This is a genomic window from Streptomyces sp. NPDC101118, assembly GCF_044759445.1.
Taxonomy (GTDB): domain Bacteria; phylum Actinomycetota; class Actinomycetes; order Streptomycetales; family Streptomycetaceae; genus Streptomyces.
Window position 1 is genome coordinate 109,149 of sequence record NZ_JBIVZG010000003.1, and the last position, 56,737, is coordinate 165,885.

The 56,737-nt window shown below is 72.9% G+C and carries 41 protein-coding genes (1 of these 41 running past the window's edge); 20 read left to right on the top strand and 21 right to left on the bottom strand.

Annotation, left to right across the window (positions count from 1 at the left end; all coding sequences use genetic code 11):
- The 3 genes from efeU to efeO form a co-directional block, all read right to left on the bottom strand.
- Positions 1 to 317, bottom strand: partial view of an iron uptake transporter permease EfeU gene (gene efeU / locus ACIQUQ_RS06525; RefSeq protein ID WP_403972019.1) — the beginning only. It extends 649 nt beyond the left edge of the window; only the first 317 of its 966 coding nucleotides appear in the window; it begins with the start codon at positions 315 to 317; its stop codon lies off the left edge, out of view.
- Positions 318 to 339: 22 nt separating this feature from the next.
- Entirely contained in the window at positions 340 to 1,641 is a 1,302-nt protein-coding gene (efeB, locus tag ACIQUQ_RS06530; protein WP_403972021.1) for an iron uptake transporter deferrochelatase/peroxidase subunit, read from the bottom strand.
- 63 nt (positions 1,642 to 1,704) lie between these two features.
- The gene (gene efeO / locus ACIQUQ_RS06535) at positions 1,705 to 2,847 is read right to left on the bottom strand and encodes an iron uptake system protein EfeO (protein WP_403972023.1); all 1,143 of its coding nucleotides are present in this window, start codon (positions 2,845 to 2,847) and stop codon (positions 1,705 to 1,707) included.
- A gap of 333 nt (positions 2,848 to 3,180) precedes the next feature.
- Between efeO and ACIQUQ_RS06540 the strand changes: the two genes are divergently transcribed.
- Positions 3,181 to 3,840: a PhzF family phenazine biosynthesis protein gene (locus ACIQUQ_RS06540; protein ID WP_403972025.1), complete on the top strand. Its 660-nt coding sequence runs from the start codon at positions 3,181 to 3,183 to the stop codon at positions 3,838 to 3,840.
- 148 nt (positions 3,841 to 3,988) lie between these two features.
- Here ACIQUQ_RS06540 and map read toward each other — a convergent pair whose 3' ends face one another.
- Positions 3,989 to 4,846 (bottom strand): type I methionyl aminopeptidase, encoded by an 858-nt coding sequence (map, locus tag ACIQUQ_RS06545; protein ID WP_403972027.1) that lies wholly within the window; start codon positions 4,844 to 4,846, stop codon positions 3,989 to 3,991.
- Positions 4,847 to 4,904: 58 nt separating this feature from the next.
- Here map and ACIQUQ_RS06550 point away from each other — a divergent pair, with 58 nt between their 5' ends.
- Positions 4,905 to 5,141: a hypothetical protein gene (locus ACIQUQ_RS06550; RefSeq protein WP_403972029.1), complete on the top strand. Its 237-nt coding sequence runs from the start codon at positions 4,905 to 4,907 to the stop codon at positions 5,139 to 5,141.
- A gap of 100 nt (positions 5,142 to 5,241) precedes the next feature.
- Here the strand turns inward: ACIQUQ_RS06550 and ACIQUQ_RS06555 are convergent, their stop codons facing one another.
- A complete protein-coding gene (locus ACIQUQ_RS06555; RefSeq protein WP_403972031.1) occupies positions 5,242 to 5,844 on the bottom strand; it encodes a hypothetical protein in 603 nt (200 codons plus the stop codon).
- A gap of 84 nt (positions 5,845 to 5,928) precedes the next feature.
- On the opposite strand from ACIQUQ_RS06555, the gene npdG reads away from it, so the two are divergent.
- Positions 5,929 to 6,657, top strand: a complete 729-nt coding sequence (gene npdG, locus ACIQUQ_RS06560) for an NADPH-dependent F420 reductase (protein WP_403972033.1) — start codon at positions 5,929 to 5,931, stop codon at positions 6,655 to 6,657.
- A gap of 101 nt (positions 6,658 to 6,758) precedes the next feature.
- Positions 6,759 to 6,932, top strand: coding sequence for a hypothetical protein (locus tag ACIQUQ_RS06565; RefSeq protein WP_403972035.1), 174 nt, complete (start codon positions 6,759 to 6,761; stop codon positions 6,930 to 6,932).
- Positions 6,933 to 6,992: 60 nt separating this feature from the next.
- Here the strand turns inward: ACIQUQ_RS06565 and ACIQUQ_RS06570 are convergent, their stop codons facing one another.
- Positions 6,993 to 7,814, bottom strand: coding sequence for a site-2 protease family protein (locus ACIQUQ_RS06570; protein WP_403972037.1), 822 nt, complete (start codon positions 7,812 to 7,814; stop codon positions 6,993 to 6,995).
- Positions 7,815 to 7,895: 81 nt separating this feature from the next.
- Here ACIQUQ_RS06570 and ACIQUQ_RS06575 point away from each other — a divergent pair, with 81 nt between their 5' ends.
- On the top strand, positions 7,896 to 11,483 hold the full coding sequence (locus ACIQUQ_RS06575; RefSeq protein WP_403972039.1) for an AfsR/SARP family transcriptional regulator: 3,588 nt from the start codon (positions 7,896 to 7,898) through the stop codon (positions 11,481 to 11,483).
- 68 nt (positions 11,484 to 11,551) lie between these two features.
- Here ACIQUQ_RS06575 and ACIQUQ_RS06580 read toward each other — a convergent pair whose 3' ends face one another.
- The 3 genes from ACIQUQ_RS06580 to panB form a co-directional block, all read right to left on the bottom strand.
- On the bottom strand, positions 11,552 to 12,406 hold the full coding sequence (locus tag ACIQUQ_RS06580; RefSeq protein ID WP_403972041.1) for an ABC transporter permease: 855 nt from the start codon (positions 12,404 to 12,406) through the stop codon (positions 11,552 to 11,554).
- Positions 12,403 to 13,446, bottom strand: a complete 1,044-nt coding sequence (locus tag ACIQUQ_RS06585) for an ATP-binding cassette domain-containing protein (RefSeq protein WP_403972872.1) — start codon at positions 13,444 to 13,446, stop codon at positions 12,403 to 12,405. The genes ACIQUQ_RS06580 and ACIQUQ_RS06585 overlap by 4 nt, the downstream gene beginning before the upstream one ends.
- Before the next feature lie 218 nt (positions 13,447 to 13,664).
- Entirely contained in the window at positions 13,665 to 14,516 is an 852-nt protein-coding gene (gene panB / locus ACIQUQ_RS06590) for a 3-methyl-2-oxobutanoate hydroxymethyltransferase (RefSeq protein ID WP_403660171.1), read from the bottom strand.
- 318 nt (positions 14,517 to 14,834) lie between these two features.
- On the opposite strand from panB, the gene ACIQUQ_RS06595 reads away from it, so the two are divergent.
- A complete protein-coding gene (locus ACIQUQ_RS06595; protein ID WP_403972043.1) occupies positions 14,835 to 15,857 on the top strand; it encodes an endonuclease/exonuclease/phosphatase family protein in 1,023 nt (340 codons plus the stop codon).
- 63 nt (positions 15,858 to 15,920) lie between these two features.
- Here the strand turns inward: ACIQUQ_RS06595 and ACIQUQ_RS06600 are convergent, their stop codons facing one another.
- The 3 genes from ACIQUQ_RS06600 to ACIQUQ_RS06610 form a co-directional block, all read right to left on the bottom strand.
- Positions 15,921 to 17,672 (bottom strand): NAD+ synthase, encoded by a 1,752-nt coding sequence (locus ACIQUQ_RS06600; protein ID WP_403972045.1) that lies wholly within the window; start codon positions 17,670 to 17,672, stop codon positions 15,921 to 15,923.
- A gap of 291 nt (positions 17,673 to 17,963) precedes the next feature.
- A complete protein-coding gene (locus ACIQUQ_RS06605; RefSeq protein WP_403972047.1) occupies positions 17,964 to 19,601 on the bottom strand; it encodes a multicopper oxidase family protein in 1,638 nt (545 codons plus the stop codon).
- A 60-nt stretch (positions 19,602 to 19,661) separates the two neighbouring features.
- Complete coding sequence (locus tag ACIQUQ_RS06610; RefSeq protein ID WP_403972049.1) at positions 19,662 to 20,132, bottom strand: hypothetical protein; 471 nt, start codon at positions 20,130 to 20,132, stop codon at positions 19,662 to 19,664.
- A 72-nt stretch (positions 20,133 to 20,204) separates the two neighbouring features.
- Here ACIQUQ_RS06610 and ACIQUQ_RS06615 point away from each other — a divergent pair, with 72 nt between their 5' ends.
- On the top strand, positions 20,205 to 20,891 hold the full coding sequence (locus ACIQUQ_RS06615; RefSeq protein WP_403972051.1) for a DUF998 domain-containing protein: 687 nt from the start codon (positions 20,205 to 20,207) through the stop codon (positions 20,889 to 20,891).
- Between the two features lie 83 nt (positions 20,892 to 20,974).
- A complete protein-coding gene (locus tag ACIQUQ_RS06620) occupies positions 20,975 to 21,943 on the top strand; it encodes an alpha/beta fold hydrolase (RefSeq protein WP_403972874.1) in 969 nt (322 codons plus the stop codon).
- 19 nt (positions 21,944 to 21,962) lie between these two features.
- Here ACIQUQ_RS06620 and ACIQUQ_RS06625 read toward each other — a convergent pair whose 3' ends face one another.
- From ACIQUQ_RS06625 to ACIQUQ_RS06635, 3 genes are read right to left on the bottom strand one after another with little or no spacing between them, the layout of a single operon-like run.
- Positions 21,963 to 22,691 (bottom strand): DUF305 domain-containing protein, encoded by a 729-nt coding sequence (locus ACIQUQ_RS06625; RefSeq protein WP_403972053.1) that lies wholly within the window; start codon positions 22,689 to 22,691, stop codon positions 21,963 to 21,965.
- Positions 22,688 to 23,335, bottom strand: coding sequence for a DUF3105 domain-containing protein (locus tag ACIQUQ_RS06630; RefSeq protein WP_403972055.1), 648 nt, complete (start codon positions 23,333 to 23,335; stop codon positions 22,688 to 22,690). The genes ACIQUQ_RS06625 and ACIQUQ_RS06630 overlap by 4 nt, the downstream gene beginning before the upstream one ends.
- Before the next feature lie 56 nt (positions 23,336 to 23,391).
- Positions 23,392 to 23,772, bottom strand: coding sequence for a hypothetical protein (locus tag ACIQUQ_RS06635; protein ID WP_403972057.1), 381 nt, complete (start codon positions 23,770 to 23,772; stop codon positions 23,392 to 23,394).
- Between the two features lie 162 nt (positions 23,773 to 23,934).
- On the opposite strand from ACIQUQ_RS06635, the gene ACIQUQ_RS06640 reads away from it, so the two are divergent.
- A complete protein-coding gene (locus ACIQUQ_RS06640; protein WP_399939444.1) occupies positions 23,935 to 25,296 on the top strand; it encodes a glutamine synthetase family protein in 1,362 nt (453 codons plus the stop codon).
- Positions 25,297 to 25,505: 209 nt separating this feature from the next.
- On the opposite strand, the gene ACIQUQ_RS06645 is transcribed toward ACIQUQ_RS06640, so the two are convergent.
- Complete coding sequence (locus ACIQUQ_RS06645; RefSeq protein WP_403972059.1) at positions 25,506 to 28,502, bottom strand: bifunctional [glutamine synthetase] adenylyltransferase/[glutamine synthetase]-adenylyl-L-tyrosine phosphorylase; 2,997 nt, start codon at positions 28,500 to 28,502, stop codon at positions 25,506 to 25,508.
- A 261-nt stretch (positions 28,503 to 28,763) separates the two neighbouring features.
- Here ACIQUQ_RS06645 and ACIQUQ_RS06650 point away from each other — a divergent pair, with 261 nt between their 5' ends.
- The 3 genes from ACIQUQ_RS06650 (at position 28,764) to ACIQUQ_RS06660 (ending at position 33,540) form a co-directional block, all read left to right on the top strand.
- Entirely contained in the window at positions 28,764 to 30,806 is a 2,043-nt protein-coding gene (locus ACIQUQ_RS06650) for a PIG-L family deacetylase (protein ID WP_403972061.1), read from the top strand.
- A 194-nt stretch (positions 30,807 to 31,000) separates the two neighbouring features.
- Positions 31,001 to 33,073: a PIG-L family deacetylase gene (locus ACIQUQ_RS06655; RefSeq protein WP_403972063.1), complete on the top strand. Its 2,073-nt coding sequence runs from the start codon at positions 31,001 to 31,003 to the stop codon at positions 33,071 to 33,073.
- Positions 33,074 to 33,174: 101 nt separating this feature from the next.
- Complete coding sequence (locus ACIQUQ_RS06660) at positions 33,175 to 33,540, top strand: YbjQ family protein (RefSeq protein ID WP_403972065.1); 366 nt, start codon at positions 33,175 to 33,177, stop codon at positions 33,538 to 33,540.
- A 70-nt stretch (positions 33,541 to 33,610) separates the two neighbouring features.
- Here ACIQUQ_RS06660 and ACIQUQ_RS06665 read toward each other — a convergent pair whose 3' ends face one another.
- The 3 genes from ACIQUQ_RS06665 to ACIQUQ_RS06675 form a co-directional block, all read right to left on the bottom strand.
- On the bottom strand, positions 33,611 to 34,498 hold the full coding sequence (locus tag ACIQUQ_RS06665; protein WP_403972067.1) for a phosphatase PAP2 family protein: 888 nt from the start codon (positions 34,496 to 34,498) through the stop codon (positions 33,611 to 33,613).
- Positions 34,499 to 34,670: 172 nt separating this feature from the next.
- Positions 34,671 to 35,693, bottom strand: a complete 1,023-nt coding sequence (locus tag ACIQUQ_RS06670) for a LacI family DNA-binding transcriptional regulator (protein ID WP_403972069.1) — start codon at positions 35,691 to 35,693, stop codon at positions 34,671 to 34,673.
- A gap of 25 nt (positions 35,694 to 35,718) precedes the next feature.
- Positions 35,719 to 37,398: an alpha-amylase family glycosyl hydrolase gene (locus ACIQUQ_RS06675; protein ID WP_403972071.1), complete on the bottom strand. Its 1,680-nt coding sequence runs from the start codon at positions 37,396 to 37,398 to the stop codon at positions 35,719 to 35,721.
- 211 nt (positions 37,399 to 37,609) lie between these two features.
- Here ACIQUQ_RS06675 and ACIQUQ_RS06680 point away from each other — a divergent pair, with 211 nt between their 5' ends.
- The 7 genes from ACIQUQ_RS06680 (at position 37,610) to pulA (ending at position 51,223) form a co-directional block, all read left to right on the top strand.
- On the top strand, positions 37,610 to 38,887 hold the full coding sequence (locus ACIQUQ_RS06680) for an extracellular solute-binding protein (RefSeq protein ID WP_403972073.1): 1,278 nt from the start codon (positions 37,610 to 37,612) through the stop codon (positions 38,885 to 38,887).
- 44 nt (positions 38,888 to 38,931) lie between these two features.
- Positions 38,932 to 39,948, top strand: a complete 1,017-nt coding sequence (locus tag ACIQUQ_RS06685) for a carbohydrate ABC transporter permease (protein WP_403972075.1) — start codon at positions 38,932 to 38,934, stop codon at positions 39,946 to 39,948.
- A gap of 2 nt (positions 39,949 to 39,950) precedes the next feature.
- Positions 39,951 to 40,832 (top strand): sugar ABC transporter permease, encoded by an 882-nt coding sequence (locus tag ACIQUQ_RS06690; RefSeq protein ID WP_403972077.1) that lies wholly within the window; start codon positions 39,951 to 39,953, stop codon positions 40,830 to 40,832.
- A gap of 159 nt (positions 40,833 to 40,991) precedes the next feature.
- Positions 40,992 to 42,641 carry a glycoside hydrolase family 13 protein gene (locus ACIQUQ_RS06695; RefSeq protein WP_403972079.1) on the top strand — a complete coding sequence of 550 codons (1,650 nt, stop codon included), beginning with the start codon at positions 40,992 to 40,994 and terminating at the stop codon, positions 42,639 to 42,641.
- A complete protein-coding gene (locus ACIQUQ_RS06700; RefSeq protein ID WP_403972081.1) occupies positions 42,638 to 43,699 on the top strand; it encodes a LacI family DNA-binding transcriptional regulator in 1,062 nt (353 codons plus the stop codon). The genes ACIQUQ_RS06695 and ACIQUQ_RS06700 overlap by 4 nt, the downstream gene beginning before the upstream one ends.
- 270 nt (positions 43,700 to 43,969) lie before the next feature.
- On the top strand, positions 43,970 to 45,679 hold the full coding sequence (locus tag ACIQUQ_RS06705; protein ID WP_403972083.1) for a carbohydrate-binding module family 20 domain-containing protein: 1,710 nt from the start codon (positions 43,970 to 43,972) through the stop codon (positions 45,677 to 45,679).
- A 189-nt stretch (positions 45,680 to 45,868) separates the two neighbouring features.
- Positions 45,869 to 51,223 (top strand): pullulanase-type alpha-1,6-glucosidase, encoded by a 5,355-nt coding sequence (gene pulA / locus ACIQUQ_RS06710; protein WP_403972085.1) that lies wholly within the window; start codon positions 45,869 to 45,871, stop codon positions 51,221 to 51,223.
- Positions 51,224 to 51,318: 95 nt separating this feature from the next.
- Here pulA and ACIQUQ_RS06715 read toward each other — a convergent pair whose 3' ends face one another.
- Both ACIQUQ_RS06715 and ACIQUQ_RS06720 read right to left on the bottom strand, forming a co-directional pair.
- Positions 51,319 to 51,843 (bottom strand): GNAT family N-acetyltransferase, encoded by a 525-nt coding sequence (locus ACIQUQ_RS06715; protein WP_403972087.1) that lies wholly within the window; start codon positions 51,841 to 51,843, stop codon positions 51,319 to 51,321.
- A 7-nt stretch (positions 51,844 to 51,850) separates the two neighbouring features.
- Positions 51,851 to 52,651: a TetR/AcrR family transcriptional regulator gene (locus tag ACIQUQ_RS06720; protein WP_403972089.1), complete on the bottom strand. Its 801-nt coding sequence runs from the start codon at positions 52,649 to 52,651 to the stop codon at positions 51,851 to 51,853.
- A gap of 387 nt (positions 52,652 to 53,038) precedes the next feature.
- Here ACIQUQ_RS06720 and ACIQUQ_RS06725 point away from each other — a divergent pair, with 387 nt between their 5' ends.
- Complete coding sequence (locus ACIQUQ_RS06725) at positions 53,039 to 56,656, top strand: LamG domain-containing protein (RefSeq protein WP_403972091.1); 3,618 nt, start codon at positions 53,039 to 53,041, stop codon at positions 56,654 to 56,656.
- Positions 56,657 to 56,737 lie beyond the last annotated feature (81 nt).

Genomic DNA, 56,737 nt, shown 5'->3' on the forward strand with positions numbered 1-56,737 from the left:
TCGAGCTTGCCGTGCAGTTCGGCCTTCAGGTGCCGCGCGGTGCGCTTCATCCAGAAGACCATCCAGGTGACCAGGCCGACCGCGACGATCGACAGGGTGCCGCCGAGGGCCTCCTGCGCCTCGAAGGTCAGCTCCTGGCTGCCGAACTCCAGGCCCGCGCCGAAGGCGAGGCTGATGGCGCAGGCGATGCCCACTCCGGTCCAGATGGCGGGCAGTTTGCCCTTGTTGCCGGTCTTGACCAGATAGGCGACCAGGATGCAGACGACCAGGCTGGCTTCCAGACCCTCGCGCAGGCCGATCAGGTAGTTGCTGAACACGTCGGTTCCCTCCCCGCGCTCGTCAGGAGAACAGCGCCCGGCCCCACCAGTCGTCCTTGTCGCGGACGCCCGGCGGGACGGCGAAGACGGCCGACCCCACGTGCTGGATGTACTCGTTCAGGACGTCGGCCCGCGCGAGGCTGCGCTGGACCGGGATGAACCCCTTGCGCACGTCCCGCTGGTACGCGAGGAAGAACAGGCCCGCGTCGAGGCGGCCCAGCCCGTCCGTGCCGTCCGTGAAGGAGTAGCCGCGGCGCAGGATGGTCGCGCCGTTGTTGCTGTCGGGGTGCGCGAGGCGGACGTGCGCCTCGGGCTTCATCGCCTTCAGGAACGGCTCGTCGCGCTCCTTGGACTTGCCCACCGGGGCGCCCTCGGCCTTGTCCCGGCCGAAGATGTCCTCCTGCTCCTGGAGCGGCGTACGGTCCCAGATCTCGATGTTCATCCGGATCCGGCGCGCCACCAGGTACGAGCCGCCGGCCAGCCAGGCCGACTCGCCCGGCACGTCCTTCGGGGCGACCCAGACGTGCTTCTCCAGGGCGGCGGTGTCGGTGCCCGATATGTTCCGGGTGCCGTCCTTGAAGCCCATCATGTTGCGCGGGGTCTGCTCCTCGGGCGTGGTCGAGGAGGTCTTGCCGAAGCCGAGCTGCGACCAGCGCACCACGACCTTGCCGAAGCCGATGCGGGCGAACTGGCGGATGGCGTGGACGGCGACCTGCGGGTCGTCGGCGCAGGCCTGGATGCACAGGTCGCCGTTGGAGCGGGCCGGGTCCAGGTTGTCGCCGGGGAACAGCTCCAGGTCGACCAGGGCCTCGGGGCGCTTGCCCTCCAGGCCGAAGCGGCCCTTGGCGAAGAGCGAGGCGCCGAAGCCGATGGTGACCGTGAGGCGGGACGGCTTCAGGCCGAGGGCCTCGCCGGTGTCGTCCGGCGGGGCCTCCGGGAGGCCGCCGACCGCGCCCTCGCCGACCGGGAGGCCGGCGGTCATCCGCTCGGCCGCCCGGGTCCACTCCTTCAGGAGCTGCACCAGCTCGGCGCGGTCCGTCGTCTTCACGTCGAAGGCGGCGAAGTGCAGGCGGTCCTGCACCGCCGAGGCGATGCCCGCCTGGTGGGCGCCGTGGAAGGGCACCGCGGCGCCCGTCAGGGCCGCCGGTACGGCGTCGCCCGAGCCGGCCAGCGCGGCGGCGGTGCCGCCCGCGGCCGCGGCGCCGAGCGCGAGGCCCGCACCGCCCCAGCCCAGGACGGACCGGCGGGACGGGCCGCTGGACTCGGCCGCGGCGGAGGCCTCGGACTCGGACTCGGTGGACACCGTGGTGTTCTCTTCGCTCATCTCAGGCTTTCCGGACATCGGGCTGCACCCCCTGGACGCTGGACGTGAGGACGCGGGCTCGGGTTACTTGACGACCGCGGCGGCGAGCTTGGACAGCGGCTCACCGAGGGCGCTGACGCCGTCGGAGAGCTCCTTGCGCTGGTCCTTGCCGACCGTGTCGTACGAGACGAAGACGTAGCTGTTCTTGTCCGCGCGGTACTTGTCGAGCAGCGTGGTCATCGCGGCGAACTGCTTGTCCAGCTCGGCGGCGAGCGCCGGGTCGTTCTTCGCGGCGGTCGGCTTGAGCAGCTCGTACGACTTCTGGGCACCCTCGACGTTGGCCTTGAAGTCGACCAGGTCGGTGTGGCTGTAGCGCTCCTCCTCGCCCGTGACCTTGCCGGAGGCGACCTCGTCGAGGAGCTCCTTGGCGCCGTTGGCCATCGAGGTGGGGGTGATCTCGGCCTTGCCGACGCGCTTCTGCCAGTCGGTCAGGTCCGCGATCAGGGTGTCGGCCAGCTTCTTCTCGGCGTCGCCGATCTTCTTGTCGGCCCACAGGGCCTTCTCCAGCTTGTGCCAGCCGGTCCACTCCTGGCCGGCCTCCAGGCCGTCCTCGCGGACGTCGACCTTGGGGTCGATGTCGCCGAAGGACTCGGCCACGGGCTCGGTGCGCTCCCAGCCGATGCGCGAGTCGGCGTACGCCTTCTTCGCGGCCTCGATGTCGCCGGCCTTGACGGCGTCGGTGAAGACCTTGACCTTCGGGAGGGTCTCGTCGGCCTGCTGCTGGACCCACTTGCGGTACTCGGCCACGGCCGCGTCCAGCTCGGGGCTGCGCTTGACGGCGGTCGCACCCTTGCCGGTGGCCTTCACGGCCTGGCGGATGCCGTCGCCCTTCATGCCGGGCTTGCAGGCGATGGCGTAGTCGCCGGCCTTGATCTCGGCGGTGATGGTGGCCTTGGTGCCGGGGCCGATGTTCTCGCGCTCGGTGACGATCCGGTCGTCCGGGAAGAGCACGTAGACCTCGGTGACCTTGGAGCCCTTGTTCTCGACCTCCAGGACGACCTTGCCCGCGGGGAACTCCTTCTTGGAGACCTCGCACGCGGTGTCGGTCGCCTTCACGCTGATCGCGCCCTCGCCTTTCGCGTCGGTCTTCTCGGCGCAGCCGGTGACGGCGGTCAGGGCGGCCGCGGCGGCGGCAGCGGTGACGACGGAGAAGCGGACGGGTCGCATACGGGCTCCAGGCGGGGTCAGGGGACCGCCTCGGGGTGAGGCAGGCCGATGAGGCGGACCTAACTTAACCGAGGCTTACCTCACCCATACCCACCCGTCCAGTGATTCGGCTAACACCCGCGGGACCCGGACACGGGGCCGTCACGGCCGCTCCACGGAGACCCCATCGACGGGTAAAGGGAGGGTCAAACGGCCGCCGTTGCGGGGGTTACCGTTCCGTACGCCGGAACGCCCCCGGCCAGATCACGATCCGGCCACCCGTCTTCCTGCCGGAGGCAAAGGTTCCACGGTGGACCCCCTGGTGGCCGGGCGTCCCCGTGCTTGAATGCCCGCGTGAACGATCTCGACGTGCTCAAGGTGTTCTGCGCGGCCGACGGGCGCCACGGCAACGCGCTCGGTGTGGTCCGCGACGGCCGCAGCCATCCCGACGCCGCCTCCCGGCAGGCCCTGGCCGCCGAGCTCGGCTACAGCGAGACCGTGTTCGTGGACGATCCCGAGCGGGGCGTCGTCGACATCTGGACCCCGGGGGTGCGGATGTCCTTCGCCGGTCACCCGCTGGTCGGGCTCGCGTGGCTGCTCGACATCGAACTGCTCAACCCGCCCGCCGGAGAGGTCTGGGCCCGCGACGACGGCGAGTTCACCTGGATCACCGCCCGCCCCGAGTGGGTCGAGGACAAGCGCACGCAGCAGTACGCCTCCGTCGCCGAGGTCGAGGCCCTGCCGAGCCCGCCGCCCGGCGAGGGCTGGCTGTACGCGTGGGCCTGGGAGGACGAGGCGGCCGGCCGGGTACGGGCCCGCGGCTTCCCGCGCCGCCCCGACGGCGTCATCGCGGAGGACGAGGCCACCGGCTCGGCGGCGCTGCTGCTGACCGCCCAGCTCAACCGCGCCCTGAACATCACGCAGGGCGAGGGCTCCCAGATCCTCACCGCCCCCGGCCCGGACGGAACGGTCGAGATCGGCGGCCGGGTCCGGTTCGCCCCGGTGGAGCCGTAGGGCCGCCGGGCCGTCCTCGCAAAAGCGCGGCCCGGCGCGGTTCACGCCGGGAGCGGGAAGCGTTCGCCCAGCTCCCGACGGAGAACGGGCCGGGTGGGGGAGCACAGCCCCCCACCCGGCCCGTTCCCGACCATCTGTCGGCAGAACGCTACGGCAGCGTGAGGATCTCCGCACCGGTTGCGGTGACCACGAGCGTGTGCTCGAACTGCGCGGTCCGCTTGCGGTCCTTCGTGACCACGGTCCAGCCGTCCGCCCACATGTCGTACTCGTGGGTGCCCAGCGTGAGCATCGGCTCGATCGTGAAGGTCATGCCGGGCTGGATCACGGTGGTGGCGTGGGGGCTGTCGTAGTGCGGGATGATCAGACCCGAGTGGAACGACGAGTTGATGCCGTGGCCGGTGAAGTCGCGGACCACTCCGTAGCCGAAGCGCTTGGCGTACGACTCGATGACCCGGCCGATGATGTTGATCTGGCGGCCCGGCTTCACGGCCTTGATGGCACGCTCCAGCGACTCGCGCGTGCGCTCGACCAGCAGTCGGGACTCCTCGTCCACCTCGCCGCACAGGTAGGTGGCGTTGTTGTCGCCGTGCACGCCGCCGATGTACGCCGTGACGTCCAGGTTCACGATGTCGCCGTCCTGGAGGACGGTCGAGTCCGGGATGCCGTGGCAGATGACCTCGTTCACCGAGGTGCACAGCGACTTCGGGAAGCCGCGGTAGCCCAGCGTGGAGGGGTAGGCGCCGTGGTCGCACATGTACTCGTGCGCCACCCTGTCGAGCTCGTCGGTGGTGACCCCGGGCTTGATCAGCTTCGCGGCCTCGCCCATCGCCTGCGCGGCGATGCGGCCGGCGATGCGCATCAGCTCGACCGTTTCGGCGGTCTGCACCTCCGGTCCCTTGTAGGGCTTCGGCGCGGGCTTGCCCACGTACTCGGGGCGCCGGATGTTGCCGGGGACGGAACGGGTGGGAGAGAGCTCCCCTGGGACGAGCAGCGACTGGCCAGACATGCAAGCGAGTGTATCCAGCGGGGATCGGGCAGCATGGCGGCAGAGAGAGGAGCCGCAGATGGCCCTGTTCAAGAAGCGCCAGGTGGGCAAGCCCGGCGAGTGGTACTACTGCCTCGTCCACAAGAAGGTCGAGGAGGGGCCCGAGTGCCCCGCGAAGGACCGTTTCGGCCCGTACACCACCCCCGAGGAGGCGTCCCACGCCATGGAGACCGCGCAGGAGCGCAACCTGGAGTGGCAGACCGACCCGAAGTGGAACGACAGGTCGCGGGAAGAGGAAGAGGGCACCGCGACCTGACCGGGGGGCGGAGGCCCGTCCGGGTCAGCCGGCCCGCGGCACGCCGACTCCGGCACGCCGGCTCCGGTACGCCCGCCCGGGCGGCCGGGGCCGCGGGCCGCTACCAGCGGCTCGGCGGCGGCGCGGTCAGCTGGTCGGCCATGCGCGTGAGCCGGTCCCGGAAGCGCCGCGGCGTGCGCTGCACCGGCAGGCTGTTCTCCCCGGCCGCCGCGCTCACCAGGTGCTGGACGGTGTCCAGGTCGAGCCCGGCCGCCGGCGGCACGGACAGGGCGTCGTGCGCCAGCGCCCCCAACTCCCGGTCCCCGCCGTCCAGGGACAGTACGGTCGCCCCCGCCCGGCGCGCGTCGTGCACCCGCTCCAGCAGCCCCTCGCCCGGCTCCTCCGGTGCCACCACCAGCAGCGTCTCACCGCGCCCGGCCGCCTCCAGCCGGCCCAGGCCCACCGAGAGGTGCGGCGGCTCGCCCGGCTGCACCCGGTGCCGCACCAGCGTCGGCGCCAGTTCGGGCAGCCCCGACCAGGCCGCCTCGTCCACCAGGTGTGCCGCCAGGTGCCAGGGCTCGTACGTCTCCGTCCCCACCAGCAGCAGCCCGCCGCCGGACGGCACGAGCGCGGTGCGCAGGGCCACGGCGAACCGCCGGGCGGCGCCTGGCCACTCGGTCCCGGCGAGGACCTCGCGCAGCAGCGCGACTCGTACGGCATCCATGAACGGGCATCCTGCCGCACCGGACGGCCGGACGGGAGCGGTCGTCGCCTCCTCACCCGTTCGCAGCACCAGTAAGGTCGGCCCATGACTTCCACTGAGAGTGCTCAGGCCGGTGCGGGACAGGCTCCCGCGAAGGCCCCCGCCAAGGACCCCTGGGACCTCCCCGACGTCTCCGGCCTGGTCATCGGCGTCCTCGGCGGCACCGGCGACCAGGGCCGCGGCCTCGCCTACCGGTTCGCCCGGGCCGGCCAGAAGGTGATCATCGGCTCCCGCGCCGCCGAGCGCGCCGAGGCCGCGGCCGCGGAACTCGGCCTCGGCATCGAGGGCGCCGACAACGCCGAGTGCGCCCGCCGCAGCGACGTCGTGATCATCGCCGTGCCGTGGGAGGGCCACGCCAAGACCCTGGAGGCGCTGCGCGAGGACCTCGCGGGCAAGCTCGTGGTCGACTGCGTGAACCCGCTCGGCTTCGACAAGAAGGGCGCGTACGCCCTCAAGCCCGAGGAGGGCAGCGCCGCCGAGCAGGCCGCGGCGCTGCTGCCGGAGTCGCGCGTCACCGCCGCCTTCCACCACCTCTCCGCCGTGCTCCTCCAGGACGAGTCCGTCGAGGAGATCGACACCGACGTGATGGTCCTCGGCGAGTCCCGCGCCGACACCGACCTCGTCCAGGCCCTGGCCGCCCGCATCCCCGGCATGCGCGGCGTCTTCTCCGGCCGGCTGCGCAACGCCCACCAGGTCGAGGCGCTGGTCGCCAACCTGATCTCGGTGAACCGCCGCTACAAGGCCCACGCCGGGCTGCGCGTCACGGACGTCTGAGCCGGCCCCGGTCCGTGGCTTCTTTACGGGACCACTGCGGGGCATGGGGGACACTGGTCGGGCACGACCCGACCCGGACCGCCCGCTAGGAGCCACACCCCATGCCCCGCCTCGCCCTGTTCGCCCTCGTCGTCTGCGTCCTGGCCACCGCCGCTGCCGTGGTCGCCTTCGTCAACGGCGACTACCTCGGGATCATCTGGGTGCTGCTCGCGGGCGTCTCCTCCAACATCGCCTGGTTCCACCTCCGCAAGGCGAAGGCCGCCAAGCAGCCGTAGGGCGCGTCGGCCGGGCCCGGCGCCGCGGCCCGGGCAGGGCCGGACCGCGTACGGCGGGGGTCAGGGACCCAGGCGTACGGCGCCCGGCTCGCACAGCGGGTTGGTGTCCTGCCAGAAGCGGTAGAGGTCCTGGCCGCAGGCCGTCTCGAAGCCCGACACGCCCAGCCCCCGCAGCACCGCGTCGATCGCGTCGAAGAACAGCGCGTTCACCTCCGGCACGAACAGCAGCACGAACACCGCCAGCAGCCCGAAGGGCGCGAACGGCTCGACCTGCCGGCGGACCTTGTACGACAGCCAGGGCTCCACCACCCCGTACCCGTCCAGCCCCGGCACCGGCAGCGCGTTCAGGATCGCGGCGGTCACCTGGAGCAGCGCCAGGAAGCCCAGCGCGTACCGGAAGCCGTAGGGCACCCCGTCCAGCGCGTTCAGCCAGAACGGCGCCGTGCACACCACCGCGAACAGCGCGTTCGTCAGCGGCCCCGCCGCCGAGATCAGGCTGTGCTTCCAGCGGCCCCGGATCCGGCCCCGCTCGATGAAGACCGCGCCGCCGGGCAGGCCGATGCCGCCCATGATCACGAACACCACCGGCAGCACGATGCTGAGCAGCGCGTGCGTGTACTTCAGCGGATTCAGCGTCAGATAGCCCTTGGCGCCCACGGAGATGTCGCCGCCGTGCAGGGCGGTGCGCGCGTGCGCGTACTCGTGCAGGCAGAGCGAGACCACCCAGGCCGAGGTGACGAAGAGGAAGACGGCGAAGCCGGTGCTCGCCGCGAACTCCGTCCACACCGCCCACCCGGTGACCGCCATGACGGCAACGATCCCGAGGAAGACGGGGCTCACCCGTCGGTCGCTCCGGTTGCTGCGGCGGATCGGCGTGGCCATGCGGCTCCTCGTTCGGCGGGACGGGCGGGTCCGACCGTACCGGGTTCCCGCGCCGGCCGGGACGGCAGGGAGAATGGGCGGGTGCGCTACGGGATTCTCGGCACCACACAGGTGGTCAAAGACGACGGAACGGCCGTCGCGGTCGGCGGCGCGCGGTTGCGGGCGCTGCTCACGGCGCTGGCACTGCGACCCGGGCGCACCGTCGCCGCGGGCACGCTGGTGGCCGAGGTGTGGGACGGCGACCCGCCGGCCGACGCCCTCGGCGCCCTCCAGGCCCTCGTCGGCAGGCTGCGGCGGACGCTCGGGCACGCGGCCGTCGGCTCGGCGGCCGGCGGCTACCGCCTCGACGCCGCCCGCGAGGACGTCGACCTCTACCGCTTCGAGCAGTTGGTGACCGGGGCCGGCACCGCCGCCGGCCCCGCCGAGGCCGCCGCCCTCTACGACCGGGCGCTCGCCCTGTGGCGGGGACCTGCGCTGGCCGACCTGCCGGACCGCTCCGCCGAGGCCGCCCGCTGGGAGGCCGTACGGCTCGACGCGCGCCGGGGCGCCTTCGAGGCGGCCCTCGCCCTCGGCCAGGCCGAGCGGTCGCTGCCGGACCTCACCGCCCTCTGTGCCGACCACCCGCTGGACGAGCCGCTCCAGGCCCTGCGCATCCGGGCCCTGCGCGACGCGGGCCGCCCCGCCGAGGCACTGGCCGCCTACGAGTCCGTACGCGAGGACCTCTCCGACCGCCTCGGCACCGACCCGGGCCCGGGTCTGCGCGCGCTCCACGCCGAACTCCTGAATCCCGGCCTGGGGGAGGCCCCCGCGGGGGGCGGCCGGACCGCCGGGGCGCTTCCGGCGGGACCGTACGGCCGCCCCGCCCCGGCGGGGCAGGGCGCGCCGTCGCCCTGGTCCCGCGGCGACGCCGGGCAGCCGGGCGGCGCGTCCGGGCAGCGCGCGCCGGGCTCTTCCGGCCCGGGCGGCCCGTACGCCCGGAACCCCGCGGACGGCACCCCGCGCCCCGAAGGCCCGCCCGGGGACCGGCGCATCCAGGTGCCGGGGAACCTGCGGGCCCGGCTCACCACCTTCGTCGGGCGCGACGAGGACATCCGGTTCATCGGCGAGGACCTGACGAGGGCCCGGCTGGTGACGCTGCTCGGCCCCGGCGGCGCCGGCAAGACCAGGCTCTCCCAGGAGGCGGCCGAGACCGCCGGCATCGGCGACCGCTGGCCCGACGGCGTCTGGCTGGCCGAACTCGCCCCCGTCGACGACCCCGAGGACGTGCCCGAGGCCGTGCTCTCCGCCCTCGGCGCCCGGGAGACCAAGCTGCGCGGCGCCGCCGCCGAGGAACTGCGCGCCATGACCGACCGGCTGGGCGACGACCCCCTCGCCCGGCTCGTCGAGCACTGCGGCCGCCGCCGGCTGCTGCTGCTCCTCGACAACTGCGAGCACGTGGTCGACGCCGCCGCGCGCCTCGCGGAACACCTGCTGGCCCACTGCCCCGGCGTACAGGTCCTCGCCACCAGCCGGGAGCCCCTCGGCGTGCCCGGCGAGACCCTGCGCCCCGTCGAACCGCTGCCGGACCCCATGGCCCTGCTGCTGCTCGCCGACCGCGGCGCCGCGGCCCGCCCCGGGTTCACCCCGGACGAGGACCCCGAGGCCGCCGCGGAGATCTGCCGCCGGCTCGACGGCCTGCCGCTCGCCATCGAGCTGGCCGCCGCCCGGCTGCGCCTGCTGACCCCCCGCCAGATCGCCGACCGGCTCGACGACCGCTTCCGCCTGCTCACCAGCGGCGCCCGCACCGTGCTGCCGCGCCAGCAGACCCTGCGGGCCGTGGTCGACTGGTCCTGGGACCTGCTCGACGCCCCCGAACGCGCCGTCCTGCGCCGCCTGTCCGTCTTCGCCGGCGGCTGCGACCTGGCCGCGGCGGAGGCGGTCTGCGCCGACGCCGGGGCCGACGCCCCGGCCGGCTCCCCTGGCGGATCCGCTTCCCCGGGCGGGGCCGGCTCCGCGGCCGGCACCGGCGGTCCGGGCGTGCCCGGCGGCCTGGACCCCCTCGACGTGCCCGACCTCGTCGGCTCCCTCGTCGACAAGTCCCTGGTCGTCGCCGCCGGCACCGGCACCGGCGAGATGCGCTACCGCCTCCTGGAGACCGTCGCCGAGTACGCCGCCGAACGCCTCGCCGAGGCCGACGGCGACCGCGCCGCCACCGAACGCCGCCACCTCGTCCACTACCGCGAACTCGCCCGCGCCGCCGACGTCCGGCTCCGCGGCCCCGGCCAGCGCGCCGCCCTGGCGCTGCTCTCCGCCGAGTACGAGAACCTCCGCACCGCCCTGCGCCGCGCCGTCGCCGGCCGGGACGAGCACGAGTGCCTCAGCCTGCTGCACTCCCTCGCCTGGTACTGGCAGATGCGGGACCTGCGGGCCGAGACCCGGCACTGGACCGAGGCCACGATCGCCCTGGGCCCCGAGGCGTTCGGCACCCCCGTCGTCCCCGCGCAGCCCGTCCACCAGCGGGTCGTCGAGGTGGCGCCGCCGTTCACCGGCGAGCTGCTGGCCGAGGCGCGCCGCGGGGTGCGGCTGATGCAGCTGGCCTCCCGCGACCAGAACTACGAGTCCTGGCACGCGCCCGCCGCCCGGGCGCTGGTCGAGGCCGTGGTCGCCACCTACCGGCCCGGACTGCCGCAGACCTGCTGGACCCCCGGCTCCCTGTGGGTGTACGCGGTGATGCTCGCCGGGGACCCCGAGCGGCTGCGCGGCGTGATCGACGAGACGGTGGACACCTGCCGCCGGCACGGCTACCGCTGGGAGCTGGCCAACATCCTCCAGCTGCGGGCCAACATCCGCGCGAACCGGGCCGACTGGGCCGGGGAGGCCTCGGTCGACGCCGAGGAGAGCCTGCGGATCTACACCGAACTGGGCGACGGCTGGGGTGCCGCCGAGGCGCTGTCCGCCCGCGGCGAGGCACACGAGCGGCGCGGCGCGTTCACCGAGGCCGCCCGGGACTTCCGGGCCGCCGTGGAGCACGCGCACCGGCTCGGCGCCGAGGCCCAGGTGGCGCTGCTGAGGGTCCGGCTGGCCGGGGTGCTGGCCGAGGAGCCGGACGGCCCGGACGCCCCGGAGGCCGAGAAGATCCTCACCGAGATCGCGGGCCGGGGGCAGTGCACCGGCAACGAGGCGATCCCCGCCGCCCGGATCTTCCTGGCCATGCTCCTGGGGCGCACCGGCCGGCACGCCGAAGCCCGGGCGCAGCTGGTGCAGTTGCGCGAGGAGTTCGCGTACGGCGCCTACGCGGTCTTCGACGGGATCGTGCTCGGCGTACTGGCCTGGCTCGACAACGTCGAGGGCGAGTACGACGCCGCACTGGCCCGGATCCGGGATTCCCTGGAGAAGGCCGCGGACCCCCTGACGCGGATGGTGGCCCCGCAGATGGCCGCCGTGTACCTGATGACGGCCGCGGGGGCGCTGGCCGGCAAGGGCGGCGAGGCGAACGCCCACCGGGCCGCCCGGCTGCTGGGCGCCTACCAGGGGCTGCTGCCGCCCGGGCACTTCGCGCCCCTGATGGAGCGGGAGGGCAGGGACTGGGCGGCCGCCGAGGCGCGGGCCGCGCTCGGCGACGCCGCGTACGAGGCGGCGTACGCCGAAGGCGGCGGCCTCACCCTGGAGGAGGCCGCCGCCCTCGTCTGATCCGGCCTTCGGGACGCGATCCGGATGCCGGACCAGGTCCTTCCCCCGGGACCGGGTGCCGGTCCGGATCAGGTCTTCTTGCGGAACTTCGCGACCGCCAGCGGCGCCGTGACCGCGGTGATCACCACGGCCCAGCCCAGCGTCATCCACACCGAGTGGGCGACCGGGCCGCCGTTGATGAGGTTGCGGGCCGCGTCGGCCAGGTTGGACAGCGGGTTGTAGTCGGTGAAGGACTGCAGCCAGCCGGGCATCGAGGACGGCGGGCTGAAGATCGAGCTGCCGAACTGGAGCGGCATCAGGACGAGCATCGCGACCCCCTGGACGGCCTGCGCCGTCTTCATGGTCAGACCGAGCAGGATGAAGATCCACATCAGCGAGGCGCCGAAGACCATCGACAGGCCGACGGCGGCGAACAGGTCGAGCACCGAGGTCTTGATGTCCAGGCCCAGCAGGAAGCCCATGCCGAGCAGGATCGCGGTGGCCACCAGCATCCGGCCGATCTCGACCACGATCTTGGCGATGAGGACCGAGGAGCGGGCGATCGGCATGGACCGGAACCGGTCCATCACGCCCTTCTGGAAGTCCTCGTTGACGCCGGTGCCGACGGCCATGGCGATGTTGAGGCCCATCATCGCCATCATGCCGGGGACCAGGTAGTTGACGTAGGCGTCCTGGTTGCCCTTGCCCGCGATCGCGCCGCCGAAGACGTACACGAACAGCAGGATGAAGACGATCGGCATGAGGACGACCTCGAAGATCGACTCCGGGTTCGCCTTGATCTGGAGGGCGTTGCGGCGCGCCAGGGCGCCGATGTGCCGCAGGTTCCCGCGCAGCCCGATCCGGCTGTCGGCGGCCGTGGACGCGGCGGGGGAGGGAGTGCCGGGGACCGCGTCGCGGGCCGGGGCGGTAGTCGTCGTGCTCATGCCGCGACCTCCTCGGTCGTGCCGGTGGGGACGGAGTCCGTGGAGTCGTCCGCGGACAGGGGCTTGTGGCCGGTGATGGAGAGGAACACCTCGTCCAGGCTGGGCAGGTACGTGCCCAGGTCGGCGATCCCGTAGCCGCGGGCCGCCAGCAGCCCGACCACGGCGGTCAGCTGCTCGTCGCTCAGGATCGGGACCAGCAGCACGCCCTCGTCCGGCACCGCCTGCGAGCCCGCGATCCCGTCGAGGCCCGCCTCGGCCAGCGACCGGGCCATGCCGGGCAGGTCCGCCGGGTCCGCCGGGCGGATCCGCAGGGTGCGGCCGCCGACGCGGGCCTTCAGCTCGTCGACCTTGCCGTTGGCGATGACCTTGCCGCGGTCGATGACCGTCAGCTCGCTCGCCAGCTGCTCGGCCTCCTCCATGTACTGGGTGGTGAGCAGGACGGTCGCGCCCTCGGCCACCAGCCGCTGCACCTCGTCCCACACCTCGTTGCGGGTGCGCGGGTCCAGGCCGGTGGTGGGCTCGTCCAGGTAGATCACGGCCGGGTTCCCGATGAGGGAGGCGGCGAGGTCCAGCCGGCGGCGCATGCCGCCGGAGTACATGCCGGCGACCTTCTTGGCCGCGTCGGTCAGCGAGAACCGCTCCAGCATCTCGTCCGCCCGGCGGCGGGCGTCCTTGCGGGACAGGTCGAGCAGGCGCCCGATCATGTAGAGGTTCTCCCAGCCGGACAGCCTCTCGTCGACCGAGGCGTACTGGCCGGTCAGGCCGATGGTGCGGCGGAGCTGGCGGGGCTGGCGGACCACGTCGAAGCCGGCCACGGTGGCCGTGCCGGCGTCCGGGACGATCAGGGTGGACAGGCAGCGCACCAGGGTGGTCTTGCCGGCGCCGTTGGGGCCGAGCACGCCGAGGACGGTGCCCTCGCGCACGTCCAGGTCGACTCCGTCGAGCGCCTTCGTCTCGCCGTAGTGCTTGACCAGCCCCCGCACCTCGACGGCGTTGGGGCCGCTTCCGGGGTTCTTGTCGATTCGCGTCATGCCGACCATGGGACCAGTCGCCACCGACAACGCACCGACAGGGCGCCGACAGGGGGCCGACAGGGGGCGGGACCCTCGGCCGGGCCGGGGCGGAAGCCGACGTTCCGCCGACGGCCGGCCGGTGGTTCCGCCGAGGTCCGGGCCCGTGCCCGGGCACGCGGAAGCCCGCCGGCACGGGGTGTCCGTGCCGGCGGGCTTCCGGTCGCTCGGCCGCGCGGCCCGGCGGCTCAGTGGAAGGAGTGCTCCTCCTGCGGGAACGTGCCGCCCACCACGTCCTCGGCGAACGCCCTGGCCGCGTCCCCCATGGTCTGCCGCAGGTTCGCGTACTGCTTGACGAACTTCGGCATCTTCCCGCCGGTCAGGCCCATCATGTCGGTCCACACCAGCACCTGCGCGTCACAGTCGGAGCCCGCGCCGATGCCGACGGTCGGAATGTGCAGCGAGCGCGTCACCTCGGCGGCCAGCTCGGCCGGAACCAGCTCCAGGACCACCGCGAAGGCGCCGGCGTCCTGCGCGGCCTTGGCGTCGCGCAGCAGCTGGTGCGCGGCCTCGTCCGTACGGCCCTGCACGCGGTACCCCATGGCGTTCACGGACTGCGGGGTCAGGCCCAGGTGGGACATGACCGGGATGCCGGACTGCACGATCAGCTCGGTCTGGCGCAGCGAGCGCTCGCCGCCCTCCAGCTTCACCGCGTGCACGCCGGCCTCCTTCACGAGGCGGGTGGCGCTGCGCAGGGCCTGGACCGCACCTTCCTGGTACGAGCCGAAGGGCAGGTCGCCGACGATCAGGGCGCGCCTGGTGCCGCGCACGACGGCCGCGGAGAGCAGCGTCATCTCGTCCATGGTGACCGGCACGGTCGTGTCGTAACCGAGGTGACAGTTGCCCATGGAGTCACCCACGAGCATCACGGGGATCCCGGCCTCGTCGAACACCGAGGCGGTCATCGCGTCGTAGGCCGTGAGCATGGGCCACTTCTCGCCCCGCTCCTTGGCGGCGGTCAGATCACGGACGGTGATGCGGCGGTTGCCCTTGCCTCCGTACAGGGAGGTCTCACGGGCAGGCGAAACGGCGTGCGTCATCGCAACGGCTCCTTGTGTCATCTCGTGGCGCCCTCACGGCGTCCCCGGACTCACCCCCCATGGTGGCATCACGCCGGGCCGGACCGGAAGTGGAGCGCACGCTGCCCGGCTGTCTGCCTGATCACGTTTGACGCGGCCCACCCGGACGGGTGACCGGACACCGCGAATGTGAGCGTTTCGCTACAAGTGCAACGCTCGTCCCTTCGATCGTCGTCCTCGTGCCCGTACGGCCGTCCCAGGACGGCACGGAAGCAGCCGATCATCGCCTAGGGTCAAGGGGCGGGGACGGTGCGCGAGCAAGGCAGTGAGGGCAGTGGCATGGCACAGGCGTACATGGCGGAGACGGGGAACGGCGGCGCGGAGGACGAGCGCACCGGGTCCCGGTTCCGGCGCCGCTGGGCCGGACTGCGCAGGGACCCCGGGATCTGGCGGCGCGGCATCGTCACCGCGGCCTGCGCCGTCCTGCTGTCCCTGGTGATGATCTTCCATGCGGAGCTCCCGAACAGCGTCGGCAACACCGGCAGCCTCATCGAGACCTTCCTGCCCTGGCTCGGCCTGTTCGTGCCGGTGCTGCTGGTCGTCGCCGTGTGGCGGGTGTCGGCGACCGCGCTGATCGCCATAGCGCTGACGGCCGCGGTCTGGGTCAACCTCTTCGGCGGACTGATCACCGACAAGTCCGGCGCCGGCGGCAACCTGACGGTCGCCACCCACAACGTCGACGCCGACAACCCCGACCAGCACGGCACCGCCGCCGAGATCGCCGCCTCCGGGGCCGACATCCTGGCCCTCACCGAGCTCAAGGCGAGCGCCGTGCCCGTCTACTCGCGAGAGCTGGCGAAGACGTACAAGTACCACGCGGTCGAGGGCACGGTCGGCGTGTGGAGCAAGTACCCGCTCGGCAACACGGCGCCGGTGGACATAAAGATGGGCTGGACGCGGGCCATGCGCACCACCGTGGAGACCTCCCACGGCCCGGTCGGCGTGTACGTCGCCCACCTGCCGTCCGTACGCGTCAAGCTGCGGGCCGGCTTCACCGCCAACCAGCGCGACAACAGCGCCGACGCCCTGGGCCACGCCCTGGCCGCGGAGCCCCTGGGCAAGGTGGTCCTGCTCGGCGACCTCAACGGCACCATGAACGACCGGGCGCTGTCCCCGATCACCTCCCAGATGCGCTCGACCCAGGGCGCGGCGGGCGACGGCTTCGGCTTCAGCTGGCCGGCGGACTTCCCGATGGCGCGCATCGACCAGATCATGGTCCGCGGCATCAAGCCGGAAGCCTCCTGGACCCTCCCGGCCACGGGCAGCGACCACCTCCCGGTGGCGGCCCGCCTGACGGTCTAGGACCGGTGACGGTCCGGGCCCGGCCCGGAGGGGATCCATGCCCCCGCCGGGCCGGGCCCGGCGTCAGGCGCGTTCGCGCCAGCCGTTCGTGATCGGCAGGCGGCGGTCCTTGCCGAAGCCCTTCGCGGAGATCTTCGTGCCCGGCGGGTACTGGCGGCGCTTGTACTCCGCCGTGTCCACCATCCGCAGCGTCCGGGCGACCAGCTCCGGGTCGTAGCCGGCGGCCACGATCTGTTCCAGGCCCTGGTCCCGGTCCACGTACAGCGCGAGGACCGCGTCGAGCACCTCGTAGTCCGGCAGCGAGTCCGTGTCGACCTGCCCCGGGCGCAGCTCGGCGCTCGGCGGCTTCGCGATGGAGTTCTCGGGGATGGGCGGCACCTGCCCCCGCTCCTCCGCGGCCCTGTTGCGCCAGCGCGCGAGGCGGAAGACGTCCGACTTGTAGACGTCCTTGATGGGCCCGTACGCGCCGACCGAGTCGCCGTACAGCGTCGAATACCCCACCGCCAGCTCCGACTTGTTGCCCGGCGCGAGGACGAGGTGGCCCTCCTGGTTGGAGACGGCCATCAGCATCGTGCCGCGCAGCCGGGACTGGAGGTTCTCCTCGGCCAGGCCGGTGAGCCCGAGCGACCCCATGTACGCGTCGAACATCGGCTCGATCGGCACGGTGCGGAAGTTGAGGCCGGTCCGGCGCGCCAGGTCCGCCGCGTCGCCCTTGGAGTGGTCCGAGCTGTACTTGGACGGCATGGAGATGCCGTACACGTTCGCCGCGCCCACCGCGTCACAGGCGACGGCGGCGACCAGAGCGGAGTCGATGCCGCCGGACAGGCCGATCAGGACCGAGCGGAAACCGTTCTTCGCGACGTACGCGCGCAGGCCCACGACCAGCGCCGAGTAGACCTCCTCGTCGTCCTCCAGGCGGTCCGCGTAACCGCCCGTCACCTCGGGCGAGTAGACCGGCACCGGCTCCTCGGAGAGGACCACGCGGTCGATCCGCAGGCCGTCGTCCACCGTGCCCTCGACGGGCTCCGCGGCGGCCGCCGGGAGTTCGAGGTCCACCAGGACGCAGCCCTCGGTGAACTGCGGGGCGCGGGCGACGACCTCGCCGTTCCGGTCCACGACGATCGAGTCGCCGTCGAAGACCAGCTCGTCCTGGCCACCGGTCATCGCCAGGTAGGCGAGGGTGCAGCCGGCCTCCTGGGCGCGCTTGCGGACCAGTTCGAGGCGGACGTCGTCCTTGTTGCGCTCGTACGGGGAGGCGTTGACGGAGATCAGCAGCCCCGCCCCGGCGGACCGGGCGGCCGGCACCCGGCCGCCCTCCTGCCAGAGGTCCTCGCAGATCGCGAGCGCCACGTCGACGCCGTGCACCCGCACCACGGGCAGGGTGTCGCCCGGCACGAAGTAGCGGAACTCGTCGAAGACGCCGTAGTTGGGGAGGTGGTGCTTGGCGAAGCGCAGGGCGACCCCGCCGCGGTGGAGCACGGCGGCCGCGTTCTGCGGGGAGCCGGCGGGCTGGCCGTAGCGGGCCACCTGCTCGGAGCGGTCCAGGTAGCCGACCACCACGGGCAGTTCCCCGAAGCCCTCGGCCGCCAGGCGGGCGGCCAGGTCGCGCAGGGCGTCGCGGGAGGCGTCCACGAAGGACTCGCGCAGTGCGAGGTCCTCGACGGGGTAGCCGGTCAGCACCATCTCGGGGAACGCCACCAGGTGGGCGCCCTGCTCGGCGGAGTGCCGGGTCCAGTGCACGACCGCCTCGGCGTTGGCGGCGATGTCGCCGACGTGCGAGTCGATCTGATTCAGAGCGAGGCGAAGTTGAGGCACGCCGCCAGTGTAATCGTCTTTCTGACGCGATGTCCTGGGGTGGGGGTGGCGGAGTCCGCGTCCGGGGCCCGCGGCGAGGCCGTCCCGGGCCCGCGGCGAGGCCGTCCCGGGCCCGGCCGAGGCCGTCCGGGACCTGCGTCGAGGCCGTCCGGGACCTGCGTCGAGGTCGTCCGGGACCTGTGTCGAGGTCGTCCGGGACCCGCGTCGAGGCCCGGCCGGGGGCGATTCCGGGCCCCGGCCTGACCCCGCGGGGTCTCGGCGCGCGATCCCCCGGCCGGGCGTTCCGTCAGGTCAGCGGCGGTAGCCGAGGACCGTCATCATCCCCGCCTCCGCGTGGTAGACGTTGTGGCAGTGGATCATCCACAGGCCGGGGTTGTCCGCGTCGAAGTCCGCGACCAGCGTGCCGTTCGGCAGGATCAGCGCCGTGTCCTTGCGCGCCCCGCCCCGGACGCCGCCGAGCGCGAAGGTGTGCCCGTGCAGGTGCAGCGGGTGCCACATGGACGTGGAGTTGGCGAAGACCATTCGGACGCGTTCGCCGGCCTCGACCGGATGCCGCTGGTCCGGGGTGTACGGCTTGCCGTCGAAGGCCCAGTCGTACTTCGCCATGCCGCCGGTCAGCCGGATCTTGACCGTACGGTCCGGGGCGCGCTCGGGGAGGGCCGCAGAAGGGGCCGCCCGGAGGTCCTTGCCGGCCACGAGGCGCCGGGTGAGCCCGGCCGGGCGGGTGCCCGGGGCCGGGGTGGCGCCGCTGCCGGTGCGCAGGACCGCCAGGGCCGCGCCGCCCTTGCCCTCCGCAACCGCCGTCAGCGGGAACACCCCGTCCCCGGCGGTGACGAGCACGTCGTACCGCTCGCCCATCCCGATGAGCAGGGCGTCCGCCGGGGCGTGGGTGACGGGGAAGCCGTCGGTGTGCGTGACGGTCAGCTCGTGGCCGCCCAGCGCCACCCGGAAGGCGGTGTCGCCGCCCGCGTTGACGATGCGGAGGCGGATGCGGTCGCCGGGGCGGGCGCGGAAGGTCTCCGGGTCCTCCGGGACGCGGCCGTTGACCAGGTAGTGGGGGTACGCGACGTCGCCCGCGTCGCCCATCAGGGCGTCGCTGCGGGCGCCCATGAGGACGCGGGAGGGGCCGGTGGGGGCGGGGGCGGGGGTGGTGTTCGTACCGGCCGGGCCGTGGCCGGCGTGGCCGCCCGTACCCCCTGCGCCGCCCGTCCCGTGGCCCGTCATGCCCTTGGCCAGTTCGGCGAGGACCGCGTCCGGGGTCGAGCCGCCGACCCCGTCCAGCCAGTCGTCGAGCACGACGACCCACTCCTTGTCGTACCGCAGCGGCTCCTTCGGGTCCTCGACGACCAGCGGCGCGTACAGGCCCCGGTCCTGCTGGACGCCGGAGTGCGGGTGGAACCAGTAGGTGCCCGGATGGGCGAGCTTGAAGCGGTACGCGAAGGACTGGCCGGGCTTGACGTCCCGCTGCGTCAGGCCGGGCACGCCGTCCATGTCGTTGCGCAGGGCGAGCCCGTGCCAGTGGAGGGAGGTGGCCTCGGGGAGGTGGTTGGCGAGGGTGAGCGCCAGGGTGTCGCCGGCGGTGGCCCGTACCTCCTGGCCGGGCAGCCGGTCACCGTACGCCCAGGAGGACACGGTGCGGCCGCCGCCGAGGTCGAGGGTGCCGGGGGTGGCCGTGAGCCGCACCTCGCGGACCCGGCCGCTGTCGGTGCGGGCCGCCTCGGCCGCCGCGACCTCGGGGCCGTCCGGGGTGACGTAGCCGGCGGGGGTGGCGCCGGTGCGGGGGGTCGAGCCCGGGAGGGGGTGGCCGCCGTGGCCGTCGTGGCCGCTTCCGCCGGAGCCGCCGGAGCAGGCGGACAGGACGGTGCCGGCGGCGAGGGCCGTGCCGGTGCCGAGCAGGGCGCGTCGGGTGAGGGGAGTGGGCGTGCGCATGGGTGTGCACCTCGTGAAGGGTGGCGGGTGTGGGGTGGACGCGTCTGGTGCCGGTCCGTCCTATACCCGCAGGACCACCGTCCGGGAGGGCGGCGCCCTGCCCGCGCCCCACCGCCGCCGGGTCCGCCCGGGGTGTGGTGCCGGCCGGGCGCGCCGGGCGAGCGGATGCCCGCCGCCCAGCGCCACCAGCACCAGCGCCCCGAGTACGGCGAGACACGCGGCCATCGGGTCGAGCCCGCCCGCGGCCCCACCGGCCCGCGCGGGGCCGGCCTGGGTGTCCGTTGCCCAGCCGGTGTGTGCCGCGGAGGCAGCGTGCCGGTCGTGGGCGGGCCCCGCACCCCCGGCGTCTTCGGTGGAGGTCTGCCCGTACTGCCCGTGCCCCGCGTGCCCCGCGTGCCCCGCGTACTCTGCGCGCCCCGCCGCGGCGGGGGCACCGGCCGGGGCCGGGTGGCCGAGCGTGTGCATGGTGACCAGCCCCAGCAGCAGCCCCGCGAGCAGCAGTGCGCGGGTGAGGGCGAGGCGGGCGGTCATGCGGCGCAGCTTACCCCCGGAGGGTATGTGTGAGGTAAGGGTGCGACGTGGACTCTTAGGATTGCTCCCACTATGTCCACAATCGGTACGCGGCCCGTCGCCGCCCTCCTCGGTCTCGGCGCCGCGGCCTACACCGCCTGGGTCCTCGAAGTCGTCCTCTCCACCGGCCTCGACCCCGTCCAGACCTACGTCAGCGAACTCGCCGCCGAGGACCAGCCCATGGGCGGCCTCTTCCGCGCCACCGACTTCACCGCCGGCCTGCTCGTCCTGGCCGGGGCGCTCCTCGCCCTGCTGCGTACCGTCCGCCACCCGGAGTCCCGCCGCCCCTGGGCCCTGGCCGGCTGGGCCGGCCTCGCCCTGTTCGGCGCCGCCACGGCCGCCGACGCCTGGCTCCCCCTCAGCTGCGCGCCCACCGTCGACCCCGAGTGCGCGGCCCGCGAGACCGCGGGCCTCGTGCCGGCCACCCACCAGGCCCACGCGGTCAGCAGCAGCCTCGCCATGACCGGTGCCCTGGCCGGGATCATCTGCCTGACCGTCGCCGCCCGCCGCTACGGGTGGTGGGCGCTGGTGGCCCGTACCGGCCCCGTCCTCGTCGTGCTCGAACTCCTCGCCACCGGCTGGACCCTGGGGGCCGTCGCCGCCTTCACCGCGGGGCGCGGGACCTGGTCCCTCGGCGCCGGACAGCGGCTCCAGGTGCTGCTCGTGGCCGTCTGGCTCGCCACGCTGGCCTGGGCGGTCGCGAAGGAGCGCCGGACGTGACCGGCGCCGGGGGATACGACTTCGTGGACGGTGCCGGGAGGGACGGCTTCGTGACCGGTGCCGGCAGGGACGGCTTCGTGCGGGTGGACGGCGTGCCCGTGCACGTCCGGGTCGAGGGCTCTGGGCCGGTGGCGGTGCTCAGCGCCGGGCTGGGCCTCGGGTGGTACGACTGGGACCCCGTCGTGCCGTTCCTGGCCCCGCACCGCACGGTGGTCCGCTTCGACCGTCCCGGGCACGGACTGAGCGGCCCGGCGGCGGTGCCGCCCACGGCCGCGGGGGAGGCCCGCCGGATCGCCGTGCTCCTGGATGCCCTGGGCCTTTCCGGGGGCGGCCCGGTCACGGTGGCCGGCCACTCCGCCGCCGGGTTCCACGCCGAGGCCTTCGCCCGGCTGCACCCCGGCCGCACCGCCGCCCTGCTGCTGGTCGACGGCAGCGTGGCCGAGGCGCCCGCCGCACCGATGCCGGCCCTGCGCACCGCCGCCGCCCGGGCGCTGGGCGCCCTCGCCACCGCAGCGGGCCTGCCGGCGGCCCTGGGCCCGGCGGCCCGGCGCGCGATGCTGCGACTGGGCACGGTGGGCCCGTACGACGGGGCGGCGGAACGGGCCGGGGGCGCGGGGGACCCGTACGGAGGCGCCCCGGCCCCGTACGGAGGCGCCCCGGCCCCGTACGACGCAGCTGCCCCGGCCCCCTACGACGACGCCGCCCCCGCCCCCTACCACGGCGCCGCCGACCCCCGACTCGTACGCCGCTGCCACCGCACCGGCCGGGTCTGGCGCGGGATGCTGCTGGAGAACGCGCGGTACCTCGCCATGGCGGCCGAGGTCCTCGCGCTCCGGGCCGACCACCCGCTCCCCGCGGGCCTCCCGGTCACCGTCCTCGCCGGTTACGACGGCTCCGCCCGCGGCCCCGCGCTGCGCTGGCTGGCCGCGCAGGCCGCCCTGGCCGACGCCCTCGGCGCCCGCTTCGAGGTCGCCGAGCCCGCGGGACACCTGGTCATGCGCGACCGCCCGCGCCAGGTGGCGCGGGCGGTCGTGGCGGCCGTTCAGGCCTAGGGCCCGTCTTCCGGGGGACTCAGGAGCGCGGCGCCGCGCCCCGCTCCCGGAGCATGTCCGCCATCAGGGTCAGCTCGGACTGCTGGGCCTCGACCATCCCCTGGGCGAGGTCGCGCTCGACGCCCGGCTCGCAGAGCTCCACGCAGCCCTGGGCCATGGCGACGCCGCCCTTGTGGTGGTCGGTCATGAGCTGCAGGAAGAGGATCTCGGCCTGCTTGCCCTCCGCCTTGCGCAGCTCCTCCAGCTCGGCCGGCGTGGCCATGCCCGGCATCAGCGCGCCCTCCTTGGCGGCGACCCCTCCGTGGCCGGCGTGCCCGCCGGACCCGTGCCCGGCGGACCCGTGCCCGCCGGAGGCCTGCCCGTGCCCGGAGTGACCGCCGTCGCCGGCCTCCGCGTCGCCGTCCCCGGCCATCCAGGCCATCGGCTCGGCGGCCGGGTACACCTTCGGCAGCCCCCACAGGTCGAGCCAGCCGAGCATCATGCCGCGCTGGTTGGCCTGGGTGTTGGCGATGTCGTACGCGAGGCGGCGCACCGCCTCGTCCTGCGTGCGGTCACGGACGATGAAGGACATCTCCACCGCCTGCTGGTGGTGCACCGACATGTCCCGCGCGAACCCCGCGTCGGCCGAGGTGACGGCCGGGACGCGGTCCTCCGCGGACCCGTCGCCGGCGGTCGCGACGGTCGCCGCGCCCGCGAAGAGCAGGGCCCCGACGACCGCCGTCACGGCGGCCCACTGCGCCCGGTTCACTGGGCGGCCATTCCGCCCGTGCACGCGGCACCCGGCTCGGGCGTCTGCGGGCCCTGGACGTACTTGGCGAGGAACTGGTCCACCCGCGCGTCGTCCGCGCCGTCGACCGAGACCTGCTTGCCCCAGGCGCTCAGCATGATCGCGCCCGCCTGGCCGTCGACCGGGCTCATCAGGGTGTACGGGGTCTTCTTGACCTTCTTGGCGAGCTTCTCGACGTCGCCCTTGGCGGCCTTGGTGTTGTACGTGATCCAGACGGCGCCGTGCTCCAGCGAGTGGACGGCGTTCACGTCCGGGATCGCGGTCGTGTAGACGTCGCCGTTGCAGTTCATCCAGACGGGGTTGTGGTCGCCGCCGACCGGGGGCTTCATCGGGTACGACACGGCCTTGGTGACGTGGTTGCGGCCCAGCTTCTTCACGTCCCAGCTCTGCTCGGCCGAGACCGGCTTCTTGACGAGGTCCTCCTTGGCCTGGACCTCGTCCGCCTTCTTGTTGAGGACGTACGCGCCGAAGCCTCCGACGCCGCCGAGGACGAGGACGGAGACGGTGATCGCGATGATCTTGTTGCGGCGGTCGCGGGCCTGCTCGGCGCGCCGCATCTCGGCTATGCGGGCCTGGCGGGAGGGGTTGGAGGTCTTGCTGCCCATGGCTGGTCCTTCTCGTATGTGGGGGTTGGCGGGATGAGCGGGAGAAACGGTCCGCCTCAGGTCCGCAGCACTTGAAGGACGTGGAGGTCGGGGGCGCGCGCCAACAGCTCCGGAGGCAGCCGCCGGCCGGCCGGGAGATCCGGGCCGGGGGGCGGCGGCACCACCGCGGGGAGCGCGGCGGCGGGCGGGGGCGCGGTGAGGACACCCGGGGTCAGGTGCGAGAAGGGCGAGCAGCCCGGCAGGTCGTACGGGCAGACGTACGCGGCCCGGTGCGCCTCGGCGGCGTGGCGCGCGGCGGCGGCGCCGGGGTCCCGTACCGGGCCGGACGACCCCGTGCCCGTACACAGGAAGAGGGCCGCCAGCAGGGTGCCCAGGGCGCACAGCAGCGCGACGTGGCGCCTGGTGCGCCCGTGCCGGATGTGCTGCCCGCCCCCCATGGCCGCAGATGGTAGTGGGCGGGGCGGCACCGCCGTCAGTGCGGGGTGTCACAGGTACCGGGGGGCCCGTAATGTGGCCGAAACCACGGCTCGCGATACTGGGGCGGCCCCCCGACGCCCGGCTGGTGGTGCACAGGCCCTCTGAACTGCGAGGATGAAGGCATGGACAAGCAGCAGGAATTCGTCCTCCGGACGCTCGAGGAGCGCGACATCCGCTTCGTGCGCCTGTGGTTCACCGACGTGCTCGGCTTCCTGAAGTCGGTCGCCGTGGCGCCCGCCGAGCTGGAGCAGGCCTTCGACGAGGGCATCGGCTTCGACGGCTCCGCGATCGAGGGATTCGCCCGTGTCTACGAGTCGGACATGATCGCCAAGCCGGACCCGGGGACCTTCCAGATACTGCCGTGGCGCGCGGAGGCACCGGGCACCGCCCGGATGTTCTGCGACATCCTGATGCCCGACGGGTCCCCGTCCTTCGCGGACCCGCGGTTCGTCCTGAAGCGGATCCTGGCCAAGACCTCCGACCTGGGCTTCACCTTCTACACCCACCCCGAGATCGAGTTCTTCCTGCTGAAGGACAAGCCGCTGGACGGCTCCCGTCCGGTCCCGGCGGACAACTCCGGCTACTTCGACCACACCCCGCAGAACGTGGGCATGGACTTCCGCCGCCAGGCCATCACCATGCTGGAGTCCATGGGCATCTCGGTGGAGTTCAGCCACCACGAGGGCGCCCCGGGCCAGCAGGAGATCGACCTCCGCTACGCCGACGCCCTCTCCACGGCGGACAACATCATGACGTTCCGCCTGGTCATGAAGCAGGTGGCCCTGGAGCAGGGCGTCCAGGCCACCTTCATGCCGAAGCCGTTCTCGGAGTACCCCGGCTCGGGCATGCACACCCACCTCTCCCTCTTCGAGGGCGACCGCAACGCGTTCTACGAGTCCGGCTCCGAGTACCAGCTCTCGAAGGTGGGCCGCTCCTTCATCGCGGGCCTGCTCCGGCACGCGGGCGAGACCTCGGCGGTCACGAACCAGTGGGTCAACTCGTACAAGCGCATCTGGGGCGGCTCCTCGCGCAGCGCCGGCGCGGGCGGCGAGGCCCCCTCGTACATCTGCTGGGGCCACAACAACCGCTCGGCCCTCATCCGCGTCCCGATGTACAAGCCGGGCAAGATGGGCTCCTCCCGCATCGAGGTCCGCTCGATCGACTCGGGCGCCAACCCGTACCTCACGTACGCCGTCCTGCTGGCGGCGGGCCTGAAGGGCATCGAGGAGGGCTACGAACTCCCGGCCGGCGCCGACGACGACGTCTGGGCCCTCTCGGACTCGGAGCGCCGCGCGATGGGCATCGAACCCCTCCCGCAGAACCTGGGCGAGGCCATCGCCCTGATGGAGCGCAGCGAACTGGTCGCCGAAACCCTCGGCGAACACGTCTTCGACTTCTTCCTCCGCAACAAGAAGCAGGAGTGGGAGGAATACCGCTCGGAGGTCACCGCCTTCGAACTCCGCAAGAACCTCCCGGTCCTGTAACCGCAGGTCAGCGGCGGCTCTCGACGCGCACGTCACTCCGGGCCGGTGGTCGTCGACCACCGGCCCGGAGCCGTGTGCAGGCCCCTCGGGCCGTCCGGGTCCCGCCCGGGCGGCGGCGGCTGCGTCCGGTGTACGACGAGCACCTGCACGCCCGCGTACGGGGCGACGCCTGGCCGTCCTGACGGCCCGTCGGAGACGGCCGTCCGGGCTCACGCCCCGTAGAAGAGTTCCTCCACCACCGCGCGGGCGCGGCGGGTCGTGCGGCGGTAGTCGTCCAGCATTTCGCCGGCGCCGCCCTCGCCGTAGCCCAGGTAGCGGCCCACCGCGCCCAGTTCGCGGGCGTCCGAGGGGAAGGTGTCGCCCGCGCGGCCGCGGACCAGCATCACGGCGTTGCGGACGCGGGTGGCCAGGACCCAGGCCTCGTCCAGGATCTGGGCCTCCTCGGTCGGGATGAGGCCCGCGGCGTGGGCGGCGGCCAGGCCCTCGCGGGTGCGGGTGGTGCGCAGGCCGGGCTCCGCCCAGCCGTGCCGCATCTGGAGGAGCTGTACGGTCCACTCGACGTCGCTCAGGCCGCCGCGGCCCAGCTTGGTGTGCAGGGTCGGGTCGGCGCCGCGCGGCAGCCGCTCTGACTCCATGCGGGCCTTCAGGCGGCGGATCTCGCGGACCTCGTCCTCGTGCAGCCCCTCCACCGGGTACCGCAGCGGGTCGATCAGGTCGATGAAGCGCCGGCCCAGGTCCGCGTCGCCGGCCACCGGCTCGGCCCGCAGCAGCGCCTGGCTCTCCCACACCAGCGACCAGCGGCGGTAGTAGGCGGCGTACGAGCCGAGGGTGCGGACCAGCGGGCCGCTGCGGCCCTCCGGGCGCAGGTCCGCGTCGATCAGCAGCGGCGGGTCGGCGGTGGGCAGCTGGAGCAGCCGGCGCATCTCGGCGATGACGGCCTGCGCCGCCTTGGCGGCCTCCTGCTCGTCGACGCCCTCGCGCGGCTCGTGGACGAAGAGCACGTCCGCGTCGGAGCCGTAGCCGAGTTCGTGGCCGCCGAAGCGGCCCATGCCGATGACGGCGAAGCGGGTGGGGAGTTCGTCGCCCCACTGGTCGCGGACGGCGGCGCGCAGGGCGCCGGCCAGGGTGACCGCCGTCAGGTCGGAGACCGCGCTGCCGACCCGGTCGACCAGCGTGCCGTGGTCCTCCTCGACCGGGTTTTCCTCCGTGCCGTACGAGTCGATGATGTCCGCCGCGGCGGTACGGAACAGCTCGCGCCGCCGCACCCCGCGCACCACCGTGATCGCCGTCTCCGCGTCGTCGGCCCGTCCGACCGCCGCCAGCACCTCCTGCTCCAGCGCCTCGCGTTCGCGCGGCCGCAGCCCCTCCTCGTCGCCGAGCAGCGCCACCGCCTCCGGGGCGCGCAGCAGCAGGTCGGGAGCGAGCCGGCCGGCGGAGAGTACGCGGGCCAGGTTCTCGGCGGCGGCGCCCTCGTCCCGCAGCAGCCGCAGGTACCAGGGCGTCTTGCCGAGCGCGTCGGAGACCTTGCGGAAGCCCAGCAGGCCGGCGTCCGGGTCGGCGGAGTCCGCGAACCAGCCCAGCAGCACCGGCAGCAGGGTCCGCTGGATCGCGGCCTTCCGGGTGACGCCCGAAGCGAGCGCCTCCAGATGGCGCAGGGCCGCGGCCGGGTCGGCGTACCCCAGGGCCTCCAGCCGCTGCCCCGCGGCCCGCGGCGACAGCCGGATCTCACCCGGCGCCAGCTGGGCCACGGCGTCGAGCAGCGGCCGGTAGAAGAGCTTCTCGTGCAGCCGCCGCACCACCGAGGCGTGCCTCCGCCAGGCCTTGTTCAGCTCGGCCACCGGCTCGGTGCGCAGCCCCAGCGACCGCCCCAGGCGCCGCAGGTCGTTCTCGTCCTCCGGCACCAGGTGCGTGCGCCGCAGCCGGTACAACTGGATGCGGTGCTCCATGGCGCGCAGGAAGCGGTACGCGTCCCCCAGCTGCGCGGCGTCGGTGCGGCCGACGTACCCGCCGGCGGCCAGCGCGTGCAGGGCGTCGAGGGTGGTGCCGGAGTGCAGGGTGGCGTCGCTGCGCCCGTGCACCAACTGCAGCAGCTGGACGGCGAACTCGACGTCCCGCAGCCCGCCGGGACCGAGCTTCAGCTCCCGGTCCACCTCGGAGGCCGGGATGTTGTCGACCACCCGGCGGCGCATCTTCTGCACGTCGGCGACGAAGTTCTCCCGCTCCGACGCCTGCCACACCAGCGGTGTTATGGCCGAGACGTACTCCTCGCCCAGCTCCTCGTCGCCCGCGACGGCCCGCGCCTTCAGCAGCGCCTGGAACTCCCAGGTCTTGGCCCACCGCTGGTAGTACGCCAGGTGCGAGGAGAGGGTGCGCACCAGCGGTCCGTTGCGCCCCTCGGGCCGCAGGTTCGCGTCCACCGGCCAGATCGTGCCCTCGACGGTGGTCTCGGAGCAGATCCGCATCAGGTGCGAGGCCAGCCGGGTGGCAGCCTGCAGCGCAGCTGCCTCGTCGGTCCCGCTCGCCCCGTTGGCCGCCTCCCCGACGAAGATCACGTCCACGTCGGAGACGTAGTTCAGCTCGTGTCCCCCGCACTTGCCCATCGCGATGACCGCGAGCCGGCACTCCGCCGCGTCCTGCGGCGCCGCCATCGTGGCGATCCGCAGCGCCGCGCGCAGCGTCGCCGTCGCCAGGTCCGCCAGCTCCGCCGCGGTCTGCGCCACGTCCGTCGTGCCGCACACGTCCCGCGCGGCGATGGACAGCAGGCACCGCCGGTACGCGACCCGCAGCGCGACCGGGTCGTGCGCGTCGGCCAGCCCCGCCTCGAACTCCGGCAGCCCCGGGTGCAGATCGGCCGCCTCGTACGTGACCAGGGCCTGCCAGTCCAGCGGGTGACGGGCCAGGTGGTCGGCCAGCGCCTCCGAGGCGCCGAGCACCCCGAGCAGCCGGTCGCGCAGCGGCTTCGCCGTGGTCAGCGTGGACAGCAGGGCGCTCCGGCCCTCCGGATCCTGGGCCTCCGTGAGGCGCACCAGACCGCGTAGGGCAAGATCGGGGTCGGCGACCGCTCCCAGTGCGTCGAGCAGCACCGGATCGGTGCGTACGGGGGCCAGCTCCTGGGTGTCCAACAGACGCTCGGCGGCCGAGGGGTCGGTGAAACCGTGTCGCAGCAGCCGTGTGAACGTACTGCTCCTGCGTCCGGGGACCGTCATCCCGTCGCCTCCGCTTCCCTGCCGTCCGCTCCGGCCTGCCCAGCCGGGTCCGGGTCACGAGCCTAGCCGGACGGGATCGCGGGAGCCCCGACCGACCTCACAACCTGATGAACCCGCGCCGCCCGATGAACCAAATCCCTTCCTTTTCCCTCTGTCTGACTGCTATGAGGTGTCCGCGGTCCGCGGCACCGGCCCCGCACGATCCCGAGGCGTGACCCGATGCCCCCTGCCCGCCGCATCCGTTTCGCTGCCCTTTTCACCGTGGTTGCCGCCAGCGCGTCCGCCGCGGTGGCCGTCGTGTCCGGAGGACGGGTCACGGCCCTGGACACGCCGCAGCCCGCCGCGGCCCCGACCCGTACCGTCGGCGGCTCCGTGCTGCAGATCGTCGCCCACCCCGACGACGACCTCTTCTTCATGAACCCGGACCTGAGCCGCTCGCTCACCTCCGGGCACGCGCTCACCACCGCCTACCTCACCGCCGGCGAGTCCGACGGCGTCAACGCGGCCCGCGGCCCGCACTTCAAGGACCCGCGGCCGGCCGCCGACCGCGGCCGCTACGCCGAGGCCCGGCAGAACGGCATACGCGCCGCCTACGCCCAGATGGCCACCGGCGACCGCACCAGCCCCTGGAAGCGCTCCGCCGTCGAGACGGCCGGCGGCGGCCACGCCGAGATAGACGTCCTCGTGTCCCGGCCCCAGATCAGCCTGGTCTGGCTGCAGCTGGGGGAGGCCCGTACCGTCACCGGTTACCGGCCGGACAGCCTGCGCGGCCTGTGGGAGGGCCGGATACCGCGCCTGGAGGCCCAGCTCGCCTCGGGCAGCCCGGTCACGACCCCCTTCGCGTACACCAAGGACGAGGTCGTCGCCACCATCGCCGGCGTGCTGGAGCGCTTCAGGCCCACGACGATACGGATGCAGGACCCCACCCCCGGGCGGCACCCCCGCAGCGGCAAGTTCACGGACCATCAGGACCACATGTACGGCGCCCGGTTCGCGCAGGCCGCGGCGGCGCGGTACGAGCGCTTCCCGGACCGCCCGCACTACTCGGTGCAGAACTACCTCGGCTACCTCAACAGCGCCCTGCCCCACGCCCTGGACCCGGCCACCGCCAACGCCAAGCTGCGCATCGTCAAGACGTACGCGTGGATGGACAAGGAGGACTACTGCGGGAGCCCGGCCGGCTGCGGCGACCGCAAGGTGGCCGCCCGTCCCACCGGCGCCAACTGGGTGCAGAGCCAGCGCTACACGCGCGGCGAGAGCACGTCCTGGCTGGTCGAGGGCGCGGAGGGCGGACTCTACGCCTTCGCCGTGCTCGACGGCCGGATGGCGGTCTGGCACCGCACCGGCCCCCAGGGCCGCTGGACCGGGCCTGACCTGCTGCCGGGCCCCGGCCTGGACCCGGGCGCGTCGGCCGCACGCATGCCCGACGGCCGCGTCGCGGTCTTCGGCACCCGCACCACCCTCGGGCAGCGGGCCGCCGACTACCGCCGGGACGTGGTGTTCGCCGTACAGGACATCCCCGGGGGCCCCTTCGGCTCCTGGCAGTCCCTGGGCAGCCCGGAGACCGCGGACGCCACCGGCACCTCCGCGATCAGCGGTCCCGCCCCGGTCACCCTCGACGGCAGCGGACGCCTCGCGGTGTACGTACGGGACGCGCGCCGCACGCTGCGGGTGCGCGAGCAGCTCCCCCAGGGCGGCTGGACCCCCTGGCTCCGGCTCGGCGGCACCGACCTGATGGGCGAACCGGTGGTGACGAAGGACGCGTCGGGCCGCCGGTACGTGACGGCCACCACCCCCCGCACGGTGCTCAGCTGGTACCAGCAGTTCCCCGGCGGCCGCCTGACGGGCCCCCACCCCACCGGGCTGCCGCCGACCACCCTCCCGCTCTCGGCCGCCCCCGAGGGCGACGGGATACGGCTGTTCTTCCGCAAGCCCGACTCGGGCGCGGTGCGCACCGTGACCCTGGCGCCCGGGGCGGGCAAGGCGCTCGTCTCCCCGGTCCGCGAGGTCGGGGGCACCGCCGGGTACGGCGCGGTGAGCGCGGCGGGCGGACTGCTGACCGGGCGGGTCGCCGGCGGCACCGTCGGGGTCTCGCCCCTCGCGGGGCCGCCCGCGTGGTCGGAGTCGGAGATGCTGTTCGCCGGATCGCCGGCGAGCGCGGCGGAGAGCACCGGTCCGGCCACCACGGCCGTGCTCGGGCTCGACGCGAAGCTGCACTGGACGACGTACCCGCCGGGGAGCGTCCAGGGGGGCCGGCCCCAGCCGTGGCGCCCGGCGGTGACGGAGCCCCAGGACCGGCCCTAGGCACCGTCCTCAAGCGCCCTGCGGTACCCGGCGGCTGCGACCCCGGCGGCTGTTACGCATCCGCCGGGTACCCGTAACGGACATACCGCGTTAACCATCACATCACCGTGCTTATGATGCTAAAAATTGCCCGGTATGGAAGGTGACGCCCCGTTATGCCCCCGACGCATCGTCGCCGCACCCCACCCCGGACGATGCGCAGGGGCACCCTCGCCCTCCTCGCCGCGCTCTGCGTGGCGGCCGCCGGCACCGTCGCCTACGAGGCCGCCCCCGGCGGCACGGGCACCGGCACCGGCACCGCACGGGCCGGAGACCGCACCGCCGCCGGCACCGACGCCGGCCGCGGCTCCGTACTCCAGGTCGTCGCCCACCCCGACGACGACCTGTACTTCATGAACCCCGACCTCTCGCAGTCCATAGCCGCCGGCCGGCCCCTCACCACCGTCTACCTCACCTCCGGCGAGAGCGACGGAGTCAACGCCGCCGGCGGCCGTGGCGCCCCCCGCCCCACCGCCGACCGCGCCGCGTACGCCGAGGCCCGCCAGAACGGCATCCGCGCCGCCTACGCGCAGATGGCCACCGGCGACCGGACCTCCCGCTGGACCCGGTCGGCCGTCGCCACCGACGGCGGCGGCCACGCGGAACTCGACGTGCTCGACACCGCGCCCTCGGTCCGCCTGGTCTGGCTCCAGATGCGCGAGGCACGCGTGGTCAGCGCCTACCAGCCGCACAGCCTGCACGGCCTCTGGGACGGGCGGGTGCCGCGCCTGGAGTCGCAGCTCACCTCCGGGACCCCGGTCGGGACCCCCTTCTCGTACGACAAGGAGCAGGTCGTCCGGACCCTCACCGGCCTGCTGGAGACCTACCACCCGACCCTGGTCCGCACCCAGGACCCCACCCCCGGCCGGTACCGGGCCACCCGCAAGCCCACCGACCACCAGGACCACATGTACGGGGCGCGGTTCGTGCAGGCCGCCCTCACCCGGTACGCCGCCGAGGACCGGCACCGCCCGCACTTCACCGTCCAGAACTACCTCGGCTACCAGAACAGCGCCTTCGCCACGGCCCTCGACCCCGAGAACGCCCGGCGGAAGCTGGCGGTCCTCGACGCGTACGCCGGGCTCGGCGGCCAGGACTGCGGCAGCCCGGCCGGCTGCGGGGACCTCAAGGTCTCCCGCAACCCCGGCGGCAACCACTGGAGCCAGGACATCCGCTACGCCCGCGGCAACAGCACCTCCTGGCTGGTCCCCGCCCCCGGCGGCCGGCTGTCGGCCTTCTCCGTGCTCGACGGACAACTGGCCGTCTGGGAGCGCCCCGGCCCCACCGCCCCCTGGACCGGCCCCGCCCTGGTCCCCGGCACGGGCATGGACCAGGGCGTCTCCGCGCTCCGGCTGCCCGACGGCCGCACCGCGGTCACCGGCACCCGGACCGAGCTGGGCACGCGCGGCACCGACTACCGGCGCGAGGTCGTCCTGGCCGTCCAGCGGACCCCGGGCGGCGCCTTCGGCCCCTGGCAGTCCCTCGGCACCCCCGAGCGGGACGACGAGGCCTGGCTCTCCGACCTCGGCGCCCCGGCCCTCGCCGCCGACGGCACGGGCCGCCTCGCGGTGTACGTGCGCGACGGCGCCCAGACGCTGCGCGGCCGCACCCAGCGGGCGGACGGCGACTGGGGCCCCTGGGACCGGCTCGGCGGCACCGACCTGCACGGCAACCCGGCCGCGGCCACCGACGCCCAGGGCCGGCGCTACGTGTTCTCCAGCACCGGCAGGTCGGTCCTGGGCTGGGCGCAGCGTTCCGCGGGTGCCCCGCTCGGCCCGGCCACCGCCACCGGCCTGCCCCCGACCACCATCCCGCTCACCGCGGTGCCGGACGGTTCCGGCGTGCGGCTCTGGTTCCGCAAGCCGGGCTCGGGCGACGTCCGCACCGCCCTCGCCGGCCAGCCTCCCGCCGGGCAGGCGCCCGGCCTGCGGGTCTCCCCGTTCACCGAGACCGGGGGACCGGGCGGGTACGGCGGGATCGCGGCCGCGGGACAGCTGTCGGCCGCCCGCTCCGCCGACGGCGGGCTCGCCACCGGCGGCGGCCCCGGACGGGTCTGGGAGCACGCCCGGGTGATGTTCGACGGCGCTCCCGCCGGAGCCCGTACCGACGACGGACGGACCACGCTGGCCGTCGTCGGCGTCGACGGACGCCTGTACTGGAGCGCCACCGACGGCTCGCGGGACGCCGCGCTGTCCCCGTGGGCGCCTGCGGGCACCGCGGCGGACTGATCCCCGGGGGTCCGCGGGGGGCCGGCGAGCGGCCCGCGGGCGAGTCACGAGAACGCCTCACCCGGGATGCGCGGGCCGGGGGCCCGCCCCAGGGTGGGCCCATGGGAATCGACGAATTCGGAGGGGGCCTCGACCCCCGGGCCGGCGTGCTGGTCGTGACGACGAACGACGTCCCGGGGCACCGGGTCCAGCAGGTGATCGGTGAGGTCTTCGGCCTGACCGTGCGGTCGCGGCACCTCGGCAGCCAGATCGGGGCGGGGCTGAAGTCCATGCTCGGCGGCGAGCTGAAGGGCCTGACGAAGACGCTGGTGGAGACCCGCAACCAGGCCATGGAACGGCTGGTGGAACAGGCGCAGGCACGCGGTGCCAACGCCGTCCTGGCCATGCGCTTCGACGTCACCGAAGCCGCCGACGTGGGCACGGAGGTGTGCGCGTACGGCACGGCGGTGGTGCTGGCCCCGGAGTAGCGGGGCGGCCGGCGCACCCCGGAGCGGCGGGACGGGCCGGCGCAGAGTGCCGCTCAGCGACGGGCGCGCCTCAGCGGCGGATACGGTTCAGCAGCGCGTCGCTCAGCGGCGGCGGCGACTGGTCCTCGGGCAGCCGCGGCAGCCGGTGCGCGAGGGAGCCGTACCAGACGTACGACAGGGAGTAGCCGAAGGCGAGGCAGAGCATGCCGCCCACCGCGTCCAGCCAGAAGTGGTTCGCGGTGGCCACGATGACGACCAGCGTGGCCGTCGGGTAGAGCAGGCCCAGGATCTTCGCCCAGGGCGCGGAGGCCAGGGCGAAGATCGTCAGTCCGCACCAGAGCGACCAGCCGATGTGCATCGAGGGCATCGCCGCGTACTGGTTCGACATGTGCTTGAGGTTGCCCGAGGCCATGGAGCCCCAGGTGTGGTGCACCAGCACCGTGTCGATGAAGTTCTCGCCGGTCATCAGCCGAGGCGGCGCGAGCGGGTACAGGTAGTAGCCGACCAGGGCCACACCGGTGGTGGCGAAGAGGACCAGGCGCGTGGGCGCGTACCGGCCCGGGTGCCGGCGGTAGAGCCACACGAGCACGCCGATGGTCACGACGAAGTGGAGCGTGGCGTAGTAGTAGTTCATGCCGACGACCAGCCAGGTCACGGAGTCGACGGCATGGTTCACCGTCTTCTCGACGGCGATGCCCAGGTCGTGCTCCACCCGCCAGATCCAGTCGGCGTTGCGCAGGGCGGCGGCCTTCTGCTCCGGGACGGCGTTCCGGATGAGGGAGTACGTCCAGTAGCTGACCGCGATCAGCAGGATCTCGAACCACAGGCGCGGCCGGCGCGGTGCGCGGAGCCGCTCCCAGAGGGTGCGCGTGGACCCGCCCGGGCGGTCGTCCTCGGTCACGATGGGTGACGCGACATCCGTCCGGGTTTCCAGTGTCTTCACGCTCGCTTCACCCATAGGGAAAGAGTCTGCCAGATCGGTCCTGCCCTCCGATCATCCCTCGGGACGGTCTTCAGTGCATCAGATCAGTCCTACGTATGACCTTCGTACGGCGGACCCCTCCGGGACCCTCCCGAGAGCCGGCCGGGGACCCTCCCCGGACCGTCCGCCGGGACCGTTCCCGGGCCCCTCAGGGCCTGGAGGGACCCGAGGCCGTCGATCCGCGGACCACCAGCTCCGGGAGGAAGACGAACTCGCTGGGCGGGGCGGGGGTGCCGCCGATCTCCTCCAGCAGCGTGCGGACGGCCGCCTGCCCCATGGCCTGCACCGGCTGCCGGATCGTGGTCAGCGGCGGGTCCGTGAACGCTATGAGCGGGGAGTCGTCGAAGCCGACCACCGACACGTCCTGCGGCACGCGCAGCCCCTGCTGCCTCGCCGCCCGGATGGCACCGAGTGCCATCATGTCGCTGGCGCAGACCACGGCCGTGCAGCCCCGCCCGATCAGCGCGGTCGCGGCCGCCTGGCCGCCCTCCAGGCTGTAGAGGGAGTGCTGGATCAGCTCCTCGGTCTCGGCGGGGCTCAGCCCCAGCCGCTCGCGCATCGCCGCGTGGAAGCCCTCGATCTTGCGCAGCACCGGGACGAACCGCTTCGGGCCGACGGCCAGGCCGATCCTGGTGTGGCCGAGCGAGGTGAGGTGCGTGACGGCCAGCTGCATGGCGGCGCGGTCGTCGGGCGACACGAAGGGCGCCTGCACCTTGGCGGAGTAGCCGTTGATGAGGACGTACGGCACGCCCTGGCCGCGGAGTTGGTCGTACCGGGTCATGTCCGCGGTGGTGTCCGCGTGGAGACCGGAGACGAAGATGATGCCGGAGACCCCGCGGTCCACCAGCATCTCGGTGAGCTCGTCCTCCGTGGAGCCGCCCGGGGTCTGGGTGGCGAGGACGGGTGTGTACCCCTGCCTGGTCAGGGCCTGCCCGATGACCTGCGCGAGGGCGGGGAAGATCGGGTTGTCCAGTTCGGGGGTTATCAGTCCGACGAGGCCGGCGCTGCGCTGGCGCAGCCGCACGGGCCGCTCGTAACCGAGCACGTCGAGCGCGGCAAGCACGGACTCACGGGTGCCCGCGGCCACACCGGGCTTGCCGTTGAGCACGCGGCTGACTGTGGCTTCGCTGACCCCCGCCTGGGCTGCGATGTCGGCAAGCCTCGCGGTCATGGGATTGGACTGTACCGGTCGCATGTCAGATTGCCCACCACGTGCAGGAATCAGCGGGAATAAGGACAGTCCTCCCGCCCCCGCCGAGCGGGGAGCTGGAGAGCACCGGCCGTCCGGGGGAGGGAAGTTCGACGGGGGCGCCCCGGGTGTTGAAGGTGCAGACGAAGCCCGGCCGCCCGAAGGCGAGCACCCCTGCCGGGGAGTCCAGCCACCGCATGCCGTTCCCTCCGCCGTTCCCGGCCGGGTCGGGTCCCGCGCCCAGCCCCGGCAGCGCCCGGCGCAGTTCCAGGGCCGCGCGGTACAGCTCCAGTGTGGAGTGCGGGTCGCCGGTCTGCGCCTCCACGGTCAGGCCCGCCCAGTCCGCGGGCTGCGGCAGCCAGCTGCCGCCGGGCCCGAAACCGTACGGCGGTTCCGCGCCCGACCACGGCATCGGCACCCGGCACCCGTCCCGCAGCCCCTCCTGCCCGTCCGCCGAGGCCCCCTGCGCCCCGGTGGCCGGGCCGCCGCGCCGGAAGGCGGGGTCGCGCCGCACCTCGTCCGGCAGGTCGGCGACCTCCGGCAGGCCCAGCTCCTCCCCCTGGTACAGGTACGCCGACCCGGGCAGCGCCAGCATCAGCAGCGCCGCGGCCCGCGCCCGGGCCAGGCTGCCGTACCGCGTGGTGTGCCGCACGACGTCGTGGTTGGACAGCACCCAGGTGGTGGGGGCGCCCACGGAGGCGGTCGCGGCCAGCGACTCGTCGATCACGCGCCGCATCGCCGCCGGGTCCCAGGGGCAGTTCAGGAAGCGGAAGTTGAAGGCCTGGTGGAGCTCGTCGGGCCGGACGTACAGCGCCAGCCGCTCGGAGGTGGGCGCCCAGGCCTCCGCGACGCCGATCCGCTGCCCGGGGGTGCCGCACGGGCGGAGGGCGGGGGAGTAGGAGTCGAGGAGCCGCCGCCAGGAGCGGTGGATCTCGTGCACCCCGTCCTGGTCGAAGAAGGGGAGCACCTGCTCGCCGATCAGCCGGGCCTGGCCGCTGTGCCCGATGTCGGGCAGGCCGGGTGGCTTGACCATGCCGTGGGCGACGTCGACGCGGAACCCGTCGACGCCCAGGTCGAGCCAGAAGCGCAGCACCGAGTCGAACTCCTCGCGGACCTCGGCGTGCTCCCAGTTCAGGTCGGGCTGCTCGGGGGCGAAGAGGTGCAGGTACCACTCCCCGTCGTCGACCCGGGTCCAGGCGGGGCCGCCGAACACGGACTCCCAGTCGTTGGGCGGCAGGTCCCCGCCGGGGCCGCGGCCGGGCCTGAAGTGGTAGCGGACCCGGGCCGAGGGGTCGCCGAGCGCCTCCTGGAACCAGCGGTGCCGGTCGGAGGTGTGGTTCGGCACCACGTCGACGATCACCCGCAGCCCCAGGTCGTGGGCGGCCCGCACCAGGTCGGCGGCGTCCTCCAGGGTGCCGAAGAGCGGGTCGACGGCGCGGTAGTCCGCCACGTCGTAGCCGCCGTCGGCCTGGGGGGAGGCGTAGAAGGGGGTGAGCCAGACCGCGTCGACCCCGAGCCGGGCGAGGTGTGGCAGCCGGGAGCGGATGCCGCGCAGGTCCCCGACGCCGTCGCCGTCGCTGTCGGCGAAGGACCGTACGTATACCTGGTAGATCACCGCGTCGCGCCACCAGCCGGTCGGCTTGCTGGAAGGACTTTCAGTGTGGACGACGGTCAGCTCCTGGGTCATATCGGGGTCAACGCGACGACACCCCCCTGGGTTGCGGGCCCCCGGCGTCGAACAGCCAGCAAGGAGCGGCAACCTTCCGGACACGCGGATGTAACGATCCCCTGAGCTTGCAGAAAATTGCCGCAAGGCCTTTCGGTCGTCTTTCAAGCTTGTTACGTTCCCTTCCACTCGGCACCGCGAGGGAGCGGTCGGGATCACTGAAGGAGTTCATATGCGGCGTGGCATAGCGGCCACCGCGCTGGTCGCGGCCCTGGCGCTCGCGGCGACGGCCTGCGGCGGCGACAAGAACGACGGCGGCGAGGACGGCAAGAAGGCGGGCGGCGAGCTCTCCGGCACCGTCACCTGGTGGGACACCTCCAACGACGCCGAGAAGGCCACCTTCGAGAAGATCGCGAAGGCCTTCACCGCCAAGCACCCCAAGGTCACCGTCAAGTACGTCAACGTCCCGTACGGTGACGCGCAGAACAAGGCCAAGAACGCCTTCAGCAGCGGTGCCGACGCCCCGGACGTGATCCGCGCCGACGTCGGCTGGGTCGCCGACTTCGCCTCCCTCGGCTACCTGGACAAGGTGCCCGCCGAGGCGGCCAAGAAGGTCGACTCCGAGTTCCTGCCGCAGGCCGCCGCCTCCGGCAAGTTCGAGGGCACCACCTACGCGGTCCCGCAGGTCATCGACACCATGGGCCTCTTCTACAACAAGAAGATCCTCAAGGACGCCGGCGTCGAGGCCCCCACCTCCCTCGAGGAGCTGAAGAAGGCCGCCGCCACGATCAAGAGCAAGACCGGCAAGACCGGCCTCTACCTGCGCGGCGACGACTCGTACTGGTTCCTGCCGCTCATCTACGGCGAGGGCGGCGACCTGGTCGACGCCAAGAACAAGACGGTCACCGTCGACTCCCCGGCCGGCGTGAAGGCCTTCAAGGCCGCCCGCGACCTGGTCACCTCCGGCGCCGCGCTCACCAACGCGACCGACGGCTGGAACAACATGCAGACCGCCTTCAAGTCGGGCAAGGTCGCCATGATGATCAACGGTCCGTGGGCCGTCGCCGACGCCTACGCCGGTGACGAGTTCAAGGACAAGGCCAACCTCGGCATCGCCGCGGTCCCGGCCGGCTCCGCCGGTCAGGGCGCCCCGCAGGGCGGCCACGACCTGGCCGTCTACGCGGGCTCGAAGAACCGCGACGCCGCCCACGCCTTCGTCGAGTACATGACCTCGCAGGAGGTCCAGGTGCAGTCGGCCAAGGAGCTCTCCCTGCTGCCCACCCGTACCGCCGCCTACGAGCAGCCGGACGTCAAGGGCAACGAGATGGTCCAGTTCTTCAAGCCCGCCGTCGACAAGGCCGTCGAGCGCGCCTGGATCCCGGAGAACGGCAGCCTGTTCGCCCCGCTCCAGGTGCAGTACACCAAGGCCGTGACCGGTGCGGCGAGCCCGGAGGACGCAGCGAAGGCGGCCGGCGCCGAGTTCCGCAAGATCCTCAAGGGCTGGAAGTAAGAGCCGAGAGCCGAAGACGGTAGAGGAAGGCAGGCCGACGGAGGATGGCTGTGGACACCACCACGAGCCAGTCGGTGGCGAAGGCCGCGGGCGAGGATCTCGCCCGCGGCCGGAGCCGCAGGACTGACCAGCGACCCGGAAAGTTCCGCCGGGCGGTTTCGACGCACTGGTACGCGTGGGCGATGATCGCCCCCGTGGTGATCGTGCTCGGCGTGATCATCGGCTGGCCCCTGGTCCGCGGCATCTACCTGTCGCTGACCGACGCCAACGAGCGCAACGTCGCCCGCACCATCGGCGTGAACGAGATCGAGGCCACGTACGAGTTCGTCGGCCTCGACAACTACACGGCGGTGCTCTCGGACCCGGTCTTCCTCCAGCGCCTGGTGTGGACGGTGGTGTGGACCGTCGCCTGCGTCTCCATCACCTTCACGCTCGGCCTGGTCCTGGCCAACATGCTGAACCGGACCTTCAAGGGCCGCGGCTTCTACCGGATGGCGCTCATCCTGCCGTGGGCCGTGCCCGGCTTCGTCTCCGTCTTCGCCTGGCGGTTCCTCTTCAACCGCGACAACGGCATCCTCAACAAGCTCCTCGAAGGCGGCGGGATCAGCGCGATCCCGTGGCTCGACGACCCCACCTGGGCCAAGGTCTCGGTCATCGCCGTCAACGTCTGGCTCGGCGTCCCCTTCATGATGGTCGCCCTGCTCGGCGGCCTGCAGTCCATATCCGGCGAGCTGTACGAGGCCGCCGAGATGGACGGCGCCGGCCCCTGGCAGCGCTTCCGGCACATCACCCTGCCCGGCCTGCGCTCGGTCAGCATGACGGTGATCCTGCTCTCCACCATCTGGACCTTCAACATGTTCCCGGTGATCTTCCTGCTCACCCGGGGCGGTCCCGGCGACGCGACCGAGATCCTGGTCACCCAGGCTTTCCGCGAGGCGTTCATCGAAAGCCCCCGCGACTTCGCCGGCTCGGCGACCTGGGGCGTGCTGATCCTCGCCCTGCTCATGATCTTCGCGCTGGTCTACCGGCGTTCGCTGCGCAAGCAGGGAGAGGTGTGGTGACCATGGCCACGACGAACCCCACCACCCCCGGCACGGCCGCGGCCAAGCCCGTGCGCAAGCGCGGCGAGCGCAGCCCGCTCGCCTCCTTCGGCCTGCACGCCACCCTGGCGGTCGCCTCGATCGTGGCGGTCTTCCCGGTCCTGTGGGTGCTGCTGACCTCGCTGAAGCCCGCGAAGTACGCGATCACCACGGACTTCCTCAAGGACACCACGCTCGACAACTACCGCTACCTCGTCGAGCAGACCTCCTTCTTCACCTGGTTCGCCAACTCCGCGCTCGTCGCCGGCGTCACCACGGTCCTGGGCGTCATGATCGCGGCCACCACCGGCTACGCGGTCAGCCGCTTCAAGTTCCCCGGCATGCGCCCGCTGATGTGGACCCTGCTCATCACGCAGATGTTCCCCATGGCGATCCTGATCGTGCCGCTCTACAACCTGATGGGGCAGCTCGGGCTGCTCAACCAGCCCGTCGGCCTGATCATCACCTACCTCACCATCGCGGTGCCGTTCTGCGCCTGGATGATGAAGGGCTTCTTCGACACCATCCCGGTGGAGATCGACGAGTCCGGCCGCGTCGACGGACTCAACCCCTTCGGCACCTTCTGGCGGCTGATCCTGCCGCTGGCCAAGCCCGGCCTGGCCGTCACCGCCTTCTACTCCTTCATCACCGCCTGGGGCGAGGTCGCGTACGCCTCCGCCTTCATGGTCGGCGAGGAGAACCTCACCCTCGCGGGCGGCCTGCAGACCTTCGTCACGCAGTACACCGCCAACTGGGGCCCGATGACCGCCGCCTCGGTGCTCATCGCGATCCCGGCCGCGGCGTTCTTCATCTTCGCCCAGCGCCACCTGGTCGCCGGCATGACCGCCGGCGCCACCAAGGGCTGACGCGCGGGGCCTTCCCGGGCCGTACGTACGGAACCTCCGCACAGGGTCCCGTACGTACGGCCCCCACCCCGTACCACCGACCGACGCGCGTACACGACTCAGCGCGGCGCCGACCCCGACCGTCCGGCGCCGTCCCACCCCGAGACCTTCAGGGATGACATGACCCAGCACCTCGCTGCCCCCGCCGCCGCCCCGACCACCGGCACGCACACGGGATGGTGGAGAGACGCGGTGATCTACCAGGTCTACCCGCGCAGCTTCGCCGACAGCAACGGCGACGGCATGGGCGACCTCGAAGGCGTGCGCAGCAGGCTCCCGTACCTCAAGGAGCTCGGGGTCGACGCGGTGTGGCTCAGCCCCTTCTACGCCTCCCCGCAGGCGGACGCGGGCTACGACGTCGCCGACTACCGGGCCATCGACCCCATGTTCGGCACCCTGCACGACGCCGACGCGCTCATCCGCGAGGCCCACGGGCTCGGCCTGCGCATCATCGTGGACCTCGTGCCCAACCACTGCTCCGACCAGCACGACTGGTTCAAGCAGGCGCTGCGCGAGGGCCCCGGCTCCCGGCTGCGCGAGCGCTTCCACTTCCGCGCGGGCAAGGGCGAGACCGGCGAACTGCCGCCCAACGACTGGGAGTCCATCTTCGGCGGCCCCGCCTGGACCCGCGTCGAGGACGGCGAGTGGTACCTGCACCTCTTCGCCCCCGAGCAGCCCGACTTCAACTGGGAGCACCCGGCCGTCCAGGACGAGTTCCGCTCCATCCTGCGCTTCTGGCTCGACCTCGGCGCCGACGGCTTCCGCGTCGACGTCGCCCACGGCCTGGTCAAGGCCCCCGGCCTGCCCGACCTCGGCGCCAGGGACCAGCTGAAGCTGCTCGGCAACGACGTCATGCCGTTCTTCGACCAGGACGGCGTCCACGAGATCTACCGCTCCTGGCGCCGGATCCTCGACGAGTACGAGGGCGACCGCGTCCTGGTCGCCGAGGCCTGGACCCCCACCGTCGAGCGGACGGCCCGTTACGTGCGCCCCGACGAGATGCACCAGGCCTTCAACTTCCAGTACCTGGGCACCCACTGGGACGGCGCCGAGCTGCGCGAGGTCATCGACACCTCGCTCGCCGCGATGCGCCCCGTCGGCGCCCCCACCACCTGGGTGCTCTCCAACCACGACGTCACCCGGCACGCCACCCGGTTCGCCAACCCCGCGGGCCTCGGCACGCAGCTGCGCGAGCAGGGCGACCGCGAGCTGGGCCTGCGGCGCGCCCGCGCCGCGACCATGCTGATGCTCGCGCTGCCCGGCTCGGCGTACGTGTACCAGGGCGAGGAGCTGGGCCTGCCCGACGTCACCGACCTGCCCGACGAGGTGCGCCAGGACCCGTCCTTCTTCCGCGCGGCCGGCCAGGACGGCTTCCGCGACGGCTGCCGGGTGCCGATCCCGTGGTCGGGCACCGAGGCCCCGTACGGCTTCGGCCCCGTCGCCGGCGGCCCCAGCTGGCTGCCGCAGCCCGCGTCCTGGGCCGGCCTGAGCGTCGAGGCGCAGTCCGGCGACCCCGACTCGACCCTGGAGCTGTACCGCTCCGCGCTGCGCCTGCGCCGGGACCACCCCGACCTGGGCGCGGGCGAGGAGGTGGAGTGGCTGGCGGCCCCCGAGGGCGTACTGGCCTTCCGCCGCGGCTCCTTCGTGTGCGCGGCCAACACCACCGGCGAGCCGGTGCCGTTCACCGCGCCCGGCACCCGCCTGCTGGCCAGCGCCCCCGTCGAGGACGGCGTACTGCCGGCCGACGGCACGGTGTGGTGGGCGGTGTGACCGTCCCCGCGCCGCGCGGCGGCGAGCCCGGAGCACCACGGCTGGCGGACATCGCCGCGCAGGCCCAGGTCAGCGAGGCGACCGTCAGCCGGGTGCTGAACGGCAAGCAGGGCGTGGCCGAGTCCACCCGGCACAAGGTGCTGGCCGCGCTCGACGTGCTCGGCTACGAGCGGCCCGTACGGCTGCGGCGCAAGAGCAACGGGCTGGTCGGCCTGCTCATCCCGGAGCTGACCAACCCGATCTTCCCGGCCTTCGCGCAGGTCATCGAGCAGGCGCTGGCCGGGCACGGCTACACCCCGGTGCTGTGCACGCAGACACCGGGCGGTGCCACCGAGGACGAGCTGGTCGAGCAGCTGGAGGAGCGCGGTGTCACCGGCATCGTGTTCCTCTCAGGCCTGCACGCCGACGCCGCCGCGGACCCCGCCCGGTACCTGCGGCTGGCGGCGCGCGGCACGCCGTTCGTGCTGATCAACGGCTACAACGAGAAGATCAGCGCCCCGTTCGTGTCCCCGGACGACCGGGCCGCCGCCACCATGGCGGTCCGCCACCTCGCCGAGCTGGGGCACGAGCGGATCGGCCTGGCGATCGGTCCCACGCGGTACGTGCCCTCGCGCAGGAAGGCGGAGGGCTTCGCGGCCGTGCTGGCCGAGCTGCTGGGGATCGACGACGCCGAGCCGTACATCCAGCGCACGCTGTTCACCGTCGAGGGCGGCCACGCGGCCGGCGGCGCCCTGCTGGACCAGGGGTGCACCGGCATCGTCTGCGGCAGCGACCCCATGGCGCTGGGCGTGATCCGGGCGGTGCGCGAGCGCGGGCTGCGCGTGCCCGAGGACGTGTCCGTGGTCGGCTTCGACGACTCGCCGCTGATCCCGTTCACCGATCCGCCGCTGACCACGGTCCGCCAGCCGGTCCGCGCCATGGCGACGGCTGCGGTGGGGGCGCTGCTGGAGGCCGTCGGGGGGAACCCGGTGGAGCGGACGGAGTTCGTGTTCCAGCCGGAGCTGGTGGTGCGGGGTTCCACCGCGCAGGCGCCCCGGCCCGTCCGTCCGGGCGCGTAGGGCCCCTCAGGGCCCCGTCCGGCCGGGCCGGGACTGGGTTGAACCGTACATCGTTGCAATCTCTTGCGTAAGTTGTTGCGGCCAAAAAACGCCTGTATTTCTGGCGGATGACGAAGGTGTGTCCAAAGGGTTGACGGTGCGGTGGTGGGCCTCGTACGGTCGCGACCGCAAGAAGTTTCAGTCAACTTGCAGAGCAGTTCTCGGCCTTACGGGCATGGCGCGTTGCCGTACGAGGTCACCCGCACCCGCACCCTCTCGCCAGGAGGACCCATGCCCCCACGCACCCGCAGAGCCGTGGGGGTGACCGTCGCCCTCGCGGCGGCCGCCCTCACGGTCCAGGCACCACAGGCCTCGGCGGTGCCGCCCGGCACCAAGGACGTCACGGCCGTGCTCTTCGAGTGGAAGTTCGACTCGGTGGCCAAGGCCTGCACCGACTCGCTCGGCCCCGCCGGATACGGCTTCGTCCAGGTCTCCCCGCCCCAGGAGCACGTCCAAGGCGGCCAGTGGTGGACCTCGTACCAGCCGGTCAGCTACCGGATCGCCGGCCGGCTCGGGGACCGCACCGCCTTCAGGAACATGGTCGACACCTGCCACGCGGCCGGCGTCAAGGTGGTCGCGGACTCCGTGGTCAACCACATGGCCGGCCAGGACGGCTCCGGCGTCGGCACCGGCGGCTCCGCGTACTCGAAGTACGACTACCCGGGCCTCTACTCCGGCGCCGACATGGACGACTGCCGGGCCACCATCTCCAACTACCAGGACAAGGCCAACGTCCAGAACTGCGAGCTGGTCCAGCTCGCCGACCTGGACACCGGCGAGGACCACGTCCGCGGGAAGATCGCCGGATACCTCAACGACCTGCTGTCGCTGGGCGTCGACGGCTTCCGCATCGACGCCGCCAAGCACATGCCGGCCGCCGACCTGGCCAACATCAAGTCCCGGCTGACGAATCCTTCCGTCTACTGGAAGCAGGAGGCGATATACGGCGCCGGCGAGGCCGTCTCGCCCAGCGAGTACCTCGGCAACGGCGACGTCCAGGAGTTCCGCTACGCCCGCGACCTCAAGCGGGTCTTCCAGAACGAGAACCTCGCCTACCTCAAGAACTTCGGCGAGGCCTGGGGCCACATGCCGAGCGGCCAGTCCGGGGTCTTCGTCGACAACCACGACACCGAGCGCGGCGGCGACACCCTCAGCTACAAGGACGGGTCCGCCTACACCCTCGCCAGCGTGTTCATGCTGGCCTGGCCGTACGGCTCCCCGGACGTCCACTCCGGCTACGAGTGGACCGACAAGGACGCCGGCCCGCCGAACGGCGGCACGGTCAACGCCTGCTACACCGACGGCTGGAAGTGCCAGCACGCCTGGCGCGAGATCTCCTCGATGGTCGCCTTCCGGAACACGGCCCGCGGTCAGGGTGTCGTGAACTGGTGGGACAACGGCGGGGACCAGATCGCCTTCGGCCGCGGAACCAAGGCGTACGTCGCCATCAACCACGAGGGCGCGGCGCTCACCCGCACCTTCCAGACCTCGCTCGCCGCGGGCGACTACTGCGACGTGCAGAGCGGCCGGAAGGTGACCGTGAACTCCTCCGGGCAGTTCACCGCCACCCTCGCCGCCGGCACCGCCCTCGCGCTGCACACCGGCGCCCGCACCTGCTCCGGCACGCCCGTCCCGCCGCCCGGCGGCGACACCGGAGCGAGCTTCGGCGTCAACGCCACCACCAGCTGGGGCCAGAACGTCTACGTGGTCGGCAACCAGGCCGCCCTCGGCAGCTGGAACACCGGATCCGCGCTCAAGCTCGACCCCGCGGCCTACCCCGTCTGGAAGCTCGACGTGACGATGCCGGCGGGCACCGCCTTCGAGTACAAGTACGTCCGCAAGGACGCGTCGGGCAACGTCACCTGGGAGAGCGGCGCCAACCGCACCGCCACCGTCCCCGCGAGCGGCAAGGTCACGCTCAACGACACCTGGCGCAACTAGCCCCCCCTCAGACCAGGGCCGCCCGGCACCATCCAGTTCCCGCCACCGCCGGGCGGCCCTCACCCGTACCAACCGCACCAGCCGGTGGAGCGGCACCGGGAGCGCGTACCCGGGCAGCACCGGGACCCCGTACCCGGCAGCACGCTCCACCCCGCACGGCCCCTGTCCCCGCTTCAAGGAGATCCTCCCTTGATACGCCCAGCCCTGCGCGCGGCGGCCGTGACGGCCGCCGCCGCCCTGGCAGCGACCCTCGCGCCCGCACTCCCGGCCGCCGCGGCCACGCCGCCGGCACCGCCCTCCGACGCGAGTCTCGCCAAGCAGCCGACCCGGCACGACCTGACCCGCGAGCAGTTCTACTTCGTCCTGCCCGACCGCTTCGCCAACGGCGACCCGGCCAACGACCGGGGCGGCCTCACCGGCACCCGCCTGGAGACCGGCCTCGACCCCGAGGACAAGGGCTTCTACCAGGGCGGCGACCTCAAGGGCCTGACCCAGCGGCTCGACTACGTCAAGGGCCTCGGCACCACCGCGATCTGGCTCGCGCCGATCTTCAAGAACCAGCCGGTGCAGGGCACCGGCAACGACGCGTCGGCCGGCTACCACGGCTACTGGATCACCGACTTCACGCAGGTCGACCCGCACTTCGGCACCAACGCCGACCTCACGAAGCTGATCGACACCGCCCACCGCAAGGGCATGAAGGTCTTCTTCGACGTCATCGCCAACCACACGGCCGACGTCGTCGACTACGAGGAGAAGTCCTACAACTACCTCTCCAAGGGCGCCTTCCCGTACCTGACCAAGGACGGCGTCCCCTTCGACGACTCCGACTACGCCGACGGGAAGAGGAAGTTCCCCGCGGTCTCCGCGGAGTCCTTCCCGCGCACCCCGGTCGTCCCCGCGGCCAAGAAGGACCTCAAGGTACCGGCCTGGCTCAACGACCCGACCATGTACCACAACCGCGGCGACTCCACCTTCGCCGGCGAATCCTCCGACCAGGGCGACTTCTTCGGCCTCGACGACCTGTGGACCGAGCGCCCCGAGGTCGTCAGCGGCATGCAGAAGATCTACGAGAAGTGGGTCGCCGACTTCGCCATCGACGGCTTCCGCATCGACACGGTCAAGCACGTCAACACCGAGTTCTGGACCCAGTGGGCCACCGCCCTCGACCGGTACGCCGCGCAGCGCGGCCGGCCCGACTTCTTCATGTTCGGCGAGGTCTACTCCGCGGACACCGCCGTCACCTCGCCGTACGTGACCTGCGGCCGGCTCGACGCCACCCTCGACTTCCCGCTCCAGGAGGCGATCCGCGCGTACGCCTCCCAGGGCGCCCCCGCCGGCCGGCTGGCCTCCGTCCTCGCGGACGACCACCGCTACACCAGCGACCGGGCCAACGCCTACGAGCAGGTCACCTTCCTCGGCAACCACGACATGGGCCGCTTCGGCACCTTCCTGAAGCAGGACAACGCCGGGAAGGGCGAGCGCGAGCTGCTGGACCGCTACCGGCTCGCCAACGAGCTGATGTTCCTCAACCGCGGCAACCCCGTCGTCTACTACGGCGACGAGCAGGGCTACACCGGCGCCGGCGGCGACAAGGACGCCCGCCAGTCCCTCTTCGCCTCGAAGACCGCCGACTACCTGGACGACGACCAGCTCGGCACCGACCGCACCCACGCGAGCGACGCCTACGACCCGCAGCACCCGCTCTACCGGCAGATCGCCGCGCTCTCGAAGCTGACCAAGGCCCACCCGGCGCTGCGCAACGGCGTCCAGACGGAGCGCCTCGCGAAGGACTCCCTCTACGCCTTCACCCGCACCGACGCCTACTCCCGCGCCGAGTACCTGGTCGCCGTCAACAACGCAGGCGAGCCGAAGACCGTGACGGTCCCGGTCGACAGCGCCCCGGGCACCGACCTCACCGCCCTGTACGGCACCGAGGACGCCGCCCGCGTCGACGCCGACGGCAAGGTCACCGTCACCGTCCCCGCCCTCGGCTCCGTGGTCCTCGCCGCGGACACCCCGCTGGCCCTCCCCGCCACCGGCCCCTCCGTCACCCTCAAGGCCCCCGCGCCCGGCGCCACCGGCACCGTGGAGCTGTCCGCCCAGGTCACCGGCGGCGGCCTGAACCGGGTGGTGTTCGCCGCCCAGACCGGCGACGGCCCCTGGCAGGTCCTCGGCACCGCGGACCACGCCCCGTACCAGGTCACCCAGCACGTCACCGCCCCCCAGGGCACCCCGCTGCGCTACAAGGCCGTGGCCGTCGACACCGCCGGCCACACCGCGAGCGCCCTCGCGGAGTCCGTCGCCGGACAGGTCCCGCCGAAGGACGTGCCGACCGCCACCCAGCGCGACTACGCGGTCGTCCACTACAAGCGCCCCGACGGCGACTACGCCGACTGGCGCCTCTACGCCTGGGGCGACATCGCCGACGGCGAGGCCACCCCCTGGCCGGCTGGCCACGGCTTCACCGGCCGCGACGCCTACGGCGCCTTCGCGTACGTACGCCTCAAGCCCGGCGCCACCTCCGTCGGCTACCTCGTCATCGACAAGGACGGCAACAAGGACGTCGCAGCCGACCGCAGCATCGACGTCACGAAGACCGGCGAGATCTGGCTGGAGCAGGGCAAGGAGGCCGCCCGCACCGAGCGGCCCGAGTACCCCGCCCAGGACACCGCCAAGGCCGTGCTGCACTACCAGCGCGCCGACGGCCAGTACGACGGCTGGGGCCTGCACACCTGGACCGGCGCCGCGAACCCGACCGAGTGGTCCAAGCCGCTGCTGCCGGCGCGCTTCGACGCGTACGGCGCGGTGTACGAGGTCCCGCTCGCCGCCGGCGCCACGAGCCTCAGCTACATCCTCCACCGGGGCGACGAGAAGGACCTGCCCTCCGACCAGTCCCTGGACCTCAAGGCCAACGGCCACGAGGTCTGGCTCCTCGGCGGCAAGGAGAAGTACCTCCTCCCGCAGCCGGCCGGCTCCTCCGCGGCCCTGGACCTCACCAAGGCCCACGCCGTCTGGATCGACCGGAACACCGTGGCCTGGAACGCCCCCGAGGCCGCCGCCTCCGCCCAGCTCCTGACCTCCCGCGACGGCTCGGTCAAGGCCTCCGGCGGCGCCCTCACCGGCAACGCGAGCTGGCTGCGGCTGAACCGCACGCAGCTCACCGACGCCCAGAAGGCCGCCTTCCCGCACCTGGCGAAGCACACCGCCTTCACCGTCGACGAGCGCGACCGGGACCGGGTCCGCGAGGCCCTGCGCGGCCAGCTCGTGGCCGCCGCCCGCGCCGCCAACGGCGCCGTGCTCGCCGCCACCGGCGTGCAGCTCGCCGGCGTCCTGGACGACCTGTACGCGCCCGCCGCCAAGGGCGCCGCCCTCGGCCCCGTCTTCGGCCGCGACGGCTCCGTACGCCTCTCCGTCTGGGCCCCGACCGCCCAGCGCGTCGACCTCGAACTCGGCGACCGCACGGTCCCGATGAAGCGGAACGGCACCTCCGGCGTGTGGACCGCCACCGGCGGCGCCGACTGGCGCGGCAAGCCCTACCGCTACGCCGTCACCGTCTGGGCCCCCTCGGTCCAGCAGCTCGTCACCAACCGGGTCACCGACCCCTACTCCACCGCCCTCACCACCGACTCGGCCCGCAGCCTCGCCGTGGACCTCGCCGACCCGGCCCTCAAGCCGGCCGGCTGGACCGGGCTGAAGAAGCCCGCCGCGGTGCCCTTCCAGCGCGCCCAGATCCAGGAGCTGCACGTCCGCGACTTCTCCGTCGCCGACCGCACCTCCGCCCACCCCGGGCAGTACCTCGCCTTCACCGACACCGGCTCGGCCGGCATGAAGCACCTGCGGAGCCTCGCCGCCGCCGGCACCTCCTACGTCCACCTCCTCCCGGCCTTCGACATCGGCACCATCCCCGAGAAGCCGGCCGACCGCACCGAACCCGCCTGCGACCTGTCGGTGTACGCGCCGGACTCCGAGGAGCAGCAGGCCTGCGTCGCCGCGGCCGCCGCGAAGGACGCGTACAACTGGGGCTACGACCCGCTGCACTACACCGTCCCCGAGGGTTCGTACGCGAGCGACCCCGAAGGCACCCGCCGCACCGTCGAGTTCCGGCGGATGGTCCAGGGCCTGAACGGCGCCGGGCTGCGCACGGTCATGGACGTGGTCTACAACCACACCGTCGCCGCCGGGCAGTCGGACAAGTCGGTGCTCGACCGGATCGTGCCCGGCTACTACCAGCGGCTGCTGGCCGACGGCTCCGTCGCCACCTCCACCTGCTGCGCCAACACCGCGCCCGAGAACGCCATGATGGGCAAGCTCGTCGTGGACTCGATCGTCACCTGGGCCAGGGAGTACAAGGTCGACGGCTTCCGCTTCGACCTCATGGGCCACCACCCGAAGGCCAACATCCTGGCCGTCCGCGCCGCCCTGGACGCCCTCACGGTCGCCAGGGACGGGGTCGACGGGAAGAAGATCGTCCTCTACGGCGAGGGCTGGAACTTCGGCGAGGTCGCCGACGACGCCCGCTTCGTCCAGGCCACGCAGAAGAACATGGCCGGCACCGGCATCGCCACCTTCTCCGACCGGGCCCGCGACGCGGTCCGCGGCGGCGGCCCCTTCGACGAGGACCCGCGCGTCCAGGGCTTCGCCTCGGGCCTCTACACCGACCCGAACACCTCCCCGGCCAACGGCACCCCGGACCAGCAGAAGGCCCGCCTGCTGCACGCCCAGGACCTGCTCAAGGTCGGCCTGTCCGGCAACCTCGCCGGCTACTCCTTCACCGACACCGCGGGCCGCACGGTCAAGGGCTCCGAGGTGGACTACAACGGGCAGCCGGCCGGCTACGCGGCGGCCCCGGGCGACGCCCTCGCCTACGTGGACGCCCACGACAACGAGTCCCTCTACGACGCCCTCGCCTACAAGCTGCCGGCCGGCACCTCCACGGCCGACCGCTCCCGCATGCAGGTCCTGGCCATGGCCACGGCCGCGCTCTCGCAGGGCCCGGCGCTCTCCCAGGCCGGCACGGACCTGCTCCGCTCCAAGTCCCTCGACCGCAACTCGTACGACAGCGGCGACTGGTTCAACGCGGTCCACTGGGACTGCCGCGACGGCAACGGCTTCGGCCGCGGCCTGCCCCCGGCCGCCGACAACCGGTCCAAGTGGGTGTACGCCAAGCCGCTGCTGACCGGCGCCGCCCCCGGCTGCGCCGAGATCACCGCCGCGGCGGGCGGGTACGCCGACCTGCTCCGCGTCCGGACGACGGAGCCGGCGTTCTCGCTGGCCACGACGGCCGAGGTGCAGTCCGCCCTGTCCTTCCCGCTCTCCGGCGAGGACGAGACCCCGGGCGTGGTCACGATGAAGCTGGGCGACCTGGTCGTCGTCTTCAACGCCACGCCGGCCGAGCAGCGGCAGACCCTCGGCACCGGGGGCACGTACCGCCTGCACCCGGTCCAGGCCGCCGGCACCGACCCCGTGGTGAAGGGGGCGGCGTACGCGTCGGGCACCTTCACCGTCCCGGCCCGCACGGTGGCGGTCTTCAAGCGCGGCTGACCCACGCGCACCACGGGAACGCATGCCGTGTCCGGCCCGAGGAGGGCCGGGCACGGCATCCGCGTGTCGGGGGGCTCCTCACGTCGAGCCGCCGCCTACACGTCAAGCCGCCGCTCCAGCAGGATCACGCCGTAGACCCGCCCGTCCTTGGCGACCTTGGAGGGGAACTCCCCGACCACCCGGTAACCGGCGCTCCGGTAGTAGGACAGCAGCCGCGGGTTGGTCGACTGGCAGTCCAGCCTGGCCAGCTCGCGCCGGGTCCGCGCGATCCGCGCCTCGGCGTGCTCCAGCAGCCGCCGCCCGGTCCCCGCGGGGGCCGTCGCCCGGTCGACCATCAGGCGGTGCACGTAGCCCGCGACCGGCGGCTGCACGCCCCAGGCCTCCTCGTCGGACCACCACAGCTCGTACGCGCCGCAGACCGCGCCGTCGGCGTCCCGGGCCAGCCACACCTCGCCCTCGCGCATCTTCCGCCGGAAGTGCTCGGCGTCCTTCTCGCCGGCCTTCCACTGCTCGATGCCGTTCTCGCGCATCCAGGCCGCGGCGCCGTCGTACAGCCGCACGAGGACCGGCGCGTCCTTCTCGTCGGCGCGCCGGAACACAATCCCATCGTCAATGATCACGCGGGAATTATCGCGGCGCGGGCACCCCGCCGGGGGCCTCGGCGGCAACCGCGGCTCCCGCCTCCGCACCCACCCCCGCAGCCGGGGCCACCTCGGTCACCACCTCCGTGACCACCTCCGCCGGAACCAGGGCCACGAGCCGCCCCACCAGGTCCCCGAACGGCCCGTCCGCGGGCTCGCCCGCCAGGATCCGCACGAGCACCCCGGCCATCTCCGCGTCGTACGCGGCGCTCACGGCGGCCAGCGCCGCGAAGTCGTGCACCAGCTGCAGCTCCAGCTCGGCCCGGGGTATCTTCCGCCCGTCCAGCCAGATCAGGGCGGTGGACTCGGCCAGGGACACCCACGACCTGACCACCAGCTCCAGCCGCGCCGGCGGGGCGGTGATCCCGAGGTGGGCCAGGATGTTGTCGTACGCGGCCTGCCGCACCTCGTCGATCATCGCGTTGGTCCGGCTGGACCCGGCCGCCGGCCCGCCGCGCATCAGCGCGGAGAAACCCGGCCCGTGATCCTCGACGAACTCGAAGTACCGGCCCATCACGCGCAACAGCCGCGCCCCGAGCGGCCCTTCCCTGGGCTCCTCGAACCGCCCCGCCAACTCGTCGGCGGCCCGCCGCAGCGCGGCCTCGTACAGGCTCAGCTTCCCGGGGAAGTAGTGGTAGACGAGCGGGCGCGAGATCCCCGCCGCCGCGGCGATCTCGTCGATCGACACGTCGTCGGGCGACCGGTGGCTGAACAACTCCAGCGCGACGCTGATCAGCTGCTGCCGCCGCTCCTCGACACCCATCCTGCGCCGTACCCCGGTTGTCATACGAACCACCCTACCCACCCCACCCTCCCTGCTGACACGCTCGGCCCGCCCGGAGGGGAAGGACGTCCGTGGAGCGTAGTCAACGGTGGAATTCGCGCCAGTGGGCAAATTTTTCCACCAGGAGGAGTGTCCGCTTGCCCCCGAAATCCTCCTCCTTGGCTGGGATTTCCCCGGGGTGGGGATGTCCGGATCTCGTGTGCATTAAGTGGAAGTACGGATTCCGAGTGATCGGATATCGAACGTTGGCTGGTCTTGCTCGGTCCTTAGAAGAAATTTATGTTTACGTCGGCGATCGTCTGGATCGCTTCAACGGGGTCCGGGGAGGCCCCGTCTTTTTCAGGGGATGGGTTCATGCCTTCAAGAGAACGGTGGCGGCTTCGCCATGCCGTGAGTGCAGCGCTCGGCGCGGTGCTGGTGGCGGGAGTCGCCCCTGCACATGCCCCGGTTGCCGCCGCGGCCGGCCCGGGTGCCACGCAGGCACTGACCGAGGAGCAGCAGGCGCTGCGCACGGCCGGGGAAACCGGCAAGCCGGTCGAGGTGCTCGGTCAGAGGTCGGAGTACACCACCACGTACGCGAATCCGGACGGCAGGACCTTCCGTCTGGACCAGTCCACGGCTCCGGTCCGGGTCAAGGCCGGGACAGGCTGGGTCGAGCCCGACGCCACCCTTGAGGTTCGTGATGACGGCTCCGTCGGCCCCAAGGCCGCCGTCACCTCGCTGGGCTTCTCCAAGGGCGGCCGCGACACCCGCCTGGCCACCATCGGGCGCGGTCCGCACTCGTTGTCGCTGGGCTGGCAGGGAACGCTCCCCGCCCCGGTGCTGGACGGGGCCAACGCGCTGTACCGCGAGGTGCTGCCCGGGGTCGACCTGCGTCTGACCGCGACCACCGAGGGTTTCCGCGAGGTCCTCGTCGTCAAGACGCCCGAGGCCGCGAAGAACCCGGCGCTGAAGCGCATCACGTTCCCACTGAAGTCGGCGCAGCTGCGGCTCAACGGCACCAAGGACGGCGGGCTCGAGGCGCTCGACGGCAACGGGAACCGGGTCTTCAATGCGCCGCCGGCACTGATGTGGGACTCGCGCGGTCAGTCGACCTCCAAGGCCGCCAGCAAGGCGGGCGTAGCCGCGTCGGGCAAGCCCTCCGGGCAGCCGGAGCGCGAGGACGTGCCCGCTGACGCCCCGGGCCGCGGTGACAGGACCGCCGAACTCGCGGTGCACGTGGCGGCCGACGCCCTCACCCTCGTCCCGGACGCCGGGCTGCTCGGGCAGACCGATCCGGCCGCATTCCCGCTCTACATCGACCCGTCGATCGCCCTGGACAACAACGTCGAGCGCACGCTGCTGCGCAACGACGGGTACGAGGACTACGCCTGGGACAACGCCGAAGACGGCATGGGCCGCGGCATGGGCGAATGCGGCAGCTGGAACGGCTACTACTGTGGACCCGGCTACGTACAGCGTCTCTACTTCGAGTTCTCGCCGACCAAGCTCGCCGGCAAGGAGGTGCTGAGCTCCAAGTTCACCATCACCGAGCCCTGGGCCTTCCAGTGCGACGTGCGCAACGTCTGGCTCGTCCGCACCGCGGGCGAGATCTCGTCGGCGACGACCTGGGCCAACAAGCCCGCCTACCTGGACCGCATGGGCGACCGGTGGGTGTCCGCAGGCCGCGGCTCCGCCTGCGACCCGAACTCGCCGACTGCCCCCATTGAGTTCGCTGACAACCCCGGTGAGCCCGACGAGAACCTGACGCCGACCGTGCGCGACTTCGCGGCCGGCAAGTTCAAGCGACTGACGCTGGAACTGCGTGCCGAGGACGAGACCGACACCGCATCCTGGAAGCGCTTCCGCAACGACGCCGTGCTCTCGGTCGACTACATCAGCAAGCCAGCCCTCCCGTCGGCCATCGGCATCGTCGCCGGCTCCGGCCAGGTGTGCGGCACCAGCGAGTCCACGGCCAGCATCGTCTCCGACCCGACCCCGCTGCTCACGGCCACGGCCGAGACGGTCGCGGGCGGCGAGGCCGGAGCCTCCCTCCGGGTGGCCATGCTGACCGAGAAGCGGCAGGCCGACGGCAGCTATGTGCCCGTCCGCAAGCTGCCGACCGACTCCTCGTTCATTGACCGCCCGAGCACCGGGTACGTCGGGGCCAACGTCAGACTCACGGGTGAGCCGCCGGTGGCACTGGAGGAGAACGCTCTTTACCGGTACCGCACCTGGACCCGTTCCTTCGCGGGCAGCGAGCTCCGCGGCAGCCCCGCGAACACCGGCTGCTACTTCAAGGTGGACGCACAGGCCCCCAAGGCCCCGATGATCACCTTCAACGGCCCGTACAGCGAGTGCACCACAAGCTCTTGCACGGCCGCGGGCAAGCCGGGCCAGGCGGGTTCCTTCACCTTCGGAGCCACGGGTGGCGACACCAACAAGGCCTACGCGTACAAGCTGTCCACGGACAGCACGTGGACGGAGAAGCCCGGATCGCCGCTGACGGTCTCCGTCACGCCGCAGACCTCGGGCACCATGCGCCTGAGCGTGAAGGCCAAGGACAGTCTGGACCGCTGGGGCGCCGAGAACATCGTGGACTTCGTCGTCAAGGAAGGCCCCGGCCCCGTCGGCATCTGGAACTTCGACGAGGCCTCGGGGTCGGCCCTCGACACCTCGACGACCGACCCGGCGCTGCGCAACAACGCCACTCTCGGTGGCGGCGTCGCGCGCCAGGACACCGGTCGCCGCGGCTGGATCACCACCCCGACCCTGCACGAGGACCGCACCCTGCGCACCGACGGCGTCGACGACTACGCGGCGACCGCCGGGCCGGTCATCGACACGCGTGCGTCGTTCACCATCTCCACTTGGGTGCGCCCGAGCGAGACGGACCAGACCTTCTCGGTGGTCGGCCAGGCGGGCACCTACATGAGCGCCGTCTCCCTGAGTCATCACGCCGGATCCACCTGGTCGGTGCGTATGCCGACCTCGGACACGGTCAACGGCAGCATCTCGGACAACGTGGTGCTGGCCAAGGGCCCCGCGACGCGCCGCGTGTGGACCCACCTCGCGGCCTCGTACAACGCCTCGACCAACAAGCTGAAGCTGTACGTCAATGGCCAGCTCCAAGGCGAGGACACCGTCTCGAGTCCGGTGGCAGGACTCGGCCCGATGTCCTTCGGTCGGATCAAGTACCAGGGCAACTGGACGGACTACCTGGCCGGCCGCGTCGACGAGGTGAAGGTCTGGCAGGACGAGAAGAGCGCCCTCGAGATCGAGCAGGAGGCGGCACTGTTCGACCCGGCGACGGGCAAGAACCAGGTCGAGCTGTCCGGCGCCTGGAACCTGTCCGGACTCGTCAACGGCGAGTACTCGGACACCTCCGGCTACGACCGCGACCTCGTGCCCGACGCGGGTACGACGGCCAGCGGCGGTGCCTTCGTCCTCAATGGCACGAACCAGGCCGCCACAGCCGCAGGCCCGCTTGTCGACGACTCCGGCTCGTTCACCGTGACTGCCGAGGCCAAGCTCGACAGCGCGAAGCTGCTGAGCAAGGCCGACAACTACAAGGCGCAGGTCATCGGCCAGCGCACCGCCACCGGATCCTCCTGGAGCATCTGGTACGAGAAGACGAACAACGCCGAGGTCTCGGCCAACGACGAGGACGACCCGACCAAGACGGTCACCAAGCCCGTCGGCCGCTGGCACTTCGGCCGCCTCACCTCCGACGGTACCGGTACCTCGGTGGTGAGCGAGGACCTCGCGGCCCTCGACACTGAGGTGCAGGTCACGGGCGTGTACGACGCCCTGGCAGGGACCATCACGCTGTACGTGGGCTCCTCCAGGGAGGGCGACCCGAAGGCCTACACGGCCCGAGTCGGCTCGGGAGAGTTCGCTGTCGGCAAGGGCTTCACGGTCAGCGCGTGGGGCCACCACCTGCCCGGGCTGATCAAGGACATGCGGGTCTGGTCGGGCGCGATGAAGGACATCGCTCAGGTCGAGTCCGACGTGCTTGACGGGGCCTAGCCGCTCCCGCCGGGGGGGCCCGGCGGGGGGCCCCCAGGGCGGCGGGGGGCGGTTCGGGGCGAAGAACAGGTGCACGCCGGC

Bases quoted from the DNA above. Each gene is read 5' to 3' on its own strand.
- efeB (WP_403972021.1), bottom strand. From the start codon at position 1,641: ATGAGCGAAGAGAACACCACGGTGTCCACCGAGTCCGAGTCCGAGGCC.
- efeO (WP_403972023.1), bottom strand. From the start codon at position 2,847: ATGCGACCCGTCCGCTTCTCCGTCGTCACCGCTGCCGCCGCCGCGGCC.
- map (WP_403972027.1), bottom strand. From the start codon at position 4,846: ATGTCTGGCCAGTCGCTGCTCGTCCCAGGGGAGCTCTCTCCCACCCGT.
- ACIQUQ_RS06550 (WP_403972029.1), top strand. From the start codon at position 4,905: ATGGCCCTGTTCAAGAAGCGCCAGGTGGGCAAGCCCGGCGAGTGGTAC.
- ACIQUQ_RS06555 (WP_403972031.1), bottom strand. From the start codon at position 5,844: ATGGATGCCGTACGAGTCGCGCTGCTGCGCGAGGTCCTCGCCGGGACC.
- npdG (WP_403972033.1), top strand. From the start codon at position 5,929: ATGACTTCCACTGAGAGTGCTCAGGCCGGTGCGGGACAGGCTCCCGCG.
- ACIQUQ_RS06565 (WP_403972035.1), top strand. From the start codon at position 6,759: ATGCCCCGCCTCGCCCTGTTCGCCCTCGTCGTCTGCGTCCTGGCCACC.
- ACIQUQ_RS06570 (WP_403972037.1), bottom strand. From the start codon at position 7,814: ATGGCCACGCCGATCCGCCGCAGCAACCGGAGCGACCGACGGGTGAGC.
- ACIQUQ_RS06580 (WP_403972041.1), bottom strand. From the start codon at position 12,406: ATGAGCACGACGACTACCGCCCCGGCCCGCGACGCGGTCCCCGGCACT.
- ACIQUQ_RS06585 (WP_403972872.1), bottom strand. From the start codon at position 13,446: ATGGTCGGCATGACGCGAATCGACAAGAACCCCGGAAGCGGCCCCAAC.
- panB (WP_403660171.1), bottom strand. From the start codon at position 14,516: ATGACGCACGCCGTTTCGCCTGCCCGTGAGACCTCCCTGTACGGAGGC.
- ACIQUQ_RS06595 (WP_403972043.1), top strand. From the start codon at position 14,835: ATGGCACAGGCGTACATGGCGGAGACGGGGAACGGCGGCGCGGAGGAC.
- ACIQUQ_RS06605 (WP_403972047.1), bottom strand. From the start codon at position 19,601: ATGCGCACGCCCACTCCCCTCACCCGACGCGCCCTGCTCGGCACCGGC.
- ACIQUQ_RS06610 (WP_403972049.1), bottom strand. From the start codon at position 20,132: ATGACCGCCCGCCTCGCCCTCACCCGCGCACTGCTGCTCGCGGGGCTG.
- ACIQUQ_RS06615 (WP_403972051.1), top strand. From the start codon at position 20,205: ATGTCCACAATCGGTACGCGGCCCGTCGCCGCCCTCCTCGGTCTCGGC.
- ACIQUQ_RS06630 (WP_403972055.1), bottom strand. From the start codon at position 23,335: ATGGGCAGCAAGACCTCCAACCCCTCCCGCCAGGCCCGCATAGCCGAG.
- ACIQUQ_RS06635 (WP_403972057.1), bottom strand. From the start codon at position 23,772: ATGGGGGGCGGGCAGCACATCCGGCACGGGCGCACCAGGCGCCACGTC.
- ACIQUQ_RS06640 (WP_399939444.1), top strand. From the start codon at position 23,935: ATGGACAAGCAGCAGGAATTCGTCCTCCGGACGCTCGAGGAGCGCGAC.
- ACIQUQ_RS06645 (WP_403972059.1), bottom strand. From the start codon at position 28,502: ATGACGGTCCCCGGACGCAGGAGCAGTACGTTCACACGGCTGCTGCGA.
- ACIQUQ_RS06655 (WP_403972063.1), top strand. From the start codon at position 31,001: ATGCGCAGGGGCACCCTCGCCCTCCTCGCCGCGCTCTGCGTGGCGGCC.
- ACIQUQ_RS06660 (WP_403972065.1), top strand. From the start codon at position 33,175: ATGGGAATCGACGAATTCGGAGGGGGCCTCGACCCCCGGGCCGGCGTG.
- ACIQUQ_RS06665 (WP_403972067.1), bottom strand. From the start codon at position 34,498: ATGGGTGAAGCGAGCGTGAAGACACTGGAAACCCGGACGGATGTCGCG.
- ACIQUQ_RS06670 (WP_403972069.1), bottom strand. From the start codon at position 35,693: ATGACCGCGAGGCTTGCCGACATCGCAGCCCAGGCGGGGGTCAGCGAA.
- ACIQUQ_RS06675 (WP_403972071.1), bottom strand. From the start codon at position 37,398: ATGACCCAGGAGCTGACCGTCGTCCACACTGAAAGTCCTTCCAGCAAG.
- ACIQUQ_RS06680 (WP_403972073.1), top strand. From the start codon at position 37,610: ATGCGGCGTGGCATAGCGGCCACCGCGCTGGTCGCGGCCCTGGCGCTC.
- ACIQUQ_RS06685 (WP_403972075.1), top strand. From the start codon at position 38,932: ATGGCTGTGGACACCACCACGAGCCAGTCGGTGGCGAAGGCCGCGGGC.
- ACIQUQ_RS06690 (WP_403972077.1), top strand. From the start codon at position 39,951: ATGGCCACGACGAACCCCACCACCCCCGGCACGGCCGCGGCCAAGCCC.
- ACIQUQ_RS06695 (WP_403972079.1), top strand. From the start codon at position 40,992: ATGACCCAGCACCTCGCTGCCCCCGCCGCCGCCCCGACCACCGGCACG.
- ACIQUQ_RS06705 (WP_403972083.1), top strand. From the start codon at position 43,970: ATGCCCCCACGCACCCGCAGAGCCGTGGGGGTGACCGTCGCCCTCGCG.
- ACIQUQ_RS06720 (WP_403972089.1), bottom strand. From the start codon at position 52,651: ATGACAACCGGGGTACGGCGCAGGATGGGTGTCGAGGAGCGGCGGCAG.